The 56,379-nt window shown below is 65.3% G+C and carries 51 protein-coding genes and 1 pseudogene (2 of these 52 running past the window's edge); 23 read left to right on the top strand and 29 right to left on the bottom strand.

Features of this window, described 5'->3' with window-relative positions; all coding sequences use genetic code 11:
* The 3 genes from LL972_RS03720 to LL972_RS03710 all read left to right on the top strand — a co-directional run.
* Window positions 1-875 carry the 3' portion of an NADP-dependent oxidoreductase gene (locus LL972_RS03720; protein WP_228326448.1) on the top strand. 154 nt of this gene lie to the left of the window's left edge, so 875 of the gene's 1,029 nt are visible here — the last part of the coding sequence; the start codon falls outside the window, past its left edge; its stop codon occupies window positions 873-875.
* A 69-nt stretch (window positions 876-944) separates the two neighbouring features.
* On the top strand, window positions 945-1,748 hold the full coding sequence (dkgB, locus tag LL972_RS03715) for a 2,5-didehydrogluconate reductase DkgB (protein WP_228326447.1): 804 nt from the start codon (window positions 945-947) through the stop codon (window positions 1,746-1,748).
* A 147-nt stretch (window positions 1,749-1,895) separates the two neighbouring features.
* Window positions 1,896-2,198 carry a hypothetical protein gene (locus LL972_RS03710; protein WP_228326446.1) on the top strand — a complete coding sequence of 101 codons (303 nt, stop codon included), beginning with the start codon at window positions 1,896-1,898 and terminating at the stop codon, window positions 2,196-2,198.
* Window positions 2,199-2,289: 91 nt separating this feature from the next.
* Here the strand turns inward: LL972_RS03710 and LL972_RS03705 are convergent, their stop codons facing one another.
* Window positions 2,290-2,679, bottom strand: a complete 390-nt coding sequence (locus LL972_RS03705; RefSeq protein WP_228326445.1) for a hypothetical protein — start codon at window positions 2,677-2,679, stop codon at window positions 2,290-2,292.
* 219 nt (window positions 2,680-2,898) lie between these two features.
* On the opposite strand from LL972_RS03705, the gene LL972_RS03700 reads away from it, so the two are divergent.
* Entirely contained in the window at window positions 2,899-3,717 is an 819-nt protein-coding gene (locus LL972_RS03700) for a DUF2884 family protein (RefSeq protein ID WP_228326444.1), read from the top strand.
* Window positions 3,718-3,776: 59 nt separating this feature from the next.
* Here LL972_RS03700 and LL972_RS03695 read toward each other — a convergent pair whose 3' ends face one another.
* From LL972_RS03695 to LL972_RS03675, 5 genes are all read right to left on the bottom strand, one after another.
* The gene (locus tag LL972_RS03695; protein ID WP_228326443.1) at window positions 3,777-4,478 is read right to left on the bottom strand and encodes an alpha/beta fold hydrolase; all 702 of its coding nucleotides are present in this window, start codon (window positions 4,476-4,478) and stop codon (window positions 3,777-3,779) included.
* A 282-nt stretch (window positions 4,479-4,760) separates the two neighbouring features.
* Complete coding sequence (locus tag LL972_RS03690; protein ID WP_104534338.1) at window positions 4,761-5,189, bottom strand: organic hydroperoxide resistance protein; 429 nt, start codon at window positions 5,187-5,189, stop codon at window positions 4,761-4,763.
* A 103-nt stretch (window positions 5,190-5,292) separates the two neighbouring features.
* Entirely contained in the window at window positions 5,293-5,754 is a 462-nt protein-coding gene (locus LL972_RS03685) for a MarR family winged helix-turn-helix transcriptional regulator (RefSeq protein ID WP_228326442.1), read from the bottom strand.
* 119 nt (window positions 5,755-5,873) lie between these two features.
* On the bottom strand, window positions 5,874-6,968 hold the full coding sequence (gene zapE / locus LL972_RS03680) for a cell division protein ZapE (RefSeq protein ID WP_228326441.1): 1,095 nt from the start codon (window positions 6,966-6,968) through the stop codon (window positions 5,874-5,876).
* A gap of 78 nt (window positions 6,969-7,046) precedes the next feature.
* Window positions 7,047-7,709: an alpha/beta hydrolase gene (locus tag LL972_RS03675; protein WP_228326440.1), complete on the bottom strand. Its 663-nt coding sequence runs from the start codon at window positions 7,707-7,709 to the stop codon at window positions 7,047-7,049.
* A gap of 66 nt (window positions 7,710-7,775) precedes the next feature.
* Here LL972_RS03675 and LL972_RS03670 point away from each other — a divergent pair, with 66 nt between their 5' ends.
* From LL972_RS03670 to LL972_RS03660, 3 genes are all read left to right on the top strand, one after another.
* A complete protein-coding gene (locus LL972_RS03670; RefSeq protein ID WP_228326439.1) occupies window positions 7,776-8,648 on the top strand; it encodes a hypothetical protein in 873 nt (290 codons plus the stop codon).
* A gap of 111 nt (window positions 8,649-8,759) precedes the next feature.
* Window positions 8,760-9,557 carry a hypothetical protein gene (locus tag LL972_RS03665; protein ID WP_228326438.1) on the top strand — a complete coding sequence of 266 codons (798 nt, stop codon included), beginning with the start codon at window positions 8,760-8,762 and terminating at the stop codon, window positions 9,555-9,557.
* 885 nt (window positions 9,558-10,442) lie between these two features.
* Window positions 10,443-11,588, top strand: a complete 1,146-nt coding sequence (locus tag LL972_RS03660) for a hypothetical protein (RefSeq protein ID WP_228326437.1) — start codon at window positions 10,443-10,445, stop codon at window positions 11,586-11,588.
* A gap of 169 nt (window positions 11,589-11,757) precedes the next feature.
* On the opposite strand, the gene LL972_RS03655 is transcribed toward LL972_RS03660, so the two are convergent.
* Window positions 11,758-13,083, bottom strand: coding sequence for a GTP-binding protein (locus LL972_RS03655; protein WP_228326436.1), 1,326 nt, complete (start codon window positions 13,081-13,083; stop codon window positions 11,758-11,760).
* Between the two features lie 61 nt (window positions 13,084-13,144).
* On the opposite strand from LL972_RS03655, the gene LL972_RS03650 reads away from it, so the two are divergent.
* Complete coding sequence (locus LL972_RS03650) at window positions 13,145-13,531, top strand: MerC domain-containing protein (protein ID WP_228326435.1); 387 nt, start codon at window positions 13,145-13,147, stop codon at window positions 13,529-13,531.
* A gap of 112 nt (window positions 13,532-13,643) precedes the next feature.
* Here LL972_RS03650 and LL972_RS03645 read toward each other — a convergent pair whose 3' ends face one another.
* Both LL972_RS03645 and LL972_RS03640 read right to left on the bottom strand, forming a co-directional pair.
* Window positions 13,644-15,362 (bottom strand): ExeM/NucH family extracellular endonuclease, encoded by a 1,719-nt coding sequence (locus tag LL972_RS03645; RefSeq protein WP_228326434.1) that lies wholly within the window; start codon window positions 15,360-15,362, stop codon window positions 13,644-13,646.
* A 204-nt stretch (window positions 15,363-15,566) separates the two neighbouring features.
* Complete coding sequence (locus LL972_RS03640) at window positions 15,567-16,085, bottom strand: c-type cytochrome (protein ID WP_016902056.1); 519 nt, start codon at window positions 16,083-16,085, stop codon at window positions 15,567-15,569.
* A 281-nt stretch (window positions 16,086-16,366) separates the two neighbouring features.
* Between LL972_RS03640 and LL972_RS03635 the strand changes: the two genes are divergently transcribed.
* From LL972_RS03635 to LL972_RS03620, 4 genes are read left to right on the top strand one after another with little or no spacing between them, the layout of a single operon-like run.
* The gene (locus tag LL972_RS03635; RefSeq protein ID WP_228326433.1) at window positions 16,367-17,011 is read left to right on the top strand and encodes a DUF4198 domain-containing protein; all 645 of its coding nucleotides are present in this window, start codon (window positions 16,367-16,369) and stop codon (window positions 17,009-17,011) included.
* A 25-nt stretch (window positions 17,012-17,036) separates the two neighbouring features.
* Window positions 17,037-17,348: a DUF3649 domain-containing protein gene (locus tag LL972_RS03630; RefSeq protein ID WP_228326432.1), complete on the top strand. Its 312-nt coding sequence runs from the start codon at window positions 17,037-17,039 to the stop codon at window positions 17,346-17,348.
* Window positions 17,345-18,961 (top strand): PepSY-associated TM helix domain-containing protein, encoded by a 1,617-nt coding sequence (locus tag LL972_RS03625; protein WP_228326431.1) that lies wholly within the window; start codon window positions 17,345-17,347, stop codon window positions 18,959-18,961. Before LL972_RS03630 ends, LL972_RS03625 begins: the two co-directional genes overlap by 4 nt.
* Entirely contained in the window at window positions 18,958-19,293 is a 336-nt protein-coding gene (locus tag LL972_RS03620; protein WP_228326430.1) for a DUF3325 domain-containing protein, read from the top strand. Before LL972_RS03625 ends, LL972_RS03620 begins: the two co-directional genes overlap by 4 nt.
* 9 nt (window positions 19,294-19,302) lie before the next feature.
* On the opposite strand, the gene LL972_RS03615 is transcribed toward LL972_RS03620, so the two are convergent.
* The 3 genes from LL972_RS03615 to LL972_RS03605 form a co-directional block, all read right to left on the bottom strand.
* On the bottom strand, window positions 19,303-19,830 hold the full coding sequence (locus LL972_RS03615; RefSeq protein WP_228326429.1) for an RES family NAD+ phosphorylase: 528 nt from the start codon (window positions 19,828-19,830) through the stop codon (window positions 19,303-19,305).
* Window positions 19,827-20,201, bottom strand: a complete 375-nt coding sequence (locus LL972_RS03610; protein ID WP_228326428.1) for a DNA-binding protein — start codon at window positions 20,199-20,201, stop codon at window positions 19,827-19,829. Before LL972_RS03610 ends, LL972_RS03615 begins: the two co-directional genes overlap by 4 nt.
* An 87-nt stretch (window positions 20,202-20,288) precedes the next feature.
* On the bottom strand, window positions 20,289-20,909 hold the full coding sequence (locus LL972_RS03605; RefSeq protein ID WP_228326427.1) for a TetR/AcrR family transcriptional regulator: 621 nt from the start codon (window positions 20,907-20,909) through the stop codon (window positions 20,289-20,291).
* A 128-nt stretch (window positions 20,910-21,037) separates the two neighbouring features.
* Between LL972_RS03605 and LL972_RS03600 the strand changes: the two genes are divergently transcribed.
* The 4 genes from LL972_RS03600 to LL972_RS03585 all read left to right on the top strand — a co-directional run bounded on the left by LL972_RS03600 (window position 21,038) and on the right by LL972_RS03585 (window position 28,288).
* Window positions 21,038-22,201 (top strand): isovaleryl-CoA dehydrogenase, encoded by a 1,164-nt coding sequence (locus tag LL972_RS03600; protein WP_228326426.1) that lies wholly within the window; start codon window positions 21,038-21,040, stop codon window positions 22,199-22,201.
* Between the two features lie 10 nt (window positions 22,202-22,211).
* The gene (locus tag LL972_RS03595) at window positions 22,212-23,822 is read left to right on the top strand and encodes a carboxyl transferase domain-containing protein (protein WP_228326425.1); all 1,611 of its coding nucleotides are present in this window, start codon (window positions 22,212-22,214) and stop codon (window positions 23,820-23,822) included.
* A gap of 248 nt (window positions 23,823-24,070) precedes the next feature.
* Entirely contained in the window at window positions 24,071-26,098 is a 2,028-nt protein-coding gene (locus LL972_RS03590; RefSeq protein WP_228326424.1) for an acetyl/propionyl/methylcrotonyl-CoA carboxylase subunit alpha, read from the top strand.
* Window positions 26,099-26,200: 102 nt separating this feature from the next.
* Window positions 26,201-28,288, top strand: a complete 2,088-nt coding sequence (locus tag LL972_RS03585; protein ID WP_228326423.1) for a S9 family peptidase — start codon at window positions 26,201-26,203, stop codon at window positions 28,286-28,288.
* A gap of 235 nt (window positions 28,289-28,523) precedes the next feature.
* Here the strand turns inward: LL972_RS03585 and LL972_RS03580 are convergent, their stop codons facing one another.
* Window positions 28,524-29,702 carry a putative peptide maturation dehydrogenase gene (locus LL972_RS03580; protein ID WP_228326422.1) on the bottom strand — a complete coding sequence of 393 codons (1,179 nt, stop codon included), beginning with the start codon at window positions 29,700-29,702 and terminating at the stop codon, window positions 28,524-28,526.
* Between the two features lie 79 nt (window positions 29,703-29,781).
* On the opposite strand from LL972_RS03580, the gene LL972_RS03575 reads away from it, so the two are divergent.
* A complete protein-coding gene (locus LL972_RS03575; RefSeq protein WP_228326421.1) occupies window positions 29,782-30,093 on the top strand; it encodes an NHLP-related RiPP peptide in 312 nt (103 codons plus the stop codon).
* 29 nt (window positions 30,094-30,122) lie between these two features.
* Here LL972_RS03575 and LL972_RS03570 read toward each other — a convergent pair whose 3' ends face one another.
* The 4 genes from LL972_RS03570 to aceB form a co-directional block, all read right to left on the bottom strand.
* Entirely contained in the window at window positions 30,123-32,615 is a 2,493-nt protein-coding gene (locus tag LL972_RS03570) for a putative peptide modification system cyclase (protein WP_228326420.1), read from the bottom strand.
* 3 nt (window positions 32,616-32,618) lie between these two features.
* Window positions 32,619-33,695 (bottom strand): GGDEF domain-containing protein, encoded by a 1,077-nt coding sequence (locus tag LL972_RS03565; protein ID WP_228326419.1) that lies wholly within the window; start codon window positions 33,693-33,695, stop codon window positions 32,619-32,621.
* A 308-nt stretch (window positions 33,696-34,003) separates the two neighbouring features.
* Window positions 34,004-35,245, bottom strand: coding sequence for an isocitrate lyase (aceA, locus tag LL972_RS03560; protein ID WP_228326418.1), 1,242 nt, complete (start codon window positions 35,243-35,245; stop codon window positions 34,004-34,006).
* 178 nt (window positions 35,246-35,423) lie between these two features.
* A complete protein-coding gene (aceB, locus tag LL972_RS03555; RefSeq protein WP_228326417.1) occupies window positions 35,424-37,040 on the bottom strand; it encodes a malate synthase A in 1,617 nt (538 codons plus the stop codon).
* A 118-nt stretch (window positions 37,041-37,158) separates the two neighbouring features.
* Between aceB and LL972_RS03550 the strand changes: the two genes are divergently transcribed.
* Together LL972_RS03550 and LL972_RS03545 are read left to right on the top strand one after the other, a co-directional pair.
* Complete coding sequence (locus LL972_RS03550) at window positions 37,159-38,115, top strand: LysR family transcriptional regulator (RefSeq protein ID WP_228326416.1); 957 nt, start codon at window positions 37,159-37,161, stop codon at window positions 38,113-38,115.
* 376 nt (window positions 38,116-38,491) lie between these two features.
* Complete coding sequence (locus LL972_RS03545; RefSeq protein ID WP_228326415.1) at window positions 38,492-39,754, top strand: cation:proton antiporter; 1,263 nt, start codon at window positions 38,492-38,494, stop codon at window positions 39,752-39,754.
* Window positions 39,755-39,827: 73 nt separating this feature from the next.
* Here the strand turns inward: LL972_RS03545 and LL972_RS03540 are convergent, their stop codons facing one another.
* Window positions 39,828-40,460, bottom strand: a complete 633-nt coding sequence (locus LL972_RS03540) for a TetR/AcrR family transcriptional regulator (RefSeq protein ID WP_228326414.1) — start codon at window positions 40,458-40,460, stop codon at window positions 39,828-39,830.
* Between the two features lie 100 nt (window positions 40,461-40,560).
* On the opposite strand from LL972_RS03540, the gene LL972_RS03535 reads away from it, so the two are divergent.
* On the top strand, window positions 40,561-41,616 hold the full coding sequence (locus LL972_RS03535) for an MBL fold metallo-hydrolase (protein WP_228326413.1): 1,056 nt from the start codon (window positions 40,561-40,563) through the stop codon (window positions 41,614-41,616).
* Window positions 41,617-41,942: 326 nt separating this feature from the next.
* Here the strand turns inward: LL972_RS03535 and dcp are convergent, their stop codons facing one another.
* The 4 genes from dcp to arfB all read right to left on the bottom strand — a co-directional run bounded on the left by dcp (window position 41,943) and on the right by arfB (window position 46,687).
* Window positions 41,943-44,126 carry a peptidyl-dipeptidase Dcp gene (gene dcp / locus LL972_RS03530; protein ID WP_228326412.1) on the bottom strand — a complete coding sequence of 728 codons (2,184 nt, stop codon included), beginning with the start codon at window positions 44,124-44,126 and terminating at the stop codon, window positions 41,943-41,945.
* A 246-nt stretch (window positions 44,127-44,372) separates the two neighbouring features.
* Window positions 44,373-45,389 (bottom strand): isoaspartyl peptidase/L-asparaginase family protein, encoded by a 1,017-nt coding sequence (locus tag LL972_RS03525; RefSeq protein WP_228326411.1) that lies wholly within the window; start codon window positions 45,387-45,389, stop codon window positions 44,373-44,375.
* A 234-nt stretch (window positions 45,390-45,623) separates the two neighbouring features.
* Window positions 45,624-46,253 (bottom strand): lysophosphatidylcholine acyltransferase, encoded by a 630-nt coding sequence (locus tag LL972_RS03520; RefSeq protein ID WP_228326410.1) that lies wholly within the window; start codon window positions 46,251-46,253, stop codon window positions 45,624-45,626.
* 2 nt (window positions 46,254-46,255) lie between these two features.
* Window positions 46,256-46,687, bottom strand: a complete 432-nt coding sequence (gene arfB, locus LL972_RS03515) for an alternative ribosome rescue aminoacyl-tRNA hydrolase ArfB (RefSeq protein WP_104583955.1) — start codon at window positions 46,685-46,687, stop codon at window positions 46,256-46,258.
* Window positions 46,688-46,779: 92 nt separating this feature from the next.
* On the opposite strand from arfB, the gene LL972_RS03510 reads away from it, so the two are divergent.
* Window positions 46,780-47,325 carry a DUF2059 domain-containing protein gene (locus LL972_RS03510; protein WP_228326409.1) on the top strand — a complete coding sequence of 182 codons (546 nt, stop codon included), beginning with the start codon at window positions 46,780-46,782 and terminating at the stop codon, window positions 47,323-47,325.
* A 390-nt stretch (window positions 47,326-47,715) separates the two neighbouring features.
* On the opposite strand, the pseudogene LL972_RS03505 reads toward LL972_RS03510, so the two are convergent.
* The 4 genes and pseudogenes from LL972_RS03505 to LL972_RS03490 all read right to left on the bottom strand — a co-directional run bounded on the left by LL972_RS03505 (window position 47,716) and on the right by LL972_RS03490 (window position 51,604).
* A pseudogene (locus LL972_RS03505) lies at window positions 47,716-48,485 on the bottom strand (pseudouridine synthase).
* A gap of 112 nt (window positions 48,486-48,597) precedes the next feature.
* Window positions 48,598-49,185 (bottom strand): O-methyltransferase, encoded by a 588-nt coding sequence (locus LL972_RS03500; protein WP_228326408.1) that lies wholly within the window; start codon window positions 49,183-49,185, stop codon window positions 48,598-48,600.
* 104 nt (window positions 49,186-49,289) lie between these two features.
* On the bottom strand, window positions 49,290-50,963 hold the full coding sequence (gene ubiB, locus LL972_RS03495) for a ubiquinone biosynthesis regulatory protein kinase UbiB (protein ID WP_104583959.1): 1,674 nt from the start codon (window positions 50,961-50,963) through the stop codon (window positions 49,290-49,292).
* Complete coding sequence (locus LL972_RS03490) at window positions 50,960-51,604, bottom strand: ubiquinone biosynthesis accessory factor UbiJ (RefSeq protein ID WP_104649612.1); 645 nt, start codon at window positions 51,602-51,604, stop codon at window positions 50,960-50,962. Before LL972_RS03490 ends, ubiB begins: the two co-directional genes overlap by 4 nt.
* A 268-nt stretch (window positions 51,605-51,872) precedes the next feature.
* On the opposite strand from LL972_RS03490, the gene ddlA reads away from it, so the two are divergent.
* The gene (ddlA, locus tag LL972_RS03485; protein ID WP_228326407.1) at window positions 51,873-52,979 is read left to right on the top strand and encodes a D-alanine--D-alanine ligase; all 1,107 of its coding nucleotides are present in this window, start codon (window positions 51,873-51,875) and stop codon (window positions 52,977-52,979) included.
* Window positions 52,976-53,458: a GNAT family N-acetyltransferase gene (locus LL972_RS03480; RefSeq protein ID WP_228326406.1), complete on the top strand. Its 483-nt coding sequence runs from the start codon at window positions 52,976-52,978 to the stop codon at window positions 53,456-53,458. Before ddlA ends, LL972_RS03480 begins: the two co-directional genes overlap by 4 nt.
* 117 nt (window positions 53,459-53,575) lie before the next feature.
* Here the strand turns inward: LL972_RS03480 and LL972_RS03475 are convergent, their stop codons facing one another.
* The 3 genes from LL972_RS03475 to oleC form a co-directional block, all read right to left on the bottom strand.
* On the bottom strand, window positions 53,576-53,734 hold the full coding sequence (locus tag LL972_RS03475; RefSeq protein WP_003468167.1) for a DUF1328 domain-containing protein: 159 nt from the start codon (window positions 53,732-53,734) through the stop codon (window positions 53,576-53,578).
* 64 nt (window positions 53,735-53,798) lie between these two features.
* Window positions 53,799-54,809, bottom strand: coding sequence for a 2-alkyl-3-oxoalkanoate reductase (gene oleD / locus LL972_RS03470; protein ID WP_228326405.1), 1,011 nt, complete (start codon window positions 54,807-54,809; stop codon window positions 53,799-53,801).
* A gap of 90 nt (window positions 54,810-54,899) precedes the next feature.
* A protein-coding gene (oleC, locus tag LL972_RS03465) for an olefin beta-lactone synthetase (protein ID WP_228326404.1) crosses the window boundary here: on the bottom strand, window positions 54,900-56,379 show its 3' portion. Its footprint extends 179 nt past the window's final position; 1,480 of the gene's 1,659 nt are visible here — the last part of the coding sequence; the start codon falls outside the window, past its right edge; the stop codon is at window positions 54,900-54,902.

The raw sequence follows: 56,379 nt of genomic DNA, 5'->3' as shown, positions 1-56,379 counted from the left end.
TGCGCGGACGCATGGACGAAGGTCCGTCCTACGCCGCACCGGTGGAGATCGACGCAGTGATGGAAGGCGGCACCGTCGGCGAAGTGCTCGAATCGCACCATGCCGGCTATCAGCCCGGCGACTTGCTGGTGCTGCCCGGCGGTTGGCAGAGCCATAGCCTGCTCACGCCCACAACGCCGTTGCGCAAGCTGCCCAAGGACGACGCCCTGCCGCTCAGCACCGCGCTCGGTGTGTACGGCATGCCTGGCTTCACCGCCTACGCCGGCCTGCACGAAATCGGCAAGCCGCAGGCCGGCGAAACCCTGGTGGTGGCGGCAGCCAGCGGGCCGGTCGGCGCCACCGTGGCCCAGCTGGCGCGCTTGCAGGGCCTGCGCGTGGTGGCCATCGCCGGTGGCGAGGAAAAGGTGCGGTATCTGCGCGAGGTGCTGCGCGTGGATGTGGCGCTGGACCATCGCGCCGACGACTTTGCCGAGCAATTGCGCGCGGCCACGCCGGACGGGATCGACATCTACTTCGAGAATGTCGGCGGCAAGGTCTTCGACGCGGTATTGCCGCAATTGAACGACTTCGCGCGCATCCCGGTCTGCGGCGTGATCGCCACCTACAACAGCCGCGGCCAGGCCTTGCCGGGGCCGGATCGCCTGCCGGAGTTCATGGGCCAGGTGCTGCGCAAACGACTGACCGTGCGCGGCTTCATCCAGCACGACTTCATCCGCCTGATGCCCGCCTTCCTGCGCGAGATGGGCCAGTGGCTGCGCGAGGGCCAGATCCAGTACCGCGAACACGTCCTGCACGGCCTGGACAGTGCCCCGCAGGGCCTAATCAGCCTGCTGCGCGGCGAGAACTTCGGCAAGGCCGTCGTCGCCCTCGACTAGCTCGACTCGCAGCGCCAAATACGCTCCCCGCTTTTACGATTCCCCATTCCCGATTACCAAAGGAACACAATGACAGTCCCCGCATTCGGCCTCGGCACCTTCCGTCTCAAGGACCAGGTCGTCATCGACTCGGTGCGCAACGCACTGGAGTTGGGCTACCGCGCCGTCGATACCGCGCAGATCTACGACAACGAAGAGCAGGTCGGCCAGGCCATCGCCGCCTCCGGGTTGCCGCGCGACCAGCTGTACCTGACCACCAAGATCTGGGTCGACAAGTTCGAGCGCAGCGCCTTGCTGCCCAGCCTGCAGGAAAGCCTGCGTAAACTGGGCACCGACCATGTCGATCTGACCCTGATCCACTGGCCTTCGCCCAAGGATCAGGTGCCGATGCGCGACTACCTGGAAGCCTTGAACGAGGCCCGGCAGCAGGGTCTGACCCGTGCGATCGGTGTGTCCAATTTCACCATCGCGCTGATCAGGCAGGCCATCGAGATCCTGGGGGCCGATACCATCGCCACCAATCAGATCGAAGTGCATCCGTACCTGCAGAACCGCACCCTGATCGCGTTTTTGCGCGAGCAAGGCATCCATGTCACCTCGTACATGACACTGGCCGTGGGCGAGGTGCTGAAGGATCCTGTGATCCAGGCGATCGCCGCGCGCCACGACGCCACTCCGGCGCAGGTCACCCTTGCCTGGGCATTGCAGCAAGGGTATTCGGTGATTCCGTCCTCGACCAAGCGCGACAATCTTGAAAGCAATCTCAAGGCGCAGACGCTGCGGTTGAGCGAGCAGGATATGGCCGAGATCGCCGCACTGGACCGCGGTCAGCGCCTGGCCAATCCGAAGGCGATCGCACCCGACTGGGATTGAGGTCCCGGTGTGGCCACGGCTCGGCGCTGTCCGGTCCGTGGCGCAGCCACCCGCGGCGACCGCTCGTCGTCGCGTGCTGGTTGCACACGGCACGCGCTGCTACGGTGCCAGGCACAGGGGGGTAGCCTCGGCAACGGAGTCCTACCCATGCACAGCGCATCCGTCTTGACCCGCCGCACCGTCAATCTCGACACAGAGATCGCCTACTGGCGCAATGTCCACGCCGAAGGCCATCTGGGTGGCTACGCCTTTGCCGATTACGCCCGGTTACTGACGCTCGGCTACGACATCTATCTGGCCTATCCGCGCGCGACCGAAGCACAGCTGTATCGCGTGCTGCAGGACGGCTATTACCACTATCGACCGATGCTGTCGGTGCCCTGGGACCAGGCGCGCTGGATCGTGCGACATGCCTGGCGCGATCTGGAAGAAGCCGCGGTCCGGCATTGAAGCGAGCGTCCTGACGTAACGTGACCACTGCGACCACTGCGCAGCCCGTGCGGCCGCGCAGCGCCTCAGCTCACTGCCCCAGCGCCATCGCCTAGCGATCGATGCGGTGCTTGTCGGCCAGCGCCTGCATGCCCTGCAAGGTGGCGGCGATCAGGCTGGCGTAGCGCAGCCGCCACAGCGTGGCGCGGTCGTTGTCGTCGTGGGTATTGCCCAGGCCATCGAGCACCTGCGGCAGACGGCGGTCGGCCAGGGCGGACGCGGCCAGGTACGGCTTTTCCGGTGCAATCACGTCCACCGGTGCGCGCCAATCGTTGGCAACCTGCTGGGAGATGCCGGCCAGATGCGAGAGCTGGTGCATGCCGATCAGCGTCTCGTGCAGCATCTCGCGGCACGCCCACTGCCACAGCGCCACCTTCTCCGATGGGTCCTTGGCAATCTCGGTGAGTGCCAGATCAACCTTGTCGATGCGTGAGTCGCGCATTGCTGAGCTCCGATGCTGCTGTGCAACATAATTCACACCATACACCGTGAGTATCAAGTGAGCCAAACGTTTGAAAGATGTCGGCGCGCCGATGCTCGACCACGCTCACGCGGTGCGCCATAGGCCCCGGCCGCCGCCGCGGCACCCTGACTTCCTGCCCATGGCAAGGCGCGCAGCCGCGCGCCATGCTGCCGCATCCCCGACTCCCAGGCATCCGTTATGCGCTTGCCCACCGTCCTGGCCCCGCTCCTGCTGCTGGCGGCCTGTAGCGCACAGGCCGCAACCGCCAGGCCGCAGGTGTCCGCCGAGCAGTGCGAGGTCAGTACCTCCTACGACGTGCTGGCCGACAGCGGCGGCATCTGGCTGCGTCGCAAGCAAGGCGTGCCGCGCGAGATTTTCTTCCACGGTGGCGAGCTCAACATCGATCGCCAACCCCAACCCGTCAGCGCTGCCGATGCGCAACGCCTGCGCGACCTCGAGCAAGGTGCCCGCGCACTGATGCCGGCGGTAACCGCCATTGCCCGCTCGGTGGTCGATATCAGCTTCGACGCACTGGCCGGAGTGGTGCAGATGCTCACCGACAGCACGCGCCAGGAGCGCAAGGTCGAGCGCCTGCGCGGCACTGCGCTTGCGCAGGTCGATGCCACGCTGGGGCGTGGGCGCTGGGAACAGGCGCTGTTCGACGAACGTTTCCAGGCCAGTGTCGAACGCGCTGCCGACGACCTGGCCGGCAGCCTGACCCGCAGCGTCATGTGGACAGTGATGACCGGACGCGCTACGCAGCTGGAGCGACGTGGCGAGCAACTTGACGCGCGCATGGAGCAGCAGATGCAGGCCCGCAGTCAGGCGCTGGAAGCGCAGGCACAGACCCTGTGCACGCAGGCGCAGGCACTGTATGGGCTGCAGCAGGCGCTGGAATATCGCTTCCAGGGCGAGCGGCTGCAGATGCTGGAACTCAACACGCGCCAGCACAAAGACGAAAAAGACCAATCCGATGCGCCGGTGTCCAACGGTGTTGTGGTGACGGCGGCGCACTGACCGCGACGATACATTGCAAGCGGCATTGCAAGCGCAACTACACATCGGCTATCGCAGTGTCAGGCGAGCAACCATTGCCGTAGCGCATCCGATACCTCCTGCGGCTGCTCCAGTGGCGACAGATGCCCGCAGGCAGGCACTTTTACCAGCCGCGCCTGTGCTGCGAGTGCGGCCATTTCCTCGTGCAATGCAGGCGGAGTGATCGCATCGTCCTCACCGCACAGCACCAGCAGCGGGCCGGCATAGGCGCGCAGCAGCGCGCGGCCGTCTTCCCGCTCCAGCCGGTTCTGCCGCAAAAACACCTCCACGCCCAGACGCTGGGTCATGCCTCGCACCCGCTCCAGCAAGGCCTCGTCCTGCCAGCGCGAGGGGTGCACGTAATGCCGCAGCAGCCGTTCGCCGAATCCGTGGAAGGCACTGGCGCCACGTACGCTCGCCTCCTGCGCGCGCCGTTGTGCCGCACGCTCGGGCGCATCGGCACGGGCGGAGGTATCCAGCAAGGCCAGCCGCTCGACACGCTCCGGTGCGATACGCAGGATTTCCTGCGCGACATAGCCACCCAACGAGAATCCCGCCAGTGCAAAACGCGGCGGCATCTGCGCCAGCAGCTGTGTTGCCAGCGCGCGCATGCGCTCGCCCTGGGTGATGTCGCCGACCACGCAGTCGGCAACGTCGGCCAGTGCCACGCGCTGCGCGTGCCACAACTGCGCATCGTTGAGCAGACCGGGGAGCAGCAACAAGGTGGGACGCGTTGCGCTCATGCGCAGGAGGGTGCGATCGAGGTCGCAGAAGCAGGCACTGTCATCGCAACAGTGTGCCGCACGGTGACGCCCATCGCCAGCGCGTGCATGCGCATCCGGGCGCAGGTTGCATCGACCCGTCTGTCGTATTGTCCCGCCGACGTACCAGACTGCGCTGTCGGCGACGCCGTCGCCTATGTTTCTCCAGAGCAGCGCTCCTGCTCCTGCAACAAAACGGCCCGACGCATGCGCCGGACCGTTTTTGACTTCACCACGTATCGGACGTGGCGATGCTGGCGTGGATCAGGCCAGAGTCAGGGTGACGTCGATGTTGCCGCGGGTCGCGTTGGAATACGGGCAGACCTGGTGGGCCTTGTCGACCAGCGCCTGCAGTTCGGCCTGGTCCATGCCCGGCACTGCGATGCGCAGCTCGACGGCAATGCCGAAGCCGCCCGGAATCTGGCCGATGCCGACGCTGCTGTCGATGCTCACTTCGCCCGGCAGCTTGAGCTTTTCTTGCCCCGCGACAGCCTTCATCGCGCCGATGAAGCAGGCAGCGTAGCCGGCAGCGAACAGCTGCTCCGGGTTGGTGCCGTCGCCGCCCGCGCCGCCTAGCTCACGCGGGGTGGACAGCTTGGCGTCCAGCGCCTTGTCGGAAGACACGGCACGGCCTTCGCGGCCACCGGTCGCAGTGGCGTGGGCGGTGTAGAGGACTTTTTCAGGTGAGGCCATGGTGGTTCTCCAGGTGAGCGCTGTCAGCGCGTGATGTAGATGAATCGTTGACGATTGAATCGTGTGCAACATGTTGCATGGCGCGTGGGCAATGCTGATCACCTCACCCCGCGCCGAGGTTGGAGCGTAATGTCTCCAGCTGCTGCTTGAGGTGACGCAATTCGTCCAGGGAGCACGCCGAGGCACAGAAGACCTGCTCGGAGACCGCGCCGGCCTTGGCGCGCAGCGCGCGGCCGCTATCGGTCAGCGCAATGATCACCTGGCGCTCGTCGCTGGCAGCGCGCGTGCGGGTGACCAGTCCGGCGGCCTGCAGCCGCTTGAGCAGTGGCGTCAGCGTGGCCGAGTCCAGGAACAGGCGCTCGCCGATCTCCGACACGCTGCGGCCGTCGGTTTCCCACAGCACCAGCAGCACCAGATATTGCGGATAGGTCAGGTCCAGCGTCTTCAGCAGCCCACGGTAGAGCTTGTGCATCGCCAGGTTGGCCGAATACAGCGCAAAGCACAGCTGGTTGTCGAGCTGCAGCAGCGCGTCGGTCCGGGCAGTGGTGGTTGTGGCGGTGTCCATGGCTGCAAATTACATCGTACGCTATTTAATAGCAAGCGATATTTTTCATATGCCGCTTCTGCAGGGGTAAGCGGCAACAACGGTCTTGTGGCGTCCGGGCCCAGGACGCGTCTGCATGTCTAGGCCCGATGCGCGGTCGCCAGATAGTCGGCGCTCTGCATCTCGATCAGGCGCGAGGCGGTGCGCTCGAACGCGCCGGCCAGGCGCTGGCCGCTGTACAACGCCGGCGGCGCGTCTTGCGCGGTGCAGACCAGGTTGACGTGGCGGTCGTACAACTCGTCGATCAGATTGACGAAGCGGCGCGCGGCGTCCTCGTTCATGCGGTCGAAGTGCGGGATGCCGCCCAGCAACACGGTGGTGAACTCACGTGCGATCTCGATGTAGTCGCCGGGGCCGCGCGGGCCCTCGCACAGCGCGGCAAAATCGAACCAGGCGATGCTCTTGCCGCGCGCGCGCACAGCAATCTTGCGCGCCTCGATTTCGATATTGCCGCTGCGCGCCTCGGAATTTCCGCTCAGTTCGCCCCAGCGTTGCGTCAGCCATGCATCGGCCTGCGCATCCAGCGGCGCGCGATACACCGGCGAGCGCGTCAGCGCGCGCATGCGGTAATCTTCGGTGCCTTCGGCATAGAGTTCCACGCAGAACTTCTGCAGCAGGACGATCGCCGGCATGAAGCTGTCGCGTTGCAGGCCGTTGGCGTAGAGGTTTTCCGGCGCGGTGTTGGAGGTGGTCACCAGGGTCACACCTTCGGCGAACAGGCGTTCCAGCAGGCGCGCCAGCAGCATCGCATCGCCGATGTCGGTGACGAAGAATTCGTCCAGCACCAGCACGCGCAGATTCTCGCGCCACTGCTGCGCGATCTTGGCCAGCGGATCGCTTTGCCCGGCATGCTCGCGCAACTGCTCGTGCACCCCGCGCATGAAGCGATGGAAATGGGTGCGGTACTTCTGCTTGATCGGCAGGCCGTCGTAGAACAGGTCGACCAAAAAGGTCTTGCCGCGCCCCACCCCGCCCCAGAAGTACAGGCCGCGCACCGGCTCGGGCTTTTTCCAGAGCGCCGACAGCCGATCCAGCCAGCCGTCCTGCGCGCTGTCCACCAATGCCTCGTGGATACGGTCCAGTTCCGCCAGCGCCGCCTGCTGCGCGGGGTCGGCGCGCCAGTCGCCGCGTTGTACGCCGGCGGCGTAGCGCTGCGACGGGGTCATCTCACTCATCGTGTTCTCCGCGGGCCGGCTGCTGCCTTGCCCGCTCAACGGCGCATCGCCGGGCGATACGCATGGGCCATGCCGCGGTCAGATGGCGGCCGGCAACCAGCGCCGGACACCATGCTGGATCGCACCGCGCAGGTCGATCAACTTGCGGTGGAAAAAGTGACTGGTGTCAGGCATGCGGACCAGCTCGGGCTGCTGCTCCAGGGTCTCCAGCCAGGCATACACCGCCTGCGGGTCGACAATTTCGTCGGCATCGCCCTGGATCACCAGCCACTGCGCCGGCGGCTGCACGTCGCTGAAATCCCAGCGCCCGGCCGGTGGCGCGATCGAGATCAGCACCTGCGGTTCGAGCGAGCCGGCAGCGCGCAACGACACATAGGCACCGAAGCTGAAACCGGCCAGCCACAGCGTGTCGCCCGGGCGCTGGCTGCGCACCCACGCGGCAACCGCGCGCAGATCGTCCTGCTCGCCGTCGCCCTGATCGAAGCTGCCGGCCGAGGTGCCGACACTGCGGAAATTGAAGCGCACCACGGTGATCCCCAGCTCGCGCAACGCGCGCGCGGCCATGGTGACGACCTTGTTGTGCATGCTGCCGCCCTCGGTGGAGAGCGGATGGCAGACGATGGCGGTGACCGGTTGCACGGCGACGTCGGGCTCGGGCAGATCGACCGCGATATCGAGCGGGCCGACCGGCCCGTCCAACGTCAGTGCAGCCGATTCGGTGGGGAATGGGAGATTGGACATGCCCTCATAATAGCCGCCCCGCCGGCCGCGTTCATCGCCCTGCCTGCACACTTCGTTGCGTTGCCTATGTATTTCCTGCTGTTTGCCGTCGTTTGCAGTGTCCTGGTGTCGGTGGTCCTCAAGCTGCTGCCGCGCTATCGCCTGGACGCTGCCCAGACCATCACCTGGAACTACGCCACCGCTGCCGTCCTGGCGTGGCTGTTGCTGAATCCTGCGTTGGACACGCTGCATGCGTCGTCTACACCGTGGGCAGCATTGCTGGCGCTTTCGGTTTCACTGCCGTCGATCTTCATGGTGCTGGCGCGCGCCGTGACCACCGCCGGCATCGTGCGTACCGAGATGGCACAACGTTTGTCGTTGCTGCTGTCGTTGGCGGCGGCTTTCACCCTGTTCGGCGAGCCGTTCAACGGATGGAAGCTGACTGGACTGGGCATGGGCCTGCTGGCCATCGTATGCATCGTGCAACGCGCAGATCCGCGCGACCGTGCTGCGCCGGCTCCCTCGGCTGCGTGGCTGTGGCTACTGGGCGTGTGGATGGGCTTTGCACTGATCGATCTGTTGCTCAAGACCATCGCGCAGGCCGGTACGTCGTCGCTGACCTCACTGACGCTGTGCTTCGCCATCGACTTCGTCCTGATGTCGCTGCTACAGGGTCTGCGCTGGACACGCGGCGTACGGATGGACCGCCGCAACGTCATGGCCGGCGTGCTGCTGGGCATGCTCAATTTCGGCAACATCTTTTGCTATGTGCGCGCCCATCAAGCATTGCCGCACAGCCCCGCTACGGTCTTTGCGAGCATGAACATCGGCGTGGTCGTCCTTGGCGTGCTGGTGGGCGCGCTCGGGTTCAAGGAGCGTCTCGGTACACGCGTACGCGTGGGTCTGCTGCTGGCGGCCCCGTCGATCGCCGCCATTGCATGGGGCATGTACACCGCTTGAGAACAGCCGTTCGGTTAGTGGGCCCTTTGTTCGCAGCGTACCGGGTTCGGTAAAACAAGCTCGATACCGTAGCGACCACACACAGGGCTTGTCGTCCGGTTGGAGTGGGTCATGCGGCTGAATCCCTGGTTGAAAGAACGGCGGGCAACGAGCGCTGCCGCAGATGCAACCGGTGCCTACGGCTCAGGCACGTCACGGTTGTTTACCCAACCGCGCAGGCTGCCTGCAGCGGCTGGCGGCGTAAATTTGCGGCATGCGGCTGCCGCACGACAGGAGCAGGCACCTGCCTGCACGCTTCAACGGACGCAGCAGCAGGCAGCGCAGGCCTGGTTTCCATCATCGTCCTTGGCTGGTGTTGCGTCATGCGCATCACCGCCAAGCGTTGCGCGACTGCCGCGCGCTGGGATGCGGTCTCTGCTGCAAGGCATGAACTGCCGTCTGATACAACTCAACCCGCAATACCACGCCATTACTACACGCTTGTTTCTTGAGGAGCGCCAGGCGACGCCGCAGGAACAACGCGTGCTCGATCAACGCAATCGTCTATTGGCGCGGCGCAATCGGTTACGCGATAGTCAATTGGAGTTTCTGCTGCAAGCACTTGCACCGTTGGAGCAAGTGGATGCCCCGACCACGACAGCCGACCAGCTGACGAATACGCACAACGATGCGATGCAGCGCGCTCACGTGCGACCGCTGGTAATGAACGCGATGGCTCGCTCGACCTGCCTGGCCGAGGTCTTCAGGCATGCCGAAGTGCAGCTGGATGGCTTGCAGGAAAGCGCTGCGCCGTGCGAGCGGATCCTGAAACTGCAACGACTCATGCAACGCTACCGCACCCTGGCGGCTTCGATAAGTGACCTGAAGGAAGTCTGCCAACAGCGGAAGCAAGGCGACGGACATGCATGACCACGTTGTTGTTTACCTCGACGCCGAGCGGAGGGCGCCGTCTGCAAGCGCGGCGATCGCCTGCGGCGTGCGCATCGATTGAGACTGACATTTCGGCTTGCGCGACGCCGGTTCGCAGCCTGCATCACGCCATCGGAGGCGGTCGCTACTGTGGGCACGTACGACCCACAGGAGTTCGTTATGCGCCTGAATCCGTTTTCGAGCAGCCGCCATCGGGTCGCTCCAGAACCGCTCAGCCCCGCCTCGACCACGACCACGACCACGACCACAAAGCACATTGAGACGACCACGCAGCATCCGCTGTCTCAAGCGCACAAGCGCAGCAAACCGCAGGGCGCGGCGAAAACATCTACCCAATCCTTTCTTGCGTCTGCGCGCAAATCATTCGAGTCCTTGCGCAAGCAGCTGCCGTCAATGCACATGAGCTCCTCAGCGCTACGGCCAACGCGCACCTCAGATGCGCCCGGGCCTTACGTGACGCAGGTGGCCACGCAGGATCGCCCACCGCAAAGGCATGTCGCGCAGCAGTATGTCGATGCGCGCCAGCAGCAGTCTGCTCCACAGGCCGCCGGGTCGGCGCGCGTCAGAGGGCCGGAACCACAGCGGACTGCCTCGATACCGCGGCCAGCTTCGATCAGGCAGGCACCTATCCCGATAGTTTCTCCGCCACCGGCGACATCGCCGGTCATGCCCGGACCCGGGCATGTGCAGCAGGCACGGCAGCGGCAACCTCGCACCGAACACGGATTGCAAGCGTCCATTTCCAACGCAAGGCATCGCGAAACCCCGCAGCAGCCGAAGCCGCGACACAACGCGGGGAGCGCGGGATCTGTGCCGCCTGCAGTAGAGCCAGCGTCGTCGACAGTGGCCTCTCCGCGCGCCCGCATGGAACGGCAACCCTCGCTACGCCGCTTGACTCAGGATTTTGCGGAGATCAATAAACGCTACAACGAGATCAACCAAGAGCTGTATGTTGAGGGCCGCGATGCAACGCCAGCAGAAGAGCAGGTGACAAAGCAGCGTAATGCGCTGCTCGCCAAGCGCAATGAAGTCCGCGACAGCGAGCTCAATGCATTGTTGGCCGCACTCGCACCGATGCAAGACATCTCTGCACCACACGCCACGACCGGCGCAATACCGCAGTTTGCCAGGGAACATAATCAGCGCGAGTTGAAATCGCTTGAGAAACAACTCCAGTTTGTTGACGAACAGGTGCTGAAAAAAAGCTACACGCGCGCAGCGCGGCGCCTGGACAGTCTGAAGGAAAGCGGCGCACCGCCTGCCAAGGTGCGCCAACTGAAGCGCATGATGCAGGGTTACCAGAACATGCTTGCCCTGAAGGAAGCCGGGAAAGTGCAACTGGCATCTTCCAACAATGTGCGCCGTGCTGATGGGCAGCGCTCGCCGCACGCGGCGTCTGATTCACGTTCGGAAACGCAATTGCAAGTCCCCCTCCCCCAGCAAATGCGACGTGATAAGAGTCAGCATCCGCTGCATACCATGCCAACACCACAGCTCGTACCGGTTGCACCCGCACTATCGCAAGGCCGCGTTCCTCAGCTCGAAACATTATTGGCCGCGCTCGCACCAGTTGAAGACGTTCCCGCACCCAAACCCATCACTCGCCCCTCCACAGCCGAAGACGCGGCGAACTTCGAAAGCGACAAGTCATGGGTCACAGACAACGCAGAGGCAATAAACTTCAACAGCGCCAAGTTGTGGGAGTTCATCAATAAAAATATCGATGGGAATCTGTTAAAGAAGCATTATGAACTCGCCGAGCGGTACCTGGAGTCCCTTGAAGAAGGCGCCATGCGCTCCCCCGGGGCAGTGCGCCTTGGACGCCTGATGAATGGCTACAGGAATCTGGTTTCTCTGAAGGAAATCACCAAGCACACAGACAACCATCTGCATAAAATTGGAGCGCCGCGCCAGATGTCATTGATGCCAACCACAGCGCAAGAGCGTAAGCGGTCCTACGACATAGAACGTAACGATCATCAAGAGGCAATCGACAATGGCTATTTGTGAAAGTCGAAACTCGGCACGCCCCTGCAGCCACGCGGTCAGCGCAGATGCCGACCGCAGTCGGCGCCCATGTGGTTTTGCATCCTGCAGGCCACGAAAGGTTTTGCACAGCGTGTAGCCAATGACATACGGGCTGCGGGCGGGCTGACTTTGGCAGTATGACCAAGTCGCTTCACCGCTCCCAATGCGGAAACGGATCGTCCAGCAGCTGCCACTGCGCCGGGCCCTGGCGCAGTTCGTGGTCGCTGAGCAGGCAGGCATCCAGCGCGGCGCGGGTGCGTGGCGCATCCATGTCCACGCCGATCACCGCCAGCTCCTGGCGACGGTCGCCCCACAGCGGGTGCCAGAGCCGCTGCATCGCGGCGTATTCGCTGGCATCGCCGACCTCGTGCAGTTGCGGCAGCGGCGCGGTCCAGCATTGCGTCTGCTGGCGCTGCCAGCCGATATCGGTATACGGCAATGGCGTGATGCTGGTCTGCAGCGGCTCGCCGATGGCGTGCGCATCCACGCGGTGGCGTGCGGCGAACCAGAAGCCGGCCGCACTGGTCTGGGTCGCGCCGCCGACGCTGGACAATTCGCCGACCCAATCCATGCGGCTGGCCAGCCAGAAAAAGCCCTTGCTGCGAATCACCTGCGGCAGCCCGCCTTGCACCATGCGCGCGAAGCGCTGCGGGTGAAACGGCCGGCGTGCGCGATAGACGAAGCTGCTGATGCCGTATTGCTCGGTCTCCGGCGTGTGCTGGCCCCGTAGTTCCTGCATCCAGCCCGGCGCCAGCTGCGCACGGGTGAAATCGAAGCGGCCGGTGTCGAGCAACTGACCCAGCGGCACCTCGCCATGCGCCGCATCCACGATCGCCGCCTCGCGATTGAGCGCACGCAACACCGCGCGCAGGCGTTGCAACTGCCGTGCGTCGATCTGGTCGCACTTGCTGATCACCAGCACGTCGGCGAACTCCACCTGTTCGCCCAACAACTGCACCAGCCCGCGGGTATCGTCCGGGCCGGCCTGCTGGCCGAGCTCGGCCAGCGTGGCGGCCGAGCCGAAATCCTGCAGGAAGCGGCTGCCGTCCACCACCGTCACCATGGTGTCGAGCCGGGCGATGTCGGCCAGGCTGAAGCCGTCGGCATCGCGCACCGCAAAGGTGGCCGCCACCGGCATCGGTTCGGCAATGCCGGTCGATTCGATCAGCAGATAGTCGTAGCGCTTCTGCTCGGCCAGCCGCCGCACTTCCTGCAGCAGATCATCGCGCAACGTGCAGCAGATGCAGCCATTGCTGAATTCCACCAGCGTCTCTTCGGTGCGTCGCAGGGCCGCGCCGCCATCGCGCACCAGTTGCGCGTCGATGTTGATCTCGCTCATGTCGTTGACGATCACCGCCACGCGCAGGCCGTCGCGATTGTGCAGGAGGCGATTGAGCAAGGTGGTCTTGCCCGCGCCGAGAAAGCCGGACAACACGGTGACGGGGAGGCGTGAATCGCGCTTGGGGGACAGGGACATCCTGAGAGCCTGGCTGGAGTGAAGTGTTACTATATAACAATTACTCGACAGGACTCGCTCCATGCGCGTTACCGCTTCTGTGCTGGACAACTCGGCCATCGCTCTCTCCAGTCTGTGCCTGCTGCACTGCCTGGCCTTGCCATTGCTGGCCGCCGCGCTGCCGCTGCTGGGCGCGTGGAGCCGGGCCGAATGGGTGCATATGGTGTTCGCCGCAACAGCCGTGCCGCTGAGCGGCTATGCGCTGTGGAGCAGCCATCGCCGCCGCGCACTGCCCGCACCGGTGTGGGCATTGGCAGTCTTCGGACTGGCCGGTCTGGTGCTGGGCGCAAGCGGCGTGGCCGACGGCGCTCTGGAAACCCCGATCACGGTCACGGGCAGCCTGCTGCTGGCCAGCACGCACCTGGTCAATCTGCGGCTACGTCGCCGCGAGGGGCGTTGCACGAGCTAGGTGGGGAGGCACCACGCGGGCGGAGTGCTGTTTTCCTGGCAGCACATCAGCGCGCAAGCGATGCAGGCAGCACGCATGGCACACGCGCATCGGGATCGACTACCGGTCTGCGCTACAGCGAAAAACCCAGCAGCACCGGGTCGTGGTCGGAACTGCGCCACGGGCCGGGCAGATTGCGCTTGGCATAGCCGGCATCGTCCATGACATCGGCGTTGATGTGCCATTCCACCGCGCCGCGCAGTTGCTTGGCCATCGCCGGGCTGAGCAGGGCGTGGTCCAGCCGCCCGCTCATGCCATCGTAGACGTAGCTGTAGGGCTGCTTCACGCCGGCCACCGCAAAGGCGTCCTGCCAGCCGCTGGCGCGCAGGCTGCGCATCGGCGTTTCCATCGCGTAGGCGTTGAAATCGCCAAGCAATACGGCCAGCTTGGTCTGCGCGCCGGTGGGGTCGGTCTGCAGCCACTGGTGCAGGCGCTTGGCCGATTCGGTGCGGGTGGCGTTCCAGCAGGCCTGGCCATCGCGCTGGTCGGCATCGGCGCCGCTGGCGCTGCCGCAACCCTTGGACTTGAAGTGATTGGCGACCACCACGAAGGTTGCCCCACGGGTGCTGCGAAACGCCTGCGCCAGCGGCACCCGGCTATGGCTGTCGAACGGGCCGCCGGTCAGCGTGGCCGGCTTGCCGACCGGGGTGACCTGCGAACTGCGGTACAAGATGCCGACCCGGATCGCGTCATCGCCCGGGCCGCTGCCGGTATCGACGAACTGCCAGTCCTTGTCGGTGCCGGCCGCGTTGAGCGCGGCGACCAGTTGTGCCACGGCCGCATCGGCGCCATTGCCGTCGTTTTCCAGCTCCATCAACGCGGCCACATCGGCGTGCAACGGCACGATGGTGGACACCAGCTTGGTCAGCTGCGCCTGGAACTGCTCCTGCGTGCGCGCACCGCGCTTGGTCGGAAATCCACCGCCGCGGCCATTGCCGTTGAAGAAGTTCTCCAGATTGAACGAGGCGATACGCAGGTCGCCGCCCACCTGCGGCGCCACCGCGGTCGGCATGGCCGGCAGCGTCAACGGACTCAGCACCTGGATGCGGTAGTTGCCGTCGTAGCGCTGGTCGACGATGCCGTCGACCGACTTGAGCAGGCTGCCACTGCGTAGCACCGGATCGGCCGGCAGATAGGCCACCGTCTTGGGGCTGCGGCCGTTACGCGCGTCGTCCAGCAATACCTGGCGACGGGCGTTGTCGGCCTGCACCTGTGCGAAGGCTGGGGTGCCGGCGGCGGCCACTTCGCTGGGCTGCCACAGGCGCCCGCCGAACGCGGCGACCAACTCGCCATAGGTGTCCAGACGATCGCTGCCATTGAGCGTCAGCGCAGCGATGCGCACGTGCTCGCCCTCCAGCGCCTCCCAGTTGGCCGGCGGCCCGCTGAGCATGGGCACCGGCACCGGCTGGCCGCTGGCCAGTCGCTCGATGCTGCTGGCCTCCAGCGTGGTCAGACTCGCCTCGCCACCTGCCGCTACCTCGCGCACCGTGCCGACAATGCGCACACGGTCGCCCACCGCCACCTCGGCATTGCCGGCACCGGTGACGAACAGACCGTGCGAGCGCCGCGGCTCGAAGCCGGGCTGCTGCACGAACAGCCCGGCCAGGCCGGTACGCGTATCGGCGGTGACGATGCCCTCCACCTCGACCACACGGCCGTCGTGGGGGCTACGGGTGTCTTCGCCCTGCACGTCGGCGATCGACAGACGTTGCGGCGCGCCCTCGGCGGCACTGCCCAGCAGTGGCACCAACAGACCGATCACACCGAGCACAACCAGCGAGCAACGCGACATCGACACACTCCGGAAAGACGTAGACCACATGCAAGCGCCGCCCCGAAGGCGGCGCGTGGAGACAAGGCGTTGTGAGAGGCTAACAAAACGCTGCGAGTGGCGGCCAGTTGGCGCGTGACACTGCTGCCTGGCCGCACGCCGGCCGCTTGTTGCAGCTGTCTGTTTCAGCCGTTTGTTGCAGACGCTTGCCTGTGCTTCAGGCGCTTACTTCAGATTGCTCAGCATCCAATCGACCGTGGCCCGCACCTGCTCTTCGGTCAGCGCCGGGTTGCCGCCCTTGGGCGGCATGATGCCGCCGTCCGGGCCGGTGTAGCCCTCGATCGCGTGCTTGTACAAGGTGTCCTTGCCCTGGGCGATGCGCGCGTCCCAGTGCGCATGGTCCAGCGTCGGCGCCTTGCCCACGCCGGTGGTGTGGCAGGCGGTGCACAGGTTGTCGAAGATGGTCTTGCCGTCGGTGCTGCCGCCATAGGCGGACTGCGAGGCGGCCTTGGCCAGCGCTGCGGCCTGGGCTGCGGCCTGTGCGGACGCGCCGGTGGTGCCGGCATAGACCGCGCCGGCCGGGGCGATGCGTTGCTGCACGCGTTTGGCTGCGGTGGGCGAGACCTCGTCAGGAATGGCGCGTTGCAAATAGGCTGCCAGGGCAATCAGGCCCAGGGTGATCACCACCAGTAGTCCGATCACCATCGAGAATTTCTTCAGGAACTCGAGGTCGTAATTCCGCACGCGCTCACCCCTGGCTGTTGGTCGAAGACCTCTGCTAGCGCCGGAGTATAGAGCACAGTTCGCGCCCGTCTGGCCACTGTGCATGACAGTTATTCCAGCGGTGTGCGCTGCGCCCTGCCGCGCTATGGCTCTGGCCCGCACGCCCGCCGGCACACGCGGATGAATTGCCGCAATGCCGCATGAGACGTTGGTCTCGCTTGAGGGAATTGCGTATCATTCCCATCAATCCACGGTGACGCGGTTCTCGCCTCGCCCGGTCCCGCTTACGAGGAGTCGCCGCGATGAAATCCTTCCTGCTGTCCTGCCTGGCCTTGGCCAGCATCAGTCTGTCTGCCCAGGCCCACGAGATCTGGATCGAACGCGACGGCAGCGGCCCGGTGCGCATCTACTTCGGCGAGCCGGCGCAGGAAGCCCTGGATCATGGCGAAGACGAGATCAAGCGCGTGGTCAAGCCGACCGTGTTCGGCACGGCCGGCAAGGCCGGCGCCCTGCAGCGCGGCAGTGAGTTCCTCACCGTGCCGTTGTCCGGCAGCGGCGATGCCTGGCTGAGCGACGACAGCGTGTTCGAGCCGTGGAAGGGCGAGGCCGGCAGCTTCGAGACGGTGAGCTATTACGCACGCGCCGGGCGCGCCACGCCGTCGGCCAAGCTTGATTTCGAGCTGGTGCCCACCGCTGCCAACAGCAATACGCTGACCGTGCTCTATCGCAACAAGCCGCTGCCCAAGGTCGAGGTAACGGTGATCGACCCGCAGAAGTGGCAGAAGACGCTGACCTCCGATGCCAAGGGCCAGGTGACCCTGCCCAAGCTGCGCGCCGGCCGGCATATCCTGGTCGCCACCAACAAGGAACCGGTGAAGCGTGAGATCGCCGGCAAGCAGGTGGCGATGATCCACCACATCAGCACGTTGACCTTCCTGGCTGAGTAAGCCGGCCACACGCGCCGCTGATCCGATGTCTAGCGCACCGTCCCTGCCGCTTCCCTGGTTCAGGCGTCCCTGGCTGGGCGTGCTTGCGCGCACGCTGGCGGCGATGTTTGGCGGCTATGCGCTCGCCAGCGCCACCAACCTGCTGCTGGCGCTGGTGTTGCCGATGCCACGCAGCGAGGCGGTGTTGACCAGCATGCTGGTCGGCATCGTGGTGTGCGCCTGCGCGCCGCTGTGGGCCTTCGCCACCGCCAGCGTGTGGCGCGCCTGGGCCGGCATCGCGGTGCCGGCGGCGCTGATGTTCGCACTGGCCGCATGGCTGCAGCGGGGCGTGGCATGAAGCAGGGATTCCGCCAGTCGATGGCGTGGCTGCACACCTGGACCGGGCTGCTGGTGGGCTGGGTGTTGCTGCTGATCTTCATGGGCGGCACGGCGAGTTATTACCGCGACGAGATCAGCCGCTGGATGCGCCCGGAACTGCCCACCACCACGGTAAGCAACGCGACCGCACTGCGCAGTGCCGAGCAGTATCTGCAGACGCATGCCGCCGATGCGCAGAGCTGGAACATCACCTTGCCGGACACGCGCAATCCGGTGGTCAGCATGTACTGGCAAAACCCTGCGCCAGCCGACGGCAAACCGGCCAGCCGCCGCGAGATGTACGGCAACGCCATCATCGACCCGGCCACCGGCAAGGAGATTGCCGCGCGCGACACCCTGGGCGGCGAATTCTTCTACCGGCTGCATTTCGATCTGCATTATCTGCCGGTGATGTGGTCGCGCTATATCGTCGGTTTCTGCGCGATGTTCATGCTGGTGGCGATCATCAGCGGCGTGATCACGCACAAGAAGATCTTCAAGGATTTCTTCACTTTTCGCCCGGGCAAGGGCCTGCGTTCGTGGCTGGATTTCCACAACGTCAGTGCGGTGACCGCGTTGCCGTACCACGCGATGATCACCTACACCGGCATCGTGACCTTGATGTTCATGTACCTGCCGTGGGGCATCAAGGCACAGTACCCCGACAACGAAATGCGGTTCTACGAAGAGTCCGCCAACCGGGTGGCCGATACGCGACAAGCGTCCGGCACGCCGGCACGCATGCTGCCGCTGGAACAATTCGTGGCGCGTGCGCGCAGCGATTGGCGCGGCGGCGCGGTTGGCAACGTGGCGGTATCACTACCCAACGATGCGCACGCGGCGGTCGGCGTCACTCAGCTGGCCAACCATCTCTCCACCGATGCGCCGTCCATCCTGTTCGACGCGGTCAGCGGCCAGCGTCTGCAGCGCAGCGGACCGCCCGGTGGCGCCAGCCAGACGCGCGGGGTGATGGTGGGCCTGCATATCGCCCACTTCGCCGGGCCATGGATGCGCGCGCTATTCTTCGGCTCCGGCTTGCTCGGTTGCCTGATGGTGGCCAGCGGCGTGGTGATGTGGGCGGTGAAAGAACGCCCCAAACACCTGAAGGCCGGACGCATCGGCTTCGGGCTGCGGCTGGTGGATGCGCTCAACATCGGCACGGTCGCCGGCTTGCCGATCGCCTTCGCCAGTTTCTTCTGGGCCAACCGGGTGTTGCCGGTGAGCCTGGAGGCGCGCGCGGCGATGGAGGCCAATCTGTTCTTTGCCGCCTGGGCCGCTGCATTGCTGGCTGCGTTCGTGTGGCCACGGCGCGCGATGTGGAGCTGGCAGCTGTATCTGGGCGCGGCCTTGTTCGCGTTGGTGCCGGTGGTCAATGCGCTCACCACCGAGGTGCATCTGGGCGTGACGCTGCCGGCCGGGCAATGGACGTTGGCCGGGGTCGATCTGGTCTGCCTGTTCCTTGGCGTGTCGCTGGGCGTGGCGGGATGGCGCTTGCAGCAGTGGAAGGCGCCGCAACCGGCATCGGCGCGACGCGCACGCGCCACTGCCGCGACGCCTGCGCAAGGCAGCGTGCCGATGCAGGAAAGCGCATGAGCGTGTGGCTGTTGCTGGCGCTGAATTTTTCCGGATTCGCCGCGCTGTGCCTGGCGATGGACAAGCATCAGCAGGAAGTGCGTGGCCGCACGCTGGGCGCGGCGCGTTCGCGGCAACTGCGCGTGCTGGGCTGGCTGCTGTTGCTGCTCACCTTCGGCCTGGCGGTACATGCGCAAGGCTGGGGCATCGGCCCGGTCCTGTGGCTGGGCACATTGACCGGCGCCGCCGCGTTGCTGTCGCTGTGGTTGCTGCCGTATCGGCGTGGATTGATTCTGCCCACGGCTGTGGCTGCGCCGGTGCTGGCGGGTGCGCTGCAGCTGTTGGGGGGCTGAAGGACGTCGCTACGCCACAATCGGCGGATCGCCCCAACTGCGTCCGTCGCGCGGCAGGCGACCATCGTCGAGCACACGCAGCACGTGTTCGGGCTGCAGCATGTCCAAAAACAACACCACGTTGATGCCATCGGGCAGCGCCATGCTGGGAAAGATCACGCCGGGGATTTCCGCCTCGCGCAGCAGGTCGCCGAGCACCCAGCTCACCGGTTCGATCTTGTTGACCAGGGCCTTGCGCCAGTCCTCGGTCCAATCGGCCCAGAGCGGATCCCAGCTCGCATCGAGCAGGCGCAGATCGGCCAGCGCCGGCAGATCGGCGGCATAACTGACCAAGGTCAATGGCGGCAGGAACAGCGCCGCCTGCGCGTATTCGGCGGCGGCGGTTTCCAGCTGCAGCGAGAGATACAGCGCCGGCTGTCCGAAGCGATTGAAGCGCCCGCCCGAGCGCGCGGCACCGGCGCCGCTCAGCGGTTCGGCAGCCCAGCGCGGAGTGAAGGCGCGATACAGCGTGCAGTGCGCCGGGGCGCTCAGCTTCAACCGGCGGCCCCCGAGGCGATGGTGCGCAGATAGGTCAGCGCATCGTCGGTGCGGCCCTGTTTGACCACTTCCAGCAAGGTGGCGAATTCGAACGCGGGGATCGGGGTGTTCTTGAGATGGAACACCACCTGGCGTTCGTCCGGCTGGACTTGCGTCATCGCCACCAGCAGGCGTGACAGGTTGCGCAGCAGGTCCTGCACGCGCGGGCTTTCCGGATGCACGCGCAGGCTGTTGCGATGCACGCCGGCCAGCTCGGCCAGCTCCTGTTGCGACAGATCCAGCAGGCCGGCCATGGCCGAGGGCGACAGGATGGTGCGATCCGGCACGCGCAGGCGTTCGGTCAGGGCCAGGGGATTGAGAACGGCGACCATCGAGCGACTCCCAGCAGGACGAGCGCACAGTATATGCACAGTTATCCGCATCCAGACAGCCCAGCTTGACGCTTGGTCAGTGCACTGTCAGACCACCGGCTGGCGCGCTCCCAGTGCACGCAGGCAGAACCCGCAGATCGCCTCGACCAACTGCTCGCCCTGCTGTGGATCGCTGCGACTGGGGGCAATCGGTCCCACCAGGGCCTCGGTGAAGGCGCCGACGATGCAGGCCGCCGCCGCGTCCAGCGATTGCGGCGGGAACTCGCCGGCCGCCACGCCTTCGGCGAGCAGTTGGCGGAACACCTCGCCGAACAGCCGTCGGCCACGGATGCGCTCGGCATCCACCTCGCTTTCCACCGGCTCGGCAATGAAGGCGTACGCCAGCGCGGGACCGGCCAGGGCCCGCCGCACGAACGTGGCGATCGCATTGCGCAGGCGCTCGGCAGCACTGGCCTGGGTGGTGGCGATGGCGCGCAGGATGGTCATCTCGCGCTGCACCGCTTCGTTGAGAACTTCGACGAAAAGCTCGGCCTTGGATGGGAAATGACGATAGATCTGCCCGGTGGACACGCCCGCTGCGGCGGCGACGGCGGTTACCGGGGCATTGCGATAGCCGCCTTCGGCAATCAGGGCGCGGGCTGCGTGCAGGATGCGCTCGCGATTGCCGGCCAGGCGTTCTTCCATCAGGGCGGAGCGTCGATAAGCCATGGTGTGATTCTTGGTTCAATAGTTGAATTTTAGTTCACTTTTTTACTGCGGACCGCTAGGCTGCGCACAAATGCCGTGCGGCCTGCCCGCTCCCATCCGGCACATCCCGATCCCTGCGGAGTCGCTCCATGCACGTGCCGTCCCTGAATTTTGCGCTTGGCGAAGACATTGATCTGCTGCGCGAAAGCGTGGCGGCCTTCGCCAACCACCATATTGCCCCGCTCGCGGCCGCGGCCGATCAGGACAATGTCTTCCCTGCCCAGCTGTGGCGCCTGTTCGGCGAACAAGGCCTGCTCGGACTGACCGTGGAAGAAGAGTACGGCGGCAGCGGCATGGGCTACCTGGCGCATGTGGTGGCGATGGAGGAAATCTCGCGCGCCGGCGGGGCGATCGGCCTGTCGTACGGCGCGCATTCCAACCTGTGCCTCAACCAGCTGCGCAAGAACGCAACGCCCGAGCAGAAGCAGCGCTACCTGCCCAGGCTGTGCACCGGCGAGCACGTCGGCGCGCTGGCGATGAGCGAGGCCGGCTCCGGCTCGGATGTGGTGTCGATGAAGCTGCGCGCCGACGCGCGCGGCGACCGCTATGTGCTCAACGGCAGCAAGATGTGGATCACCAACGGCCCGGATGCCGATGTGCTGGTGGTGTACGCCAAGACCGACCCGGATGCCGGCGCACGCGGCATCACCGCCTTCATCGTCGAGAAGGGCATGAAGGGATTCTCCACCGCGCAGAAGCTCGACAAGCTGGGCATGCGCGGCTCCAACACCTGCGAGCTGGTGTTCAGCGACTGCGAAGTGCCGGCCGAGAATGTGCTGGGCACGCTCAACGGTGGCGTGCGTGTGCTGATGTCGGGCCTGGATTTCGAACGTGTGGTGCTGGCCGGTGGCCCGTTGGGCCTGATGGCCGCGGCGATGGACGTGGTGCTGCCGTACGTGCACGAGCGCAAGCAGTTTGGCGCGCCGATCGGCACCTTCCAGCTGATGCAGGCCAAACTGGCCGACATGTACGTCGGGCTCAATGCCTGCCGCGCGTATGTGTATGCGGTGGCGCGCGCCTGCGATGCGGGGCTGACCACGCGCCAGGATGCGGCCGGTGCGATTCTCTATGCTGCCGAAAAAGCCACCTGGCTCACCGGCCAGGCGATCCAGGTGCTGGGCGGCAACGGCTACATCAACGACTACCCCACCGGGCGCCTGTGGCGCGATGCCAAGCTGTACGAGATCGGCGCGGGCACCTCGGAGATCCGACGCATGCTGATCGGCCGCGAGTTGTTCGAACGCACCGCCTGACGGAGCCACCATGAGTGTGATCACCAGCCAGCTGCATGTCAGCGGCGAGAGCTTCCAACAAAACGCGGCTGCGATGCACACCGTGGTCGAGGATCTGCGCCGCACACTGGCGCAGACCGCGCTGGGTGGCAGCGATGCCGCGCGTGCCAAGCACAGCGCACGCGGCAAGTTGCTGGTGCGCGAGCGCATCGATGCCTTGCTGGATCCGGGCAGCGCCTTGCTGGAAATCGCGCCCCTGGCGGCGCACGGCATGTATGACGATCAGGTGCCTTGCGCGGGCGTGGTGGCCGGCATCGGACGCGTGTCCGGGGTGGAGTGCGTGATCGTGGCCAACGATGCCACCGTCAAGGGCGGCACCTATTACCCGATGACAGTGAAGAAGCATCTGCGCGCGCAGGAGATCGCGCAGCAGAACCGCTTGCCGTGCATCTACCTGGTCGATTCCGGCGGCGCGTTCCTGCCGCTGCAGGATGAAGTGTTTCCCGACCGCGATCACTTCGGGCGCATCTTCTACAACCAGGCCAACCTCTCGGCCAACGGCATCCCGCAGATCGCCTGCGTGATGGGGTCGTGCACCGCTGGCGGTGCGTACGTGCCGGCCATGAGCGATGAAACGGTGATCGTGCGCGAGCAAGGCACCATCTTTCTCGGCGGCCCACCGCTGGTCAAGGCGGCCACCGGCGAACAAGTCAGTTCCGAAGAACTCGGCGGTGCGGATGTGCATACGCGCATCTCCGGCGTGGCCGATCATTTTGCCGACAACGACCTGCAGGCCCTGGCACGCGTGCGCGCCATCATCGCCCAGCTCAACTGGCGCAAGCCGGCGGCATCGCTGGCCCTGCAGACACCGCTGCCGCCGCGCTATGCCGCAGACGAGCTGTATGGCGTGATTCCCGCCGATACGCGCAAACCCTTCGATGTGCGCGAGGTGATCGCCCGCATCGTCGACGACTCGCAGCTGGACGAATTCAAGTCGCGTTATGGCAGCACCCTGGTCACCGGCTTTGCGCATCTGCATGGCTACCCGGTCGGCATCATTGCCAACAACGGCATCCTGTTTTCCGAGTCCGCGCTCAAGGGCGCGCACTTCATCGAGCTGTGCACGCAGCGCGGCATTCCGCTGGTGTTCCTGCAGAACATCACCGGCTTCATGGTCGGGCGCAAATACGAACATGGCGGCATCGCCAAGGACGGTGCCAAGCTGGTGATGGCGGTGGCCTGTGCCAAGGTGCCCAAGTTCACCGTGGTGATCGGCGGCTCGTTCGGTGCCGGCAATTACGGAATGTGCGGCCGTGCGTACTCGCCGAACTTCCTGTGGATGTGGCCGAATGCGCGCATCGGTGTGATGGGCGGGGAACAGGCCGCCAGCGTATTGGCCACGGTGCGCCGCGACGGCATTGAAGCCAAGGGTGGCGCCTGGTCGGGCGAGGAAGAGGATGCGTTCAAGGCACCGATCCGTGCCCAGTTCGAGCAGCAGGGCCATCCGTATTATGCCAGCGCGCGCTTGTGGGACGACGGCATCATCGATCCGGCCGATACCCGTCGCGTGCTGGGGCTGGGGCTGTCGGCCGCGTTGAATGCGCCGATCGAGACGACACGCTTTGGCGTGTTCCGGATGTGAGGCGGTGATGTCCGCTTGCACGTGCGGTTCTTCATTGCCCGGCACTGCACATGCAAGTGCACGTGCACACGGGGTGCCGCGTCTTGCCTGGAGCATCACATGAGTGCGCGGACGTTGCCTGCTTCAAGCAGCAAGTTGCGTTCGGGCACCGCGGCGGCGGCGGCCATCGCACTGTGTCCCGCATACTCCGTGCAGCCGTTTTCCCATCGCAATGCCCGCCGCCGTGGCGGGGTGCAGAGACCCTTGCCATGACCCAGTGCGACGCCACCGCCGCAGCAAGACAGCCGTATTTCGACAAGATCCTGATCGCCAATCGCGGCGAGATCGCCTGCCGCGTCATCGCCACCTGCCGCAAGCTCGGCATCGCGACAGTGGCGGTGTACTCGGATGCCGACCGTGATGCGCGGCATGTGCGGCTGGCCGATGAAGCGATCCATCTCGGTGCCGCACCGGCGCAGCAGAGTTATCTGCGTGGCGATGCGATCCTGGATGCGGCACGCAGGAGCGGCGCACAGGCAATCCATCCCGGCTATGGATTTCTGTCGGAAAACGCAGCGTTTGCCGATGCCTGTGCGCAGGCCGGCGTCGTGTTTATCGGCCCGCCGGCGGCAGCCATCCGCGCAATGGGCGACAAGAGTGCGGCCAAGGCGCTGATGCAACACGCCGGCGTGCCGCTGACACCGGGCTACCATGGCGACGAACAGGCACCGGCCTTCCTGCGTGTGCAGGCCGATGCGATCGGTTATCCGGTGCTGATCAAGGCCAGTGCCGGTGGCGGCGGCAAAGGCATGCGCCGGGTGGATGCGAGCGCGGCATTCGAAGAAGCATTGGCCAGCTGCCAGCGCGAGGCGCAATCGGCATTCGGCAATGCGCAGGTGCTGGTGGAAAAATACGTCGAGCGGCCGCGCCATATCGAGATTCAGGTCTTTGGCGATACCCAGGGCGAGGTCGTCTATCTGTTCGAACGCGATTGCTCGGTGCAGCGCCGGCACCAGAAAGTGCTGGAAGAAGCGCCCGCCCCCGGCATGAGCGAACAACGCCGCGCCGCCATGGGCAAGGCGGCCGTGGATGCCGCGCGCGCCGTAGGTTATGTCGGCGCCGGCACGGTGGAATTCATCGCCGGCCCGGATGGCGATTTCTATTTCATGGAAATGAACACCCGGCTGCAGGTCGAGCACCCGGTCACCGAGTTGATCACCGGCACCGATCTGGTCGAGTGGCAATTGCGTGTTGCCGCGGGCGAACCGCTGCCGCTGCGTCAGCAGGAACTGCATATCCATGGACATGCGCTGGAAGCGCGCCTGTATGCCGAAGACGCCGAACGCGGCTTTCTTCCCTCGACCGGCACGCTGCGACAACTGCAGTTTCCTGCACCAAGCGCGCATGTACGTATCGATGCCGGCGTGGAGCAAGGCGACAGCATCAGCCCGTACTACGACCCGATGATTGCCAAGCTGATCGTGTGGGATGTGGATCGCCCCGCCGCACTGGCACGCATGCGCCAGGCGCTGGCGCACTTCCATGCGGTGGGTGTCACCACCAACAGCGCGTTCCTTGCGCGCCTGATCGGCACGGCGTCGTTTGCGTCGGCCGATCTGGATACCGCGTTGATCGAACGCGAGCAGGCGGTGCTGTTTCCCGAGGCGGTCAGTCCGGCCAATGCCTGGTGGTGCCTGGCAGCGGCGTTGATTGCCGACGCGTTGCCGAAGGCCGCCGCCGATCCAGCCGACCCGTTTTCGCCCTGGCAGCACACCGATGGTTGGCGCATCGGCGCGCATGCGGCGCACACCATGACGCTGGAAGCCGCAGGCGAGCGCCGCCAGTTCGGCGTGCGCCCGCTTGGCGATGGCTGGCAGGTCACGACTGCAGGCGCCACCCACACGCTGCGCTATCACCTGCAGGACGAGGCACTGCGCGTGGAAATGGATGGCCGGCAATGGCGCATGCAGGCCCTGCGGGACGGCAATGCACTGACATTGCGCGATGCCACGCAGCGGGCGAGCTTCCGCCACCATGACGCGCTGCTCGAAGCCGATCAGCCCGCGCACGACGCCGGCGGCCTGACCGCACCGATGCCGGGTCGCATCGTGTCACTGGTCGCCCCCGCAGGGCAGCCGGTCACCCGCGGGCAGGCCCTGGTGGTGCTCGAAGCGATGAAGATGGAGCACACCCTGCACGCGCCCAGCGACGGCACGGTGGCGGCGTATCTGGTGGCAGAAGGCGATCTGGTCGCCGAGGGCGTCGCGTTGGTGGAATTCGTGTCCGCGTCTGCGTAGCGACGCATCGCAGCGTGACCAACGGCACGTCCGCAGGGACGGACCTTGGCTCTAGCGTGGAGAAAGCGGCTGGAATGGCCGCGCCCCAGACCGGAGACCTCCATGCAACGCCTGCTTCTTGTTTCCAGCATGCTGCTCGCGCTGTCCGCCTGCAGCGATAAAACCGCGCCCGCCACCGACAAGGCCGCCACGCCGGCCCCGGCTGCTGCTGCGGCACCCGCGGCACCGCCCGAACTGATCACCCGCGATGCGCTGTTCGGCAATCCGGAGCGGGCGAACGTGAGCATCAGCCCGGACGGCAAGTACCTCAGCTGGGTCGCGCCGCTGGACGGCGTGCTCAATGTCTGGGTCGCCCCGGTGGATGCACCGGACCAGGCACGCGCGATCACCAAGGACACCGCGCGCGGCATCCGCAATTATTTCTGGACCTATCAACCCAACACGCTGCTGTACCTGCGCGACAACGGTGGCGATGAAGACTTCCATCTGTTCTCGGTGAATCTGAGCGATGGCAGCAGCAAGGACCTCACTCCGTTCAAGAAGACCAACGCCGAGGTGTATCGCGTCAGCGCGCAGCATCCCGACTCGATCATGGCCGGCATGAACGACCGCGACCCCAAATGGCATGACCTGTATCGGGTGGACCTGGCTTCGGGCAAGCGCAGCCTGGTGCAGCAGAACACCGACAGCCTGGATTCCTACCTGCTCGATGGCAACTACCAGCTGCGCTATGCCACGCGCGCCACCGACGATGCGGGCAGGGAGCTGCTGGTGCCGGACGGCAAGCGCTGGAAGAGCGTGGACCGCATCCCGTTCGAGGATGTCACCAACACCTCGCCCGACGGCCTGACCGACGACGGCAAGACGCTGTACATGCAGGATTCGCGCAATCGCGACACCGCAGCGCTGTATGCCATCGACACTGCCAGCAACGCCCGCACGCGGCTGTTCGAAAACCCGCGCACCGATGTCGGCGCCACCTTGAACGACCCCAGGACCGGCGTGGTGCAGGCCGTGTCCACCGACTATCTGCGCGAGGAATGGAAGGCGCTGGACACCGGCATTGCCGCCGACCTGCACAAGCTCAAGTCGCTCGGCAGCGGCGATGCCAGCGTTGCCGCACGCACGCTCGACGATCGCATCTGGATCGTGGGGTATTCGGCGGCAGAAACACCGCTGACCTACTACCGCTACGACCGTGCAGACGGCGGCAAGCTGACCAAATTGTTCTCCGCCCGCCCCGCGCTCGACGGCAAACCGCTGGTGCCGATGTGGCCGCAGGAACTGACCGCCCGCGACGGCCTCAAGCTGGTCAGCTATCTCACCCTGCCCGCCGAGGCCGATGCCAATCACGACGGCAAGGCCGACAAGCCGGTGCCGCTGGTGCTGTTCGTGCATGGCGGCCCGTGGTTGCGCGACAGCTACGGCTACGGGCCGTATGAGCAATGGCTGGCCAATCGCGGCTATGCGGTGCTGGCGGTGAACTTCCGCGGCTCCACCGGCTTCGGCAAGGCATTCACCAACGCCGGCAACGGCGAGTGGGCCGCCAAGATGCACGACGACCTGCTCGACGCGGTGCAATGGGCGGTCAAGCAAGGCGTGACCAGGCCCGAGGACGTGGCGATCATGGGCGGCAGCTACGGCGGCTACGCCACGCTGGTCGGCCTGACCTTTACCCCGGACGCGTTCAAGTGCGGCGTGGACATCGTCGGCCCGGCCAACCTCAATACCCTGCTCGGCACCGTGCCGCCGTACTGGGCCAGCTTCTACAAGCAGCTGACCAAACGCATGGGCGACCCGGCCACCGACGCCGGCAAGCAGTGGCTGACCGAACGCTCACCGCTCAGCCATGTCGACAAGATCAGCAAGCCGCTGCTGATCGGCCAGGGCGCCAACGATCCGCGCGTCAAACAGGCCGAGAGCGACCAGATCGTCAACGCGATGAAGGCCAAGAACATTCCGGTCACTTACGTGCTGTTCCCGGACGAAGGCCACGGCTTCCGGCGCCCGGAAAACAGCAAGGCCTTCAACGCGGTGACCGAGGGTTTCCTGGGCCAGTGCCTGGGCGGCCGCGTGCAACCGATCGGCAACGACCTGGCCGGCTCCAGCATCACCGTGCCGGAAGGCGCCGACAAGGTGAACGGCCTGAGCGAAGCGTTGAAGACGCATACGCAGGCGATTCGGCAGTAAGTCTGCGGACGTGGCGCCAACAAGGATGCGTTGGCGTCGCGTTGGCATCTGCGGGTATTGTCAGGGGACCGGCGGCTTGGTCGCCGGTCATCCCGAACCGGGCATGGCTTGGTCGCCGCCTGTAAATGAGCACCGACCATTAATCGATACGGCACGATCGGATCTTCCTGCCGTAGTCGGACCGACTATTACCGCGCAATGGCGACGCCCTAAGCGGGTGACACCACGTTTCATTTCAACTATCCGAGACAAGCGAGTTGCGGGCCCATACTTCGTTGTTCGGATCCAATTCCATCGTCTGCATGACGTCACCGCGCATACCGAACCCACAAATTGCCAGGACACCTTCCATGATCGGTTCAAGTCCAAGCAGTGCTTCGACCTGGATTTCGTTGATCGCGCAGGTGACGAAAGCACCCAACCCCAGATCTGTCGCCGCGATGTAAAGCGTTTGGGAAAAATGGCCCGCTTCCAGGGCAAGTGCGCGATACGCTTTCGCGTGCATGCGATACTTCCAGAAATTTCGGTAGTAGCGTGGGCATAGCGCCACGATCACGTGTGCATTGGCAAACCAATCCTGCCCAGCCAGAATATTTAGCGCCACACCCTGCAGATCAGGCACATCGACGTTTAGCGGCTCCAAGGCGTGATCGATCGGAAGATAGTGATAAATCCCGTCTGCAAGACCCGACACGTTCCTGATAAGTAGGTAAGCATCCAATGGATGCAACCCGCCTCCCGAAGGACTTGAGCGTTTTAGGAAAACGGTCTCTGCATCTGCTTCCAGCAAAGCATTTGCAGCAAAGGTCCGCTCCATGATCCTTGCGAAAACCGCATGCTCCATGCGTGCGTCGGTATCAAAATTCCGACACGTCGTACGTCGACGTAACACGGTATCCAGGTAGCCGTCGACGGTGCGCGGAAGACAGATATGCTCGGTCGTGCCCCGCAGGATCTGTTCGGGAGGTGGTGGCCCGAAGGTCTTGAGCAATGCGGCTGCCGTTTCGGCCCCCGCATCCTTGGCGGCCTGCGCAGAGTCGACATCGTTCCAGCGCGTGAACGCATGATAGGTGGCTGCAAGCGGATGCCACTGACTCTTGCGCTGAACGGCATCGCGCTGCTGTGCCAGATGAGCGCTTGAATCATCGGCCAACAGCAACCCCTTTTTCACCAGTGATTGCACAGCCGCGGCCTCTCCGACTGTGTTTCCATCCTGCCACTGGCTCGGACTCAGGCGGCCCAGTACCAGGACCTCTGCCTCGGTCAGCACACATTCCGAGTCCAAGTGCGGAGCGAGTGCCACCCAACGCCGCGCCCGCGAAGCGCCCGAGCCTCCAGCACACAGATCGGCAAGGTCAATCTCCACAGATTCTCTCGGCTCAAGATAGACAACCGCACAGCGCCTCACCCGCATGCTTCTACACTCATCTTTAGATTGATCTTCTAACGGTCAGGAATTAGATTTCTTGAAGACTTCCTCACCGTTGACGAGCATGACCGAGACAGACAAGCGCCCTACCCCGTTGAAGCCGGACGTTGCACATAAGCTATTGGATCTACTGGCAACTGATGATCGGTTCCGCGAGCTATTCAAGAACGATCCAAAAGCCGCCCTTTTACAGGTCGGCCACGCATCCGAAGACATCGACTTGCTTGCCTCTCAGCTCAAAGTAGAAAAGCTGGCAGACAAGGCCACTATTGCGCAGGCACGTGATGACATCTACGCCAGCCTGACGTCTTCGGTCAATATGCAACCAATTCGGTTGAATGTTCCGTCAGGATCTTCCCCACAACTCAAGAAATGAGGGCGCGTGGCGGCAGGGGAAGCGTTGCTTTACTTGCCGCCAGCCATTGCTGCGTCAAAAACGTTCATTGGCTGTTGGCACCATCCACACCCACCGAACTCCGCATATGCTCTGCCATGGGCATTTTTTAGCCACCTGGTTTCGGTGGACGCAGAGTTCTGGTCATCCAGTGCCAGATAGGCTTCTTTAAGGACAACGTGGTACTGGTAGGCTTCGTTGCCATCTAGATGAGGCATCAATAACTGGATGGCCTCATTGGCATGACCTTCGAGAAGTGCAGTCCGTGCTCGCAGTAGCAGTACCTGTTCGGCCACTGAGGGCATCTTGGCAAGCTCCGGCCTGGCCGTTATGACCTTCAGGACTGCTTTGGCAGCAGCGGTGTGTCCCAAGCGCTGGCTTAGTAGTGCAAGAGATGCCGCAACCACTGCATCGGAGCGCTGGGTGACCCCAGCTTCGCTCGTTGTAACACTCGACAAGGCTGCCGGGAATGTCTCATTGATGGTCGCCAGCGCCTCAGCGTGTTTTCCCTGTGCATACTGCGTAGCAGCTTTAGCAACGAGTGATTGCCGGTACCGCGTCGATGTACGATCAATCGCGCCGGAAAGTCGCTCTATCTCCGAAAGTGCTTTTTCGCTGCGTCTTTCGTCGAGGTAAATTGAAACCTGATCAAAATATGCAACATCCAGGCGCTCCTCTGCAGGCCAGATGGTATGTGCGCCCGGGAAGTCGCCAAGCACTGCCAGGGTCACTGCTTCCCATACAGCTGCAGAAGCCAGACCGGAGGATCTGGCAGAACGGAATGTCGCCAATGCCTCTCTCGTCTTTCCCAACGCCAACTGCATCCGTCCGACGAGTTCCAGCGACAGCGGATCAAAATCGTAACGTGACGATGCTGCCCGCTTGGCGTACACAAGTGCCTCCTTGTAGCGATTGCGTACTTCCAAGGCGTACGCAGTGTTTTCGGCTGCGGCAAAATCATCAGGATACAGATTGGCCATCTGCATCCATTTCTCGTAGGCGTTTGTCGGATCCTTGATCTGCGCATACCACGCGTCAAGGTACACCTGCTCGCGCGGCGGAAGTTTGGCGCGGAAGCTGATCGCCCTTTCGAGATACGGCAAGCCGACCGGCGTGTCCTCCAGGTAGAAATGACAACGCGCAACGCCGACATTGGCCAATGCAAACGTCGGATCAAGCTCCACGGCCCGCAGGTAGTAGTCGCGTGCACGCAGATAATGCCCAACGCCAAACTCGCGCTGTGCAAGCGCATAGGCATTCAACGCATCCATGTTTGCGGTTGATACGCGCGGAAGCGGCGCGGAGTTCGCCTCGATGGAGACGAGTGTCTCGCCGAGTCCTTCACGTAGATTGGAGCTGACGGTGTCGATGGATGAAAGCAGCGAGCGCTGGCCGCGCCCTTCCGATTTGTACATGTACACCGTTGCCTGCGTCGTCGGGTCGATCACCTCCACTGTGAAACGGAGGTTTCCGCCAACATCGGCCACGCTTGGCAATATCAGCGCCTTTGCTCCCGCGCGCATCGCAATCTGCGCACCGAGTACACGATCGACCTTGGCGCGGTCGCTCTGCTTCATCAGTTCCAGCATGTCGTGCACACGTTTCTCCGAAATTAGATTGACGTGCTTGGATTGCTGAAGACTGAGCCGCAGTGCTTGCTGCAACGGCTCATCCAGCATTGGGGTATCAGTAAGATTATGCAGATCGCCAACCACCACCCAATCGCGTTCAGCAAATGCGATTGCAGGTTCCGGACGTCCGAAGAACCAGAGGACGCTGGCTGTGACCAGAATCAATGCGACCTCTGTCGCCAACGCCGCCGGCCGGCGCCATAAGGGAACATCGCGCCAGGCCTTGGAAGAATTCTTCGGCGTACGCAGCGGTGTCAGGCCGACTTCGCCGACTTCATAAATCTCCATCGGCGTAGGTACGCCCTTGAAGCGCCAGCGGCCGTGGGATTTCCACAGGATGCGTTCGCCGCGGTCGCCCAGTTCGCGTGCGGCGCGGTGGGTCAACGACTCGGCCACTGCCGACAACAGGATCTGCCCGGGCCGCGCCATCGACATCAGGCGCGCGGCGGTGGGCTTGGCCAGGCCTTCGACTTCCAGCGGTTTGGCACCGATGCTCACCGCTTCGTCGCTGTTGCGCCAGGTCAGCACTTCGCCGACGTGCAGGCCCTGGCGCGCGCGCAGCGTCAGCGTGCGGACATCGCCCATCGCCTTGAGGCCGCGTGCGTAATCCAGCGCAAACCCCAGACCGTCGATGGGGCGATCAAACAGCAACAGCAATCCATCCGAACGGTCGATGAGGCGGCCACGCCACTGCTGCTGCAGTTTGACCACCAGCCGATCGTGCTCGCGAAACAGCGCGGCGGCGGCGTTGTCACCGATGCGTTCGACCAGCGCGGTCGAATCGCACAGGTCGGTCAACAACAAGGTACGCAAGCGTGGTGCCTGGATCGCTTCCGACGACGCATCCTTGCGTGCGTGGGTGCGGGCGCTCATTGCTCAGCGATTATCCGACGTGGTGGTGTTGCCGGATGGCGGCGTGAGGCCCGACGCCAGCGTTTCATGCATGCACAGCACATTGCCGCCCTGTCGCTTGGCCTCGTACAACGCGCTGTCGGCCAGCGTGTACCAATCGTTCCATGCCGCATCGGCGTCGATCATGCACAGACCCACGCTCACCGAGCAGCCCTGCTCGCTCTGGCCATTGCACAGGCGCGCTTCCACCGCGCGCACGATGCATTCGCCGATGTGGTGCAGCAGCTCCTGGGTGCCTTGCGCGACCAGCACGCAGAATTCGTCGCCGCCGAGCCGGCAGGCGAGGTCGCCGTCGGCGATCACCGAACGCAGCGCATGGGCGACGTTCTGCAGCACACGGTCGCCCGCCAGATGGCCAAATTCGTCGTTGATGCGCTTGAAGCGGTCGCAATCGATCAGGATCAGGCCAACGCCGGGCACGCGACCGGCGCGCCGGCATTCCTGCAGATGCAGGGCGAGCCCGCGGCGGTTGTGCAGGCCGGTGAGCTCGTCGGTGCGGCTGAGTTCTTCGGTGTGGTTGAGCTGGTGCGAGGTGACGTAGAGATTGTCCAGCGCCGCTTCCAGATCGTGGTTGCGACGGCGCAACTGGCGGATCAGCAACTGCTCGTTGTTGACCACGCGTACGATGGAGCGGCGCAGAAAATGCGCCACCATCGACGGGTCGTGATCGACCAGGCGCTGGAAGTCCTCGTGCGCCAGCTCGATCAGGCGGGTGTCGGTGGATGCGCTGGCGCCGGCGCTGCGCGCATGGTCGCCGATCAGCAGGCCAAGTTCGCCGAAGAATTCGCCCGGGCCCAGGTGCTTGAGCATCAGGTCCTCGCCGAAATCCAGATCGATCTGGCCACTGACCACAATGAACATCTGCGTGCCCACCGCCCCGCGCTCGAACAGCGCCTGGCCGGCAGGCAATTCGCGGGCACGGCCAAAGCGGGCGAAAAACGCCAGCTCTTCGGCAGTCATCAGCGCATGCAGCCCGTCCGACAGCGTCTTTGCAACGCTCCCCGTCGGCTCTACTGCGCCGGCAGTGTTATGGCACGTCATCCAAATCCCTTAGACCGACCTGCAGCGCCGGCCCGCCCTAGCATCGTACAGGAGCGTTTTGTTCAGCACCAGGTCACACTCGTTCTCACAGTGCTCGAGACGAAATGACGGGTATTGGCTAAAAAAATGGGCTCGGTTTCCCGAGCCCACCTCCCCTTCTGCAGTGCGCGCCGACCGTCTGCAGCAGACCGCGAGCGATACGAGCGCCGTTTTGTGGTGCTGGTGCGGGCTTGCCAGCGGGCAAAGACCGCACGCTCCGATCCATCCCGCAGCCTGCCGGCAAGCGTTTGCGGCGCCTGGGCGCTGGGTTACGCGGCCTTTTCGCCGTGAAACTGCTCTTCCTCGGTCGAGCCACGCAGTGCGGTGGTGGACGACTGGCCCTGCTGGATCGCCTGCGTCACCGCGTCGAAATACCCGGTGCCCACCTCGCGCTGATGCTTGACCGCGGTGAAGCCCATCTCGGCTGCCGCAAACTCGGCCTGCTGCAACTCGACGAAGGCGCTCATCTGGCGGCGTGCGTAGCCATGCGCCAGGTTGAACATGCCGTAGTTCAGGGCGTGGAAGCCGGCCAGGGTGATGAACTGGAATTTATAGCCATAGCTCGCCAACTCGGTCTGGAACCTGGCGATGGTGGCGTCGTCCAGGTTCTTCTTCCAGTTGAAGCTCGGCGAGCAGTTGTAGGCCAGCAATTTGCCGGGGAATCTGGCATGGATGGCTTGTGCAAAGGCGCGGGCAAATTCCAGGTCTGGTTTGCCGGTCTCGCACCAGATCAGATCCGCATACGGCGCGTAGGCTAGCCCGCGACTGATCGCCTGATCCAGCCCGTTGCGGGTCTTGAAGAAGCCTTCGACGGTGCGCTGCCCGGTGGTGAAGGGCTGATCGTTGGCATCCACGTCGCTGGTGATCAGATCGGCAGCTTCGGCATCGGTGCGTGCGATCAGCAACGTGGGCACGCCCAGCACATCGGCCGCCAGACGTGCGGCATTCAACTTTTCGATCGCCTCGCGGGTGGGCACCAGCACCTTGCCGCCCATGTGGCCGCACTTCTTCACCGATGCCAGTTGATCTTCGAAGTGCACGCCGGCCGCGCCGGCTTCGGCATCGGCCACGATCGGCTGCAGGAAGTCGATGTCATCGTTGCCTTCGGCGTGATGCAGTTGATCGGCCCGCAACAAGGTGTTGTTGATGCGCTTGACCACCGCCGGCACCGAGTCGGCAGGGTACAGCGACTGGTCCGGGTACATCTGCCCGGCCAGGTTCGCATCGGCGGCGACCTGCCAGCCGGACAGGTAGATCGCCTTCAAACCGGCCTTGACCTGCTGCATCGCCTGGTTGCCGGTCAACGCGCCCAGCGCATTGACGAACGGCGTGGCGTGCAACGCGTTCCACAACTTGTCCGCGCCCAGCCGCGCCAGCGAATGCTCGACATGCACGGTGCCGCGCAAGCGCACCACATCGGCGGCGGTGTAGTTGCGGGTGATGCCGGCCCAGCGCGGGTTGCTGGCCCAGTCGTGCTGGATCTGTTCGGCGGTCTGCAGTGTGCTGCTCATGGTGCGTTCTCCTGGCAGGAATACGACGGATGCAACGAGAAAGGACGGTGCGTCACGGCGCGCGTGACGCATGGCAAGGCCGTCGTTGCGCGCATCGGCGCAACGGGCGGTGTGGTGCATGACGTGGACGGATTGCAGCGACAGCGCGCGGACGCTGGCGTGTCGCTGCCGCATTGGCTCACTCGATCAGGCGGTACGCCGGCACGGTGAGGAAATCGGCCAGCGCATCGGCACGGCTGAGTGTGTCCAGCAATGCAATGGCGTCGCCGATGCGCGCGGCGCCCGGCAGTGCATCGGTCGCGCCCAGGCGCGCCGGCAGCGCACGCAACGTGGCCTGCAACAAGGGCTGGTCGATCGCAGTGCCATCGTCCAGATGCTGGCCGTGATGCAACCACTGCCACAGCTGCGCGCGGCTGATCTCGGCAGTGGCCGCGTCTTCCATCAGGTTGTGGATCGGCACGCACCCATTGCCATCCAGCCAGGCGGCCAGATAACGCACGCAGACTTCGACATTGCCTTCGAAACCGGCGCGGGTGATGGTGCCCGGCGAGGGCGCGATCAGCATGTCACGCGTCACCTGCACGTCGTTGCGCAGGACATGCTGCTGATGCGCGGTGGGCATGTGCTCGTCGAAGATCTTCATCGCCACCGGAATCAACGCAGGATGCGCCACCCAGGTGCCATCGTGCCCGGCGCTGACTTCGCGCAGCTTGTCGGCACGCACGCGCGCCATCGCCTGCTCGTTGGCGGCCTCGTCGTGATTGATCGGAATCTGCGCGGCCATGCCGCCCATCGCATGTGCGCCACGGCGATGGCAGGTCTTGATCAACAGTTCCGAATACGCCTTCAGGAACGGCTGGGTCATGGTGACCTGGCCACGTTCGGGCAGCACGCGGTCGCGATGCGCGCGGAAGGTTTTCAGGTACGAAAAGATGTAGTCCCAGCGCCCGCAATTGAGCCCGACGATGCGCTCGCGCAGCGCGTGCAGGATCTCGTCCATCTCGAACACCGCCGGCAGCGTTTCGATCAGCACGGTCACCTTGATCTGCCCATGCGGCAGGCCGAGCATCGCTTCGATATGCGCCAGCGCGGTCTCCCACAGCGCAGCTTCTTCCATGCTCTGCAGCTTGGGCAGATACAGATACGGGCCGCGATCCCTGGCCAGCAGCGCGCGGCCGTTATGGAAGGCGAACACCGCCGCATCGAACAGCCCCCCGGCCAGCGGCTGCCCATCGATCAGCACGTGCTTCTCATCCAGATGCCAGCCACGCGGACGCACGATCAGCACCGCGCGCTCGGCTTCCGGGCGTAGTGCGTAGTGCTTGCCGTTGGGCGCATCGAAGCTGAGATCGCCGCGCACCGCAGCGGCCAGCGTGCGCTGGCCGGCCAGCAGGTTGCGCCAGGTCGGCGCGGTGGAATCCTCGAAGTCGGCCATGAACACCTTGGCGCCGGAATTGAGCGCGTTGATGACCATCTTCGGATCGGTGGGGCCGGTGATCTCCACCCGGCGGTCCTGCAGCGCCGACGGCAGGGCGGCGACGCGCCAGTCGCCATCGCGGATGGTGCGGGTGTCGGGGCGGAAGTCCGGCAACTGGCCGGCATCGAACTCGGCCTGGCGGACGCGCCGCTGGGCCAGGCGCTGCTGGCGACCGGGTTCGATCGCGCGGTGCAGCGACACCAGCAAGGCCAGCACGGCGGCTGGCAGCAGTTCTGCCTGGTCTGCAACCTGCGTGGTCAGCGACAGACCGGGCGTGGCGCGTTCGGTGGGACGTGGGGCGAAAGCGGTGGCAGACATGTCGGGAGTCCTTGTGCATCCGGACCTGCACCGTGCGCCGCTGGCAACTATTTGACAAAGCAGTTTTATCAATGCTGTAAATAAGGCAGGCTTATACAGCGTGGTTGCACACACCCAGATGGCGCCAACCCCTCGATTTTCCTATAAATCCGACCGGCTCAAGCCGCTGCGTGCGTTCTGCCAGACAGTACGCCTTGGCTCTGTCTCACGGGCGGCTGAGGCGCTGTATGTGAGCCAGCCAGCTGTCACCTTGCAGTTGCAGGCGCTGGAACGCGACCTGGGCGTGGCCTTGTTCGAGCGCTCGGGGCGACGCATGGCGCCCAGCCGCGAGGGCCAGCTGCTCTACGACATGGCGCTGCCGTTGGTGGAGAGCCTGGACGGACTGGAGGCCAGCTTCCGCGAAAAGGTGCGCGGCCTGGATGCCGGCGAGCTCAATATCGCCGCCAACAGCTCCACCATCCTGTACCTGCTGCCGCGCATCGTGGCGAACTTCCGCGCGCGCCATCCGGACGTGCGCCTGACCCTGCATAACGCCATCAGCGCCGACGGCACCGACCTGCTGCGCGAAGATGCGGTGGACCTGGCGATCGGCTCGATGCTGGACGTGCCGGCCGACCTCAACTACGCGCCGGTGTATCGCTTCGAGCAATTGCTGATCACCCCGCACGACCACCCGTTGGCCGGCAAGTCCACGGTCACGCTGCAGGATCTGTCGCCGTATCCGCTGATCCTTCCGCCACGTCGGCAGGTGACCTATCGGCTGGTCGATCTGGTCTTCCAGCAGGCGCGCGTGCCCTACACCGTGGCGTTGGAGGTGGGCGGCTGGGAAGTGATCAAGCAATACGTGGCGATGGACATGGGCATCTCCATCGTCACCGCGATCTGCGTCACCGATGCAGACCGCGACAAACTCGCCACCCGCTCGCTGAAGGACTATTTCCCCACCCGCAGTTATGGCGTGGTGGTGCGCAAGGGCAAATATCTGTCGCCGCAGGCGCGTGCCTTTATCGAGCTGATCCAGCCGGATCTGTTTACCCCGCGCGGGTATGACGAGAGTGGCGACTCTGAGCGGTGAGTCTTGTGACTGCTGCAGGCGTGAGTTCGAATGGCGCCTAAGCTTGCTCGCCATGCGCTGCGTCTGAGGTCACCATGCGCTCTTCATCGGCGATGCCGTGTGCGGTATGCGGTATGCCATTGAAGGCGTTGCTTGATCAAGCCATGCGAGCGCAGCACTGACGGGTGATTCCAGCATGCAGCGCGAACCACTCCGGATTGCGCCGCATCGATGTCGGCTCGATGCTATTGCACGATGGTTGTCGTCATAGACTAGGCCGATGCTGTGGGTATCACTGCAGGTCATCAACGGCTGGTCAATCCGGGGACTCACTGACCAGATGCGTAGCCGTCCCGCACCGCGGGGCGAGCCGACTCAACCAACCAAGGCTGACGCAATGAATCCGACCACGTTATTGCTGGTGCAGTTGGCGGTGATCCTGGGCGCGGCACGTGCGTGCGGCGCGCTGCTGCAACGCTTCGGGCAGCCGCCGGTGATCGGCGAGATGGCCGCCGGCCTGCTGCTCGGGCCGATCGCATTCGGCACATGGCTGCCGGACTTGCACGGGGTGTTGTTCGCATCCAGCAGTTTGCCGCCGCTGTCGGGACTGGCCAACATCGGTGTGGTGCTTTTCATGTTCATCGTCGGCGTGGAGTTGCGTGCGCCGGAAGGCACCACGGCGCAGGTGCGCTCGTCGGTGCTGGTGGGGCTGTCCGGCATCGTGCTGCCGTTGCTGCTTGGGCTGGCTGCCGCACCCTGGTTGTTTGCGCGCTTTGCACCGCAGGGCATCGGGTTCTGGCCATTCGCCTTGTTCATTGCCGCAGCGATGTCGGTGACTGCGTTTCCGGTGCTGGCGCGCATCCTCAAGGACCGCAACATGACCCGCACGCCGGCCGGCCGCCTGGCCCTGGGCGCGGCGGTGATCGACGATGCCACGGTATGGATGTTCCTGGCGATCGTGCTCACCCTGACCGGAAACAGCGCGCACGGCGGCGTAGCGTTTACCGCGGTCGGTGCGCTGGTCTTGCTCGCCCTGGTGTTCGGCGTGCTCAAGCCCGTGTATGCGCGCCTGCTCGCGCCGCGCGCGCACGACGGCCGCCATGCGTCCAGCGCATTGGTGTGGGTGCTGATCGGCCTGCTCGGTTGCGCCGCAGCGGCCGAATGGATCGGCCTGCATGCGATCTTCGGCGCATTCCTGTTCGGCATCTGCGTACCGCGCGATGACCGCCTGCTGGAACACCTGGCCGGGCGCATCGAACCCCTGGCGATCACCTTGCTGATGCCGGTGCTGTTTGCGGTCGCCGGCCAGGCCACCAGCCCTAGCGCCTTTGCCGGCGCCGGCATTGCCGGTTTGCTGCTGGTTATCGGCGTGGCGGTCACCGGCAAGCTGGTCGGCTGCACCCTGGGCGCACGCCTGAGCGGCCACGATTGGCGAGACAGCCTGAGCGTGGGCTCGCTGATGAACGCACGCGGCCTGATGGAACTGGTGGTGATCAAGATCGGCCTGGACAGCGGCGTGATCGGGCCGGACCTGTTCACCCTGCTGTTCGGCATGACGCTGGTGACTACGGTAATGGCCTCGCCGATGGTGGCCTGGTTTCAACGCGGCCGGCAGACCGTTACTACCTCCGGGCTGGGTGCGGGCCGGTCGCCGCATTGACTGTGCAGCGCTGAAACACGGCGCGGCGTCGCTCGACGTGGTGCGTCCGCGTCGGCACGCGCATCGCAGGCAATCATTCGCGCCCGTACAGGCCCAGGAACATCGCCACCGCCGATTCGGCCACCTGCGTGCGTTGCTGCGGCGACAGCGGTGGCTGGCCCATGGCGATCTGCGGCCAGAACGCGAAGCCCTTGATCAGTGACTGCAGCTGCTGCGCGGCGAAGTCCGGCTCCACACCTGCCAGCCGGCCGTCGGCCAAGGCAGCGCGCACCCAGGTGGTGGTGCCTTCTTCCTTGCTGCCCAATTGCGCGATCAGCGCGCGCGCGCGTTCGGGCGAATGGATGCCTTCGGCAATGGCGACACGCGACAGGTCGATAAACGCCGGGTCGTCGAGCAGGTGCAGTTTCTGCTGCAGCAGCTGGATCAGCTGCGCACGCAGCGGCTGGTCGGGCCGGTAGACAAGATTCACCGCATCGGCGCTGCGTTGCCACAGCCCGCGCAGGATCTGCCCGAACAGCGCGTCCTTGCTGGGGAAATGGTTGTAGACGGTGCGCTTGGACACGCCCGCGGTGGCCGCCACGCGGTCCATGCTGGTGGCCTCGAAGCCATGCTGGCGAAACTCGGCAATGGCCGCCTCGACGATGGCGTGGCGCTTGCGGTCGGTCAGCCGCTGCGGCAAGGCCTGGGGGGAAGATACGGTCGACATCGGGGCATTTTACACCGGACAGTTTACTTTCAGCCCAATGAAACTACACTGCTCGGTGTAATTTCCTCCTACAGTCATCCCCTGCCCGCCCGGACTTCCCATGGCATCCTCTCGCCCTTCCCCTTATGCCGAGTCGCCGCAGTTCCGCGAAGGCCGGTTCCGCAATGCGTTGCCGTTGCCGACCACCGTGCTGAGCCTGCGCAAGCAGATCGGTCTGATCTGGACGTTCTTCTTCGACAAGCCCAGCACCACGGTGCCGTCCGCGCCGCTGCCGGTGCAGCCGCTGACGCGCGCGCAGCTGCTTGCCGCGCCCGATCGCAGCCTGTATCGCCTGGGCCATTCCACCGTGCTGATGAAGCTGGCCGGTGGCTTGTGGCTGACCGACCCGGTGTTCTCCAGGCGCGCCTCGCCGGTGCCGTTCGCAGGGCCGAAGCGCTTTCATGCGCCGCCGATCGCGCTGGACGAGCTGCCGCCACTGGCCGGGGTGATCCTTTCGCACAACCATTACGACCATCTCGATCGCGCCAGCATCCGTGCCCTGGCCGACCGCGTTGGCGTGTTCGTCGCGCCCCTGGGCGTGGGCGATCTGCTGGTGCGCTGGGGCGTGGACCCGGGCAAGGTGCGCCAGCTGGACTGGTGGGACACGATCAACATCGATGGCCTGCAACTCACCGCCTCCCCGTCGCAGCATTTTTCCGGGCGCGGGCTGTTCGATCGCGGGCGCTCGCTGTGGTGTTCCTGGGCGATCCAGGACCGCGAGCTGCGCGTGTTCTTCAGCGGCGACGGCGGCTATGGCCCGCACTTCAAGGCCATCGGCCAACAGCTCGGGCCGTTCGACGTGGCGCTGATCGAAAACGGCGCCTACGACCAGCAATGGCCGCACGTGCACATGCAACCGGAGCAGAGCCTGCAGGCCTACCTGGACGTCGGCGGGCAGACGCTGCTGCCGATCCACAACGGTACCTTCGACCTGGCCATGCATGCGTGGCAGGAGCCGCTGGACCGGATCGTGGCCTTGGCCGACAGCGCCGGCGTTGCGCTGGCGACGCCGCGCATGGGCGAGCAGGTGGATCTGAATGCGCCCGGCAATCGCCTGCGCTGGTGGCGACAGGATGCCGCGACGCAAGCCTCGGACGGCCTGGTGGCGACGCGCTAGCTGAGTACATCGCAGCGTTGGCGTTGGCGCATGAGCGGGCGGCGTTCACGCGTTGCCTTGCGCCATCGCGGCGGCGTGCGCGCTTGCGGCCTACAAAGCTCTGTGCTGCTTCGTCAGCACAGGGCGCTAATGCTGGCGCTACGGATTATGTGAAGCGCGCACCACGCATCACAGGCGCTGCCACTCCAGATGTGGCAATCGGAACACAAACGCCTGATGCACCATCCACAAAAAAAACGGGATGGCGCGTGGCCATCCCGTTTCGATTGCTGACTGCAGCGATTACACACGCATGCGCCAACGACGCAGGCACATCACTCAGTCACTCACTCCGTCAGGCCACGGTTTTCCAGCAGCGCCTTGACGCTGGGATCCTTGCCGCGGAAATCGCGATACAACGTGGCCAGGTCGACCGTGTTGCCGCGCGAAAGGATCTTGGCGCGGAAGATGTCGCCGTTCTTGCGGGTCAGGCCGCCGTTTTCCTTGAACCATTCGAATGCGTCGTCGTCGAGCACTTCCGACCAGAAATACGCGTAATACCCGGCCGAATAACCGCCGCCCCAGATGTGGTCGAAATAGCTGCTGCGGTAGCGCGGCGGCACTTCGGCCAGGTCCACCTTGAAGCGCTTCAACGCGTCGGCTTCGAACTTGCTCACGTCCTGCAACGGCGCGTCGGCCGGCTGGGTGTGCCAGGCCAGATCGAGCAGCGCGGCCGACAGGTACTCGGTGGTGGCGTAGCCGCTATTGAAGGTCTTGGCCTTCTTGATCTTCTCCACCAGCTCGGCCGGCATCGCCGCGCCGGTTTGGTAGTGCTTGGCGTAGTTGGCGAAGACCTTGGGATCGGAGGCCCAGTGCTCGTTGAACTGCGAGGGGAACTCGACGAAGTCGCGCGAGGTGCTGGTGCCGGCGATCGAGGGATACTTCACCTTGGAGAACATGCCGTGCAGCGCGTGGCCGAACTCATGGAACAAGGTGGTGACGTCGTCGAAGCTCAGCAGCGCCGGCTGGCCGGCGGCCGGTTTGGTGAAGTTGCAGACGTTGTAGACCACCGGCTTGGCGCCGGTAAGACCGTCCTGCTCGACGAACACATCCATCCAGGCACCGCCGGACTTGCTGTCGCGCTTGAAGTAGTCGGTGTAGAACAGCGCCATCGAGGTGCCGTCCGCATCGAACACTTCATACACCTTCATGTCCGCGTGATAGGTCGGGATGTCGGTGCGCTGCTTGAAGGTGATGCCGTACAGCTGCGTGGCTGCGTAGAAGACGCCGTTCTGCAGCACGTTGTCCAGTTCGAAATACGGCTTGATCTGCGCCTCGTCCAGGTCGTACTTGGCCTTGCGCACCTGCTCGGCGTAAAAGTCCCAATCGGACGCGGCGAGTTTGAAGTCGCCGGTCTTTGAATCAGCATGCTGCGCGTCGATCACCTTCTGCATCTCGCCCACTTCGCGGCGTGCCTTGGCGGTGGCGGCCGGCACGGTGTCGGTCAGCAGCTTGAGTGCGGCGTCCGGGGTCTTGGCCATCTGGTCGCCCAGGCTGTAGGCGGCGTAGTTGTCGAAGCCGAGCAGCTTGGCCTTTTGCGCACGCAGCTGTGCCAGGCGCTGGATGGTCTGGCGGGTGTCGTTGGCATCGCCCTTTTCCGCGCGTGTTTCCGAGGCCTTGAGCACCTCGGCGCGCAGCTGGCGGTCCTTCAGCGAGGCCAGCACCGGTTGCTGGGTGGTGTTCTGCAGGGTGAGCAGATACTTGCCATCGAGCTTGCGCGCCTTGGCTGCATCGGCAGCAGCGGCGATATCGCCCTCGCTCAGGCCATCGAGTCTGGCCTTGTCGTCCACCACCACCGCGCCGGCGGCCGAGGCGGCCACCAGACGGGTGTGGAACTGGGTGGAGAGCGTAGTCTCTTCGATATTGAGCTTGCGCAGGCTGGCCTTGTCGGCCTCCGACAGCTGCGCGCCGGCGCGCACCAGCTCTTCGTAATCGCGCTCGACCAGGCGCTTCTGCTCCGGCTCCAGGCTCAGCGTGTCGCGCTGGTCGTAGAGGGTTTTGACGCGGGCGAAGAGTTTCGGGTCGAGATTGATCTCGTCCTGATGCGCGGCCAGTTTGGGCGCGATCTCTTCCTGGATATTCTGGCGTGCGTCGCTGGTATCGGCCTGCACCAGCCCGAAGAAGATGCGCGACACACGCGTGAGCGTTTCGCCGCTGCGCTCCATCGCTTCGATGGTGTTGTCGAAGCTGGGCGGCTCGGGGTTGTCGGCGATCTTGCGGATGTCGGCAAGGTGCAGACGCATGCCTTCCTCGAAGGCCGGCAGGTAATCGGCGTCCTTGATCTTGTCGAACGGCGGCGCCTGGAACGGCAGCGTGCTGGCGGTCAGCAGCGGGTTCGGCGCGGCATCCGCGGCCGGGGTGGTGGCAGTCTTTTCGGGCACGGTGGTGGACTCCTTACCGGACGAATCTTTTCCAGAACAAGCAGCCAGTGCCAGGGTGATGGCAGCGGCCAGAACAACGGTACGCGACATGGCGTGTGATTCCTGAGTGGGTAGTGCAGCCGGCCACGCTAGCGGGTTTGCGCGGCGTCGGCATGTGCCGTTGGATTGGCTGAATGAATCCGGTTGGGAATGGCGAAGCCGCAGGGACGCAGATGCAGGCTCGGCACCGGTGACCAGCCGTGGGCAACAGCGCGCAGCACGGGACTGCAGAGTTGCTGGGTTCAACAAGGCGGGCAGCGGCCGGTGAGCGGGCGCGGGGGCCACACCCAAACCGCGTCAGAGCGTCTCGTCCTTGAAGATGGCCACATGCGGGGTGCCGTCGGCGCCGATCCAGCCGCGGTACATCCCCTCGGTATTGAACGGAAACGCGGCATTGCCCTGCGCATCCAGCGCGATGGCGCCGCCGTCGCCGCCGGCCTTGGGAATCTCCTGGTCGATCACCGTGTCGGCCGCCTGTTGCAAGGACTGCCCGGCGTATTTCATGCGTGCGCAGATGTCGTAAGCGGCCACCGCGCGGATGTAGAACTCGCCCCAGCCGGTGCCGGACACCGCGCACTGGCCGTTGGCGTAGGTGCCGGCACCGATGATCGGCGCATCGCCGACGCGTCCGTAGCGCTTGTTGGTCATGCCACCGGTGGAGGTGCCGGCGGCCAGGTGGCCGTCGCGATCCAGAGCCAGCGCACCCACGGTGCCGAAATGCTTGGTGGTTTCCAGATCCAGCTCGGCCTGCGCTTTCCGGTCGCCGGCCTCGGCCTTGAGCGCTTTTTGCAGCTGCTGCCAACGCTTGTCGGTGCGGAAATAGCTTGGGTCGACCAGGGTGACGCCCTGCTCGCGCGCAAACTGTTCAGCGCCGTCGCCGACCAGCATCACGTGCCTGGAATGGTCCATGACGCTGCGCGCCAGCTGGATCGGGTTCCTGACCGTGTGCACGCCGGCAATCGCGCCGGCCTTGCCGGTGGCGCCATCCATGATCGCGGCATCCAGCTCGTTCTTGCCGTCATGGGTGAACACCGCACCGCGCCCGGCGTTGAACTGCGGCGCATCCTCCAGCACGGTGATGGTGGCGGCCACCGCATCCACTGCGGTGCCGCCACGTTGCAGCACCGCGTGCCCTGTGCGCAGCGCGCGTTGCATCGCTTCACGCGCCTGCGCCTGTTCCTCGCTGGAAAGACTGGATTTCTCCACGCCGGCGCCGCCATGGATCACCAGCATCGGCGTGGCCGCCCATACCGGGCCGGCGGCGAGCAGGAGAGAGATAGACAGACACAGTGCACGTGCGGACAGGCCAATCATGGTGTTCCCTCGATGGAGGTCGCAACGTGCCTGGCGCCGCCAGGCATGGATGCAGGCGACCGGGAGCGACAAAAAACCCGGCGCGGCGGCAAACCGACGCGGTCCTGGCGATCGGTCATCGGCGCTCGGGATCGGCATGCAAGGTCGTGCCTGCCAGCACCTGCGCGCGCACGACCCGCCCTTCGACAGCGGTGCGTGAGGTGCGTGAGCGACTTGCCGGCCAAGGCTGCATTTTTACGGCGTATCGCGATGCTTGCCGCGCCATGGCCGGTACCAGGCGCGGATGGCAGCGATATCGGCGGCCATGTCGGTGCCGGTCCAGAACGGCTCGCCGATGCCCACGGTCTTGCTGGGGTAGTCGAAATACACCGGCAGGATCGGCACCTTGGAGTCGGAGGCGATCTTCCAGAAGCCGGCCTTCCAGTGCTCCACCCGCTTGCGGGTGCCCTCGGGGGTGATCACGTACCACATCTGCTCGGAGTTGCGGATCAGCCGCACCGCCTGGCCGATGGTGCCCTGCGGCGAACTGCGGTCCAGCGGGATGCCGCCTAGTTTGCGCAGCAGCGGGCCCAGCGGCCACCAGAACAGTTGCGCCTTGCCCAGCACGCGCACATCGAAGCCCAGCGCGAACTTGGCCGCAAAGCCCAGAAAGCCGTCCCAGTTGGACGAATGCGGGGCGACGATCATCACCAGCTTGGGTTCGTCGGGCAGCCGCCCGAGCAGGCGCCAGCCGGTCAGACGCAGTGCCGTGCGCCCCAGCCAGCGGCCGAAGCGGCCGTGGGCGCGAGGCATTCTGGGTGGAGAGGGCTGCAGCAGGATGTTGGCCTGTGTTACCGGTGGCAACGACGGGTCGGTGTGACTCACGCTTACTCCCAGTGGGACGCAGAGCGTCCACGCTTGATATGGCTGCGCTCACGCTTGGCGTCCAGCCGCCGCAGCTTGGCACCATGACTCGGTTTGGTGGCGACCCGGCGCTTGGGCACCGACAGGCACGCACTGATGATCTCGGCCAGCCTCTCGCGCGCATCCTCGCGGTTGCGGTCCTGGGTGCGGAAGCGCTGCGCGTCGATCACCAGCACGCCCTCGGCGGTCATGCGCCGGTCGCGCCGCGACAGCAGCCGCGCGCGCAACGGTTCGGGCAGCGACGGCGAGCCGGCCACGTCGAAGCGCAGCTCCACCGCGGTGGAGACCTTGTTGACGTTCTGCCCGCCTGCGCCGCTGGCGCGCACGAAGCGCTCGACGATCTCGCTGGGCGGGATCGTCAGGCTAGGGGTGATCTGGATCGGGTCGCTGGCCATCGGGCCGATTGTATCGGCACCAGCATGGACGCGCGCGCGAACGCCGGCTTCCCGTATGCTGCGGCCGGTTCTCCACCCTGCAGGATGCCCCGATGACCCCACCCCGTTCCGTTGCCGCCGCCCGCGCCTTCGCGCGCCGCCTGATCGTGCTGGCCGCGCTGGCACTGGCCACGCCCGCCGCGTTTGCGCAGGCGCCCAGCGATGCCGACATCAACCGCCTGCTGGCCGCCTCGCGCGCACAGACCATGCTGGACACGATGCTGCCGCAGATCGAAGCGATGCAGCAGCAACAGTTCGCCCAGCTCACTGCCCAGCGCCAGCTCGACGCTGATCAGCAGGCGCAGCTGCAGCGCATCCAGGAGCGTACCCGCCAGACCGTGCGCAAGGCGCTGTCGTGGTCGGAGCTGCGCCCGATGTATGTGGACATCTACAAGCGCTCGTTCTCGCGCGAGGACGTGCTGGCCATGGCAGAGTTCTACGAGAGCTCGGCCGGCCAGAGCCTGCTGGACAAGACCCCGGCACTGACCCAGAACCTGATGGGCGCGATCCAGCAGAAGATGCTGCCGCTGTTTGCCGATTTGCAGAAGGATCTGGAGAAGATCGTCAACGAGCCGGCGGCGGCGGCGCAGAAGCCCTGAAGGGCGGGGAATCGGGAATCGGGATTGGGGAATCGGAACGGCGTGCTTGCTGCGGCGGTTGCGACTCCGGGGTTGAGTGCGTTGCCGGTTATCGCAATGCTTCAACTTTTCCGCTGACCGAAGCAGCCCTCCCGTCAGGAGAGCTGCTGTCCTGAAAGCGCAGTGGCGGGCCTGCCCCCATCCGCCCTTCGGGCACCTTCCCCTGCAAGCGAGGGAAGGAAGCAACTTGGAAGGTGAGCAGGGAAGGCGGGAACGCGGGGAAGGCGCGCAGTGGGCGTCGTGCTTGAGCCCCTCTCCCGCAGGCGGGAGAGGGGTTGGGGTGAGGGGACGCTTGCGCAGCTTTCTTGCATGCCGAGTGGACGTCTCGATCTCTGGACCAGGCACGCCCCATCACGCCGCCGGCATGACTCCCAACCCCGCCATCTCCCACCCAAACAACGCACACGCTTTCGCAAACTCCACATCCAGCGGCGCAGTGACGCTGATGCGCCGTCCATCGGCCGGATGCGGGAACCCCAGGCGCTCGGCGTGCAGCAGCATGCGGTGGATGCCAAGCATGCGGAAGCTGCGGTTGTGCCGGCCATCGCCGTGGCTGGTGTCGCCGATCATGTGGTGCGACAAGTGTTTCATGTGCCGGCGGATCTGCCGGAACCGCCCGGTCTGCGGCTGGCAGCGCAGCAATGCATAGCGCGAGGTGGCAAAGCCGGTGGACGGGATCTCCAGCTCGCCGGTGGCCAGGCGCTGGAAGTGGGTCACCGCCGGCTTCTTGACCGGCTTGCCGGGGCCGCCGTCCAGGTCGTGGTCGACGCTGAAGTGCTCCTCGGCCGGCCAGCCGCGGCACACCGTCAAATAATCCTTCTCCACTTCGCCGGCCATCAAGGCCTTGCCCAGCGCGCTGGCGGCCTCGCGATCGAATGCCAGCAGCAGGCAGCCGCTGGTCGCGCGATCAAGCCGGTGCACCAGAAAGATCGGACGGCCCAGCTGTTCGCGCAGGCGGTCGGCCAGAAGTCGTCCTCCCCACGCGCCAGCTTGCTGTCGTGGACCATCAGGCCCGCAGGTTTGTCGACGACGGCCAGGAGCGCGTCCTGGTAGAGAATCTGCAAGTGCTTGGGGGATGTGTTCACCGGCGGATTATCCGCGCCGTGGACAGCGCATGCCACTGCGCCGGCGCGCCATTACACGATTGACCGCACCCCGGCGCTGGCAGAGCATGTGGCGCCCGCCAGTCACACGCCTTGGGGCGTGAGGTCGTTGCAGGTCAGCGGTGCACGCTCAGCCCGCGCCGCACACCGCCAGCAACTCGCCCTTACCCACCGGCACCACGCTGCAGGTGATTGCCGGATCGCCAGCCAGCAGCGCGGTGAACGGTGCCAGTTCGTCGGCATGCGAGAGCGCATTGTCGACCACCAGCAAGCCACCGCTACGTAGCACGCGACGCAGTGCCGGCCACCAGCGCACGTACTCGCCGCGCGCCGAATCCAGAAAGACCAGATCGAGACTGGCGCTGGCCGCCTGGGCCAGCCACGCGCCGCCATCGCCGTGCACCAGATTCACCGACGCCGCCAGGCCGCTGCGCGCCAGCGTGGCCTGCGCCAGGGCCACCTTGTCGTCCGCAAGTTCCACCGTGGTGACATGCCCACCGATCGCCGCGGCCGCTTCGGCCAGCCATAGCGTCGAATACCCGTTGGAGGTGCCGATTTCCAAAACGCGCCGCGCAGCGGTGGCACGCACCAGCACCGCCAGCAACTGCCCGGTGTCGGGCGTGATGTTAAGCATGCGCCGGCCACGCGCCAGCTGCTGCGCATCGTTGTCGCTACCGAACCGCACCAGTTCGTCTTTCAACGCCTGCAGATCGATCATCACCACCTCGCCGGGAACGGCTTCGTCATCGTGCCGCTGCAGGCACTGCCGCTACCCAGCCGGATGCGGCAGGCCACCTGTGGCAGTGCGTCAGTACTAGTGCTTCAGCGCCGCAACCAGGCGACCAGCAGGGCCACCGAGCCGGCCGCGCCGCTGATCCAGCTCCAGACCGGCACCGTGCCCAGGTACCAGCCATTCGGGTGCAGGCCATACAGCACGGCAGCCACCACCAGCAGGCCGCTGCCGGTGATGGCAGTGACCACGCGCGTCTGCAGCTTGCGCAGGCTCAGGTCCAGCGCGCGCAGCTCGGCCGAGCGGATGTCGAGCTGGTGGCGGCCTTCCACCTGCTGCTTCAACCAGCTGTGCACCAGGCGCGGCATGTCCGGCGCATGCGTCATGATTTCCGGCAGCCGCTTGCGCAACTCGCCGAGTACGCGGCGCGGGCTGTAACGCTCGCGCAGGATGCGTTCGAGCACCGGCCGCGCCACCGCCCAAATATCCAGCCTGGGGTCGAGCTGGCGGCCGACGCCTTCGATGTTGAGCAAGGTTTTCTGCAACAGGATCAGCTGCGGCTGCAGCGTCAATTCGTAGCGCTGCGCGACGCGGAACAGCTTGATCAGCACTTCGGCCAGCGAAATCTCCGACAACGGCCGGGTGAAGTAGGGCTCGCACACCGAGCGCGCTGCCGCTTCCAGTTCGTCGATGCGCACGTTGTCGGGCATCCAGCCCGCCTCCACGTGCAGCTCGGCCATGCGGCGGTAATCCTTGTGGAAGATCGCCATGAAGTTCTCGGCCAGGTAGTACTGATCTTCCTGCGAGAGCTGGCCCATGATGCCGAAATCCAGCGCGATGAAGCGCGGATTGAGCCGGCGCTCCGGATCCGAATCGACCCAGATGTTGCCGGCGTGCGCATCGGCATGGAAGAAGTTGTCGCGGAACACCTGCGTATAGAACACGCGCACGCCCTTGGCCGCCAGCGCCTTGCGATCGATACCGGCCGCATCGAGCCTGGCGATGTCATCGGACGGAATGCCGTAAACACGCTCCAGCGTGAGCGCACGCTCGGCGGTGTGCGACCAGATCACCTCCGGCACGTACAGATCGTCCGAGCCTTCCCAGAACCGGCGCAGCACGCTGGCGTTGGCGCCTTCGCGCTGCAGGTCGAGTTCGGCCGACAAGGTGCCTTCGATCTCGGCCACCACTTCGCGCGGCCGGATCTTGTCCGCACGCGGGTGGGTGCGCTCGACCAGCGTGGCCAGCGACTGCAGCAACGCAATATCGGCATCGATCTGGCGCTCGATGTCCGGGCGCAATACCTTGACCACCACCTCGCGACGCACGCCGTTGGCATCCGGCGGCAAGGTGGCCGCATGCACCTGCGCGATCGAGGCCGAGGCCAGCGGTACGGTATCGAATGCGGCAAACGCCACGCTCACCGGCAGGCCCAGCGCGCGCTCGACGATCAGTCGCGCCGCTTCGCCATCGAAGGGCTTGACGCGGTCCTGCAGCAGGGTCAATTCATCGGCCACGTCGGCCGGGATCAGGTCGCGCCGGGTCGACAGGATCTGCCCGAACTTGACGAAGATCGGCCCCAGTTCCTGCAACGCCAGCCGCAGCCGCGCACCGCGCGATTGCGCGGCGATCTCGGCACTGGCGCGTGGCACGAACGGCTTGGCCAGGCGCAGCCAGCGCTCGGCCGGGGTGTCCTGCAGCAGGTCGTCCAGACGATAGCGCAGGATCACCCGGCCGATGCGGCTGGCCCGCAGCAGCGCCTTCATGCCGCACCTCCGGCAGCGCGCAGGCGCGCCACGCGTGCGGCCAGCCGTTCGACGTCGTCGCGCAGTTCGTCGACATCGTCGTGGAAGGCCTCCAGTTCGGCGCGCGGCACCACGTCACGCGATTCCTCGGTCACGAATTCGGCCGCGCTCTGCGCCAGATCCACCGCGCTGCGGCGTGCCTGCTGCAGCGCTGCGCGCACCGCATTGGCGATCTGCACGCCGAGGATCTGCCCGAACACCGCCACGAACGGCAACTGCCAGTCCGGATCGAAGCGGCCGGCCAGTTGCTGCAGCTGGCGCGCCAGTTCGGCATCGCCGGAGACCTTGAGCCGCCCGGCCGGTGCGCCGCTGCGGCGCGCATTGGCCAGGAACGGCAGTTGACCAAGCAAGCCGGCCAGGCTGCTGCGCACGGCCAGATCCGGCTCCTGCGCCTGGTCCACCGGGCCGACCAGCAAGCGGCGCTCGTGCACGCGGATCTGCAGCGCCAAGGCAGGCGCCTCCAGCGTCAGTGCGATGCGTTGGCCTTCCAGCGGCAGCAGGGCGTCGCGGGTATCGGGGTCCAGTGCCAGCGCGCGGTTGAGCGCGGCTTGCAGGGCCTGGCCGGCGAGCGGCTTGAGTGAGTTGAACAGGGATCCGGGCATGGGCGCATTCTACCGTCCCCGCATGTCGCCACTGCTTGATGGTGTGTGACAGGTGCAGGCCGGAGACCAGGATGACGCGCATCGCAGGGCGCTCGGCAGCCAGGCCGCTGCAATCGCAGCCGCATCCCCACAACAGACAGACCCGGCCGTTGACCGTGCACCTGCCCTGGATCGCCACACCGCATACGGCGGCGATGCAGGACTTCCTTCGGCGCGCCTGCCGCGGGCATGCTGGCGACCTCATCACACCAGGTGGCAGGAGCAGGCAATGCGCAAGATCCGGGTCGGTCTCATCTTCGGCGGCAAGTCGGCCGAGCACGAAGTCTCGCTGCAGTCAGCGCGCAACATCCTCGATGCGCTGGACCCGCAGCGCTTCGAGCCGGTGCTGATCGGCATCGACAAGCAGGGCCAGTGGCACGTCAATGACCCCGACAGTTTCCTGCTCAATGCCGACGACCCGGCGCGCATCGCCTTGCATCGCAGCGGTCGCGGCGTGGCCCTGCTGCCGGGTGCGCACCAGCAGCAATTGCGTCCGACCCAGCCGGAGCAGGCGCTGGCACAGATCGATGTGGTGTTTCCGATCGTGCATGGCACGCTGGGCGAAGACGGCTCGCTCCAAGGGCTGCTGCGCATGGCCAATCTGCCCTTCGTCGGCTCCGGCGTGCTTGGCTCGGCGCTGGCGATGGACAAGGACCTGGCCAAGCGCGTACTCCGCGATGCCGGGCTTGAGGTGGCGCCGTTCGCCTGTTTCAACCGCCACACCTCCGCACACGCCGACGTGGATGCGTTGATCGCGCAATTCGGTTTGCCGCTGTTCGTCAAACCGGCCAACCAGGGCTCGTCGGTCGGCGTCAGCCAGGTACGCACTGCCGATGCGTTTGCCGACGCGCTTGCGTTGGCGCTGGCGTACGACCACAAGGTGCTGGTAGAAGCGGCGATCGCCGGGCGCGAGATCGAATGCGCCGTACTGGGCAATGCCACCCCGCAGGCCAGCGTGTGCGGCGAAGTGGTGGTGCACGACGCGTTTTACTCCTACGAGACCAAGTACATCAGCGAACACGGCGCCGACATCGTGATCCCGGCCGACATCAATGCGCAGACACAGCAGCGCATCCAGCAGATCGCAGTGCAGGCGTATCAGGCGCTGGACTGCACCGGCATGGCACGTGTGGACGTGTTCCTGTGCGCCGATGGCCGCATCGTGATCAATGAGGTCAACACATTGCCGGGCTTCACCCGAATCAGCATGTATCCCAAGCTCTGGCAGGCAAGCGGGCTGGACTACCGCAGCTTGATCACGCAGCTGATCGAGCTGGCACTGCAACGGCATGCTGACGATCAGCTGCTGCGCAGCGCGGTCGAGCCAGGCGCATGAGCCAGGCCCGTGTGCGCAGAGTGCAACGGCACGACCACAGCGCACTGCTCGCGCTCAACAATGCACATGCCACCGAGTTGTCGTTGCTGGATGCCGATGGACTGGCCGCATTGCTGCAACTGGCGTGGCACGCACGCATCGTTGCGCCGGGCGACGGTGCGTTGATCGCACTGGATCAATGCGCCGCGTACGCCAATCCGAACTTCGCCTGGATGGCGCACCGCTTTGCGCGCTTCGTCTACATCGACCGCATCGTGATCGCGGCGCATGCGCGGGGGCGCGGGCTTGCCAGGCAGTTGTATGACGAACTCATCCATGGCGCGCGTGCAGCTGCGCAACCGCGCCTGGTCTGCGAGGTCAACCTGCTCCCACCCAATCCGGCATCGCTGGCGCTGCATCTTCAGCTGGGTTTCCTGCCGATTGGCGATGCGCTTCTGGCCAACGGCAAGCACGTGCAATACCTCGAAAAACTGCTTTAGGCAGCCGCAATTCAAATGTAGAGCGTCCACAACGCACATGGCCCGCCTCCTTGCGGAAGCGGGCCATGTGAGCGTCAATCGGCAGCGCCGCTGCCGTGACGTATCGCAGCGTGGGCGTTAAACCTTGCCGCGACGGAACATCGAGATCACTGCCAGGATCAGGAACACCACGAACAGGATCCAGGCGATGTTGGTCGCCGCACCGGCGATACCACTGAAGCCCAGCACGGCAGCGATGATGGCGATGACGAAAAAGATGATGGCGTAATGCAGCATGGCAAGGATTCCAGAAGTTGTCGTGCCGAATCGGCGCAGACGTATCCTGAAGATATGGCGGTCTTTATCGGGTGATGGCGATGTCGTTGGAAGATGAGGATCGCAGCCGTTGCAGCCCTTCTTCGATGGTTATGCCAGGTATATAGCCGAAGTCGCGACGTGCCGGCTCCATGCTGTACCAGTGCGGCGTGCACAGCTGTTCCACCAGAAAACGCGTCAACGGCACTTCGCCAGGCAGACGCAACAGTGGCCACATGGTCTCGCAGATTGCGCCGATTCTATAGGCGGTCTTGAACGACAGCGAACGTGTCACTGCGGGTGCATCCACCGCGGCCAGCAGGCGATTGAGCAACTCGCGCATCGGCAAGGGCTCGCCGTTGGAGATGAAGTACGCCTTGCCCGCGCACGCAGCACCCGGAGCGAGATGCGCGAATGCATCGAAATGTGCCTGCGCGGCATTGTCGATGTAGGTGCTGTCCACCAGGTTGCTGCCGTCGCCGACCATGCGCAGGCGGCCGGCGCGCGCGCGCGCGGCCAGGCGCGGCAACAGATGATTGTCGCCCGGGCCCCAGATCAGGCGCGGGCGCAAGGCCACCGTCGCCAGTTGCGCATCGTTGGCCGCGAGCACCGCGCGCTCGGCGATCGCCTTGGTCGCCGCGTATGCAGCGCGCAGATCCTCGCCATACGGCACTTCGTCGGCGCCCAGGCCTTCCACCGGATTGGTGGCGCGATGGGTCACGCTCGGTGTGGAGGTATAGATCAGGCGCGGCACACCGTTGGCCCGACACGCATCGAGCACGTTCTGCGTGCCCACCACATTGGCCTGGTGATAGCTGTCGTAGCTGCCCCACGCACCGGCCTTGGCGGCGTTGTGGAAGACCGCATCGATGCCAGCGAAGGCATGCCGCACCGCTTGCGGGTCGGCCAGATCGCCACGGATCTGGCCCACGCCCAGGGTCTGCAGCACCGGGTAATCGCCGCGCTGGAAACTCACCACCTCGTGCCCGCGCGCGCGCAGGCCGCGGCACAACGCCTGGCCAAGAAAGCCACCACCACCGGTCACCAGGATGCGCACGCATCACCTCCATCGCAAGGATGCACACGATAGCGGGCGCAGCCGGGATTGGCGATGCGGCCAAGTCCCTGCGCGATGTGCATCGACAGCTCAGCCATGTTGCCGCGCTGCCCAGATCGCCAGCGTTTCGCGGCCGATCTTGGCGTTGTGGCGGATGTCCACCGGGAACCCGGAATGGCGCAGGAAACGCGAGATACCTGCGGTATGGGGATGCGCTGCACCCAGCGCGCGCAAGGCGGTCGCCACTTGCGCAAACGCCGATGCCGCAACGCCTGGCTGCAACTCCACGCACAGCACTGGCTGTTGGTGTCCCGGCGCGCCGACGCCGACCAGGGCAGTGCGCCGCACCTGCGGGTGCACGTTGAAGACCGGCTCCACCTGCTCGGTATAGAGCGGGCCGGTGGCAGTTTCCACGCGGTGGGTCTTGCGCCCGCAGAACCACAAGCGTCCTTCGGCATCGAAGTAGCCCACATCGCCCATGCGATGCACGATGCGTTCGCTGCCGTCCGCATTGCGCTCGCGGATCTTGGCGATCCGCGTGGCCGCGTCGCGGTTGAAGTAGGTGTCGGTGGTGGTGGGGCCGGCGACGGTGATTTCGCCCACCTCGCCCACCGCCAGCACGCGCGCGCCGCTCCACTCGGGAATGGCCGCATCGTCGATGGCGATGATGCGCACCTCGTTCGGCGCGACGACCTGGCCGACGCAGGTGCCGGCACCGGCCTCGGTGGCCGCGCGGGTGGCGTCCAGCGTACGCCCTTCGATCGCTGCAACCGGCAGGCATTCGGTGGCGCCATACGGCGTCCAGAATTGCGCATCTTCCGGCAACAGCGCGCGGATCTTGGCCACCACGTCCGGCGGCACCGGCGCACCGGCCGAGGTGGCCAGGCGCACGTTGGGCAAGGGCTGGCCATGGTCGGCCAATACGCGCATCAATGCCGGCGAGCCGAACAACTGCGTCACTCCGAAGCGGTCGATCGCATCATGCAGCTTGCGCGGATCGGCAGTGGCCGGGCGGGTCGGATCCATATCCGGAATCACCGAGGTCAGCCCCAGTGCCGGATCGAACAGGGCAAACGGCGGGAACGTCGGCAGATCCACGCCGCCGGGCTGCATGCCGAAGGCATTGCGCAGCAATTCGATCTGGCCGACGAAATGCCGGTGTCGGTACACCACGCCCTTGGGCACGCCGGTCGAGCCGCTGGTGAACAGGATGGCGGCCACATCGTCCGGCCCGGTGTTGGCCAGCTGACTGCCGGCGCCGGAACCATCGCGCTCCACGCGCGCCAATGTCACCCCGCCCCAGCCGTAACGTCCACCGACGCTGACGATCTGCTTTGCAGAGCGTGCCCACCGCAACAGACGACGCGCCAGCTGCGCAAGCGGAATGCCGATAAACGCCTGCGGCTGCGCTTCGTCCAGGCATTGCTTGAGCGCACGCTTGTCGATGCCCGGATCCACCAGCACCGGCACCGCACCGGCCTTGAACAAGGCAAACATCAGCAGGAAGAATTCCGGCGACGGGCGCACCATCACCACCGCGCGCGCACCGCGTCCGATGCCGTGCAGGGCC

The organism is Xanthomonas campestris pv. asclepiadis, assembly GCF_020784175.1.
Classification (GTDB): Bacteria; Pseudomonadota; Gammaproteobacteria; order Xanthomonadales; family Xanthomonadaceae; genus Xanthomonas; species Xanthomonas campestris_D.
The sequence above is the reverse complement of the archived record's forward strand: the minus strand, read 5'-3'. Positions and strand labels throughout refer to the sequence as shown.

Coding starts and splice junctions, on each gene's coding strand:
- dkgB (WP_228326447.1), top strand. CDS start 945: ATGACAGTCCCCGCATTCGGCCTCGGCACCTTCCGTCTCAAGGACCAG.
- LL972_RS03710 (WP_228326446.1), top strand. CDS start 1,896: ATGCACAGCGCATCCGTCTTGACCCGCCGCACCGTCAATCTCGACACA.
- LL972_RS03705 (WP_228326445.1), bottom strand. CDS start 2,679: ATGCGCGACTCACGCATCGACAAGGTTGATCTGGCACTCACCGAGATT.
- LL972_RS03700 (WP_228326444.1), top strand. CDS start 2,899: ATGCGCTTGCCCACCGTCCTGGCCCCGCTCCTGCTGCTGGCGGCCTGT.
- LL972_RS03695 (WP_228326443.1), bottom strand. CDS start 4,478: ATGAGCGCAACGCGTCCCACCTTGTTGCTGCTCCCCGGTCTGCTCAAC.
- LL972_RS03690 (WP_104534338.1), bottom strand. CDS start 5,189: ATGGCCTCACCTGAAAAAGTCCTCTACACCGCCCACGCCACTGCGACC.
- LL972_RS03685 (WP_228326442.1), bottom strand. CDS start 5,754: ATGGACACCGCCACAACCACCACTGCCCGGACCGACGCGCTGCTGCAG.
- zapE (WP_228326441.1), bottom strand. CDS start 6,968: ATGAGTGAGATGACCCCGTCGCAGCGCTACGCCGCCGGCGTACAACGC.
- LL972_RS03675 (WP_228326440.1), bottom strand. CDS start 7,709: ATGTCCAATCTCCCATTCCCCACCGAATCGGCTGCACTGACGTTGGAC.
- LL972_RS03670 (WP_228326439.1), top strand. CDS start 7,776: ATGTATTTCCTGCTGTTTGCCGTCGTTTGCAGTGTCCTGGTGTCGGTG.
- LL972_RS03665 (WP_228326438.1), top strand. CDS start 8,760: ATGCGGCTGAATCCCTGGTTGAAAGAACGGCGGGCAACGAGCGCTGCC.
- LL972_RS03660 (WP_228326437.1), top strand. CDS start 10,443: ATGGAACGGCAACCCTCGCTACGCCGCTTGACTCAGGATTTTGCGGAG.
- LL972_RS03655 (WP_228326436.1), bottom strand. CDS start 13,083: ATGTCCCTGTCCCCCAAGCGCGATTCACGCCTCCCCGTCACCGTGTTG.
- LL972_RS03650 (WP_228326435.1), top strand. CDS start 13,145: ATGCGCGTTACCGCTTCTGTGCTGGACAACTCGGCCATCGCTCTCTCC.
- LL972_RS03645 (WP_228326434.1), bottom strand. CDS start 15,362: ATGTCGCGTTGCTCGCTGGTTGTGCTCGGTGTGATCGGTCTGTTGGTG.
- LL972_RS03635 (WP_228326433.1), top strand. CDS start 16,367: ATGAAATCCTTCCTGCTGTCCTGCCTGGCCTTGGCCAGCATCAGTCTG.
- LL972_RS03630 (WP_228326432.1), top strand. CDS start 17,037: ATGTCTAGCGCACCGTCCCTGCCGCTTCCCTGGTTCAGGCGTCCCTGG.
- LL972_RS03625 (WP_228326431.1), top strand. CDS start 17,345: ATGAAGCAGGGATTCCGCCAGTCGATGGCGTGGCTGCACACCTGGACC.
- LL972_RS03620 (WP_228326430.1), top strand. CDS start 18,958: ATGAGCGTGTGGCTGTTGCTGGCGCTGAATTTTTCCGGATTCGCCGCG.
- LL972_RS03610 (WP_228326428.1), bottom strand. CDS start 20,201: ATGGTCGCCGTTCTCAATCCCCTGGCCCTGACCGAACGCCTGCGCGTG.
- LL972_RS03605 (WP_228326427.1), bottom strand. CDS start 20,909: ATGGCTTATCGACGCTCCGCCCTGATGGAAGAACGCCTGGCCGGCAAT.
- LL972_RS03600 (WP_228326426.1), top strand. CDS start 21,038: ATGCACGTGCCGTCCCTGAATTTTGCGCTTGGCGAAGACATTGATCTG.
- LL972_RS03595 (WP_228326425.1), top strand. CDS start 22,212: ATGAGTGTGATCACCAGCCAGCTGCATGTCAGCGGCGAGAGCTTCCAA.
- LL972_RS03590 (WP_228326424.1), top strand. CDS start 24,071: ATGACCCAGTGCGACGCCACCGCCGCAGCAAGACAGCCGTATTTCGAC.
- LL972_RS03585 (WP_228326423.1), top strand. CDS start 26,201: ATGCAACGCCTGCTTCTTGTTTCCAGCATGCTGCTCGCGCTGTCCGCC.
- LL972_RS03580 (WP_228326422.1), bottom strand. CDS start 29,702: ATGCGGGTGAGGCGCTGTGCGGTTGTCTATCTTGAGCCGAGAGAATCT.
- LL972_RS03575 (WP_228326421.1), top strand. CDS start 29,782: ATGACCGAGACAGACAAGCGCCCTACCCCGTTGAAGCCGGACGTTGCA.
- LL972_RS03570 (WP_228326420.1), bottom strand. CDS start 32,615: ATGAGCGCCCGCACCCACGCACGCAAGGATGCGTCGTCGGAAGCGATC.
- LL972_RS03565 (WP_228326419.1), bottom strand. CDS start 33,695: ATGACGTGCCATAACACTGCCGGCGCAGTAGAGCCGACGGGGAGCGTT.
- aceA (WP_228326418.1), bottom strand. CDS start 35,245: ATGAGCAGCACACTGCAGACCGCCGAACAGATCCAGCACGACTGGGCC.
- aceB (WP_228326417.1), bottom strand. CDS start 37,040: ATGTCTGCCACCGCTTTCGCCCCACGTCCCACCGAACGCGCCACGCCC.
- LL972_RS03550 (WP_228326416.1), top strand. CDS start 37,159: ATGGCGCCAACCCCTCGATTTTCCTATAAATCCGACCGGCTCAAGCCG.
- LL972_RS03545 (WP_228326415.1), top strand. CDS start 38,492: ATGAATCCGACCACGTTATTGCTGGTGCAGTTGGCGGTGATCCTGGGC.
- LL972_RS03540 (WP_228326414.1), bottom strand. CDS start 40,460: ATGTCGACCGTATCTTCCCCCCAGGCCTTGCCGCAGCGGCTGACCGAC.
- LL972_RS03535 (WP_228326413.1), top strand. CDS start 40,561: ATGGCATCCTCTCGCCCTTCCCCTTATGCCGAGTCGCCGCAGTTCCGC.
- dcp (WP_228326412.1), bottom strand. CDS start 44,126: ATGTCGCGTACCGTTGTTCTGGCCGCTGCCATCACCCTGGCACTGGCT.
- LL972_RS03525 (WP_228326411.1), bottom strand. CDS start 45,389: ATGATTGGCCTGTCCGCACGTGCACTGTGTCTGTCTATCTCTCTCCTG.
- arfB (WP_104583955.1), bottom strand. CDS start 46,687: ATGGCCAGCGACCCGATCCAGATCACCCCTAGCCTGACGATCCCGCCC.
- LL972_RS03510 (WP_228326409.1), top strand. CDS start 46,780: ATGACCCCACCCCGTTCCGTTGCCGCCGCCCGCGCCTTCGCGCGCCGC.
- LL972_RS03500 (WP_228326408.1), bottom strand. CDS start 49,185: ATGATCGATCTGCAGGCGTTGAAAGACGAACTGGTGCGGTTCGGTAGC.
- ubiB (WP_104583959.1), bottom strand. CDS start 50,963: ATGAAGGCGCTGCTGCGGGCCAGCCGCATCGGCCGGGTGATCCTGCGC.
- LL972_RS03490 (WP_104649612.1), bottom strand. CDS start 51,604: ATGCCCGGATCCCTGTTCAACTCACTCAAGCCGCTCGCCGGCCAGGCC.
- ddlA (WP_228326407.1), top strand. CDS start 51,873: ATGCGCAAGATCCGGGTCGGTCTCATCTTCGGCGGCAAGTCGGCCGAG.
- LL972_RS03480 (WP_228326406.1), top strand. CDS start 52,976: ATGAGCCAGGCCCGTGTGCGCAGAGTGCAACGGCACGACCACAGCGCA.
- LL972_RS03475 (WP_003468167.1), bottom strand. CDS start 53,734: ATGCTGCATTACGCCATCATCTTTTTCGTCATCGCCATCATCGCTGCC.